Annotated in this window: 68 protein-coding genes and 1 riboswitch; of the genes, 4 read left to right on the top strand and 64 right to left on the bottom strand. The window is 63.4% G+C overall.

Annotated elements, in window-relative coordinates; genetic code table 11:
* Positions 1-61 precede the first annotated feature (61 nt).
* Positions 62-1126, bottom strand: a complete 1065-nt coding sequence (locus B5F88_RS06495; RefSeq protein ID WP_087343180.1) for a branched-chain amino acid aminotransferase — start codon at positions 1124-1126, stop codon at positions 62-64.
* A 203-nt stretch (positions 1127-1329) separates the two neighbouring features.
* Here B5F88_RS06495 and lspA point away from each other — a divergent pair, with 203 nt between their 5' ends.
* From lspA to B5F88_RS06475, 4 genes are all read left to right on the top strand, one after another.
* A complete protein-coding gene (lspA, locus tag B5F88_RS06490) occupies positions 1330-1809 on the top strand; it encodes a signal peptidase II (RefSeq protein WP_087343177.1) in 480 nt (159 codons plus the stop codon).
* Complete coding sequence (locus B5F88_RS06485; protein WP_087343174.1) at positions 1784-2698, top strand: RluA family pseudouridine synthase; 915 nt, start codon at positions 1784-1786, stop codon at positions 2696-2698. The genes lspA and B5F88_RS06485 overlap by 26 nt, the downstream gene beginning before the upstream one ends.
* Before the next feature lie 24 nt (positions 2699-2722).
* A riboswitch (TPP riboswitch) is annotated at positions 2723-2839 on the top strand.
* A gap of 67 nt (positions 2840-2906) precedes the next feature.
* The gene (locus B5F88_RS06480) at positions 2907-3482 is read left to right on the top strand and encodes an energy-coupled thiamine transporter ThiT (RefSeq protein WP_242959657.1); all 576 of its coding nucleotides are present in this window, start codon (positions 2907-2909) and stop codon (positions 3480-3482) included.
* Positions 3483-3503: 21 nt separating this feature from the next.
* Positions 3504-4310, top strand: coding sequence for an HAD-IIB family hydrolase (locus B5F88_RS06475; RefSeq protein WP_087343171.1), 807 nt, complete (start codon positions 3504-3506; stop codon positions 4308-4310).
* A gap of 50 nt (positions 4311-4360) precedes the next feature.
* Here B5F88_RS06475 and B5F88_RS06470 read toward each other — a convergent pair whose 3' ends face one another.
* From B5F88_RS06470 to B5F88_RS06170, 63 genes are all read right to left on the bottom strand, one after another.
* Complete coding sequence (locus B5F88_RS06470; protein WP_087343199.1) at positions 4361-5611, bottom strand: pitrilysin family protein; 1251 nt, start codon at positions 5609-5611, stop codon at positions 4361-4363.
* A gap of 58 nt (positions 5612-5669) precedes the next feature.
* Positions 5670-5795, bottom strand: coding sequence for a hypothetical protein (locus B5F88_RS21760; protein WP_275532916.1), 126 nt, complete (start codon positions 5793-5795; stop codon positions 5670-5672).
* An 80-nt stretch (positions 5796-5875) separates the two neighbouring features.
* Entirely contained in the window at positions 5876-8026 is a 2151-nt protein-coding gene (locus tag B5F88_RS06465) for a polyribonucleotide nucleotidyltransferase (RefSeq protein WP_087343168.1), read from the bottom strand.
* A 303-nt stretch (positions 8027-8329) separates the two neighbouring features.
* Complete coding sequence (gene rpsO, locus B5F88_RS06460; protein ID WP_087188508.1) at positions 8330-8596, bottom strand: 30S ribosomal protein S15; 267 nt, start codon at positions 8594-8596, stop codon at positions 8330-8332.
* A 169-nt stretch (positions 8597-8765) separates the two neighbouring features.
* Positions 8766-9290, bottom strand: coding sequence for a nitroreductase (locus tag B5F88_RS06455; protein WP_087343163.1), 525 nt, complete (start codon positions 9288-9290; stop codon positions 8766-8768).
* 29 nt (positions 9291-9319) lie between these two features.
* The gene (locus B5F88_RS06450) at positions 9320-10615 is read right to left on the bottom strand and encodes a hemolysin family protein (protein ID WP_087343157.1); all 1296 of its coding nucleotides are present in this window, start codon (positions 10613-10615) and stop codon (positions 9320-9322) included.
* A 242-nt stretch (positions 10616-10857) separates the two neighbouring features.
* Entirely contained in the window at positions 10858-11199 is a 342-nt protein-coding gene (rplQ, locus tag B5F88_RS06445) for a 50S ribosomal protein L17 (protein ID WP_087343154.1), read from the bottom strand.
* Between the two features lie 133 nt (positions 11200-11332).
* Positions 11333-12280, bottom strand: coding sequence for a DNA-directed RNA polymerase subunit alpha (locus B5F88_RS06440; RefSeq protein WP_087343151.1), 948 nt, complete (start codon positions 12278-12280; stop codon positions 11333-11335).
* Positions 12281-12360: 80 nt separating this feature from the next.
* On the bottom strand, positions 12361-12972 hold the full coding sequence (gene rpsD / locus B5F88_RS06435; RefSeq protein WP_087343148.1) for a 30S ribosomal protein S4: 612 nt from the start codon (positions 12970-12972) through the stop codon (positions 12361-12363).
* A gap of 18 nt (positions 12973-12990) precedes the next feature.
* Complete coding sequence (rpsK, locus tag B5F88_RS06430) at positions 12991-13392, bottom strand: 30S ribosomal protein S11 (protein ID WP_007494608.1); 402 nt, start codon at positions 13390-13392, stop codon at positions 12991-12993.
* A 15-nt stretch (positions 13393-13407) separates the two neighbouring features.
* Complete coding sequence (gene rpsM, locus B5F88_RS06425) at positions 13408-13776, bottom strand: 30S ribosomal protein S13 (RefSeq protein WP_087343144.1); 369 nt, start codon at positions 13774-13776, stop codon at positions 13408-13410.
* Positions 13777-13795: 19 nt separating this feature from the next.
* The gene (rpmJ, locus tag B5F88_RS06420) at positions 13796-13909 is read right to left on the bottom strand and encodes a 50S ribosomal protein L36 (RefSeq protein WP_006573428.1); all 114 of its coding nucleotides are present in this window, start codon (positions 13907-13909) and stop codon (positions 13796-13798) included.
* 87 nt (positions 13910-13996) lie between these two features.
* On the bottom strand, positions 13997-14215 hold the full coding sequence (gene infA / locus B5F88_RS06415) for a translation initiation factor IF-1 (protein WP_087343141.1): 219 nt from the start codon (positions 14213-14215) through the stop codon (positions 13997-13999).
* A gap of 4 nt (positions 14216-14219) precedes the next feature.
* On the bottom strand, positions 14220-14498 hold the full coding sequence (locus tag B5F88_RS06410; protein WP_087343138.1) for a KOW domain-containing RNA-binding protein: 279 nt from the start codon (positions 14496-14498) through the stop codon (positions 14220-14222).
* Between the two features lie 2 nt (positions 14499-14500).
* Complete coding sequence (gene map, locus B5F88_RS06405; protein ID WP_087343197.1) at positions 14501-15253, bottom strand: type I methionyl aminopeptidase; 753 nt, start codon at positions 15251-15253, stop codon at positions 14501-14503.
* Between the two features lie 12 nt (positions 15254-15265).
* On the bottom strand, positions 15266-15898 hold the full coding sequence (locus B5F88_RS06400; RefSeq protein WP_087343135.1) for an adenylate kinase: 633 nt from the start codon (positions 15896-15898) through the stop codon (positions 15266-15268).
* Between the two features lie 14 nt (positions 15899-15912).
* Positions 15913-17238 (bottom strand): preprotein translocase subunit SecY, encoded by a 1326-nt coding sequence (secY, locus tag B5F88_RS06395; protein ID WP_087343132.1) that lies wholly within the window; start codon positions 17236-17238, stop codon positions 15913-15915.
* Positions 17239-17679, bottom strand: a complete 441-nt coding sequence (gene rplO, locus B5F88_RS06390) for a 50S ribosomal protein L15 (protein WP_087343129.1) — start codon at positions 17677-17679, stop codon at positions 17239-17241. It lies immediately after the preceding gene.
* Between the two features lie 13 nt (positions 17680-17692).
* Positions 17693-17875, bottom strand: coding sequence for a 50S ribosomal protein L30 (rpmD, locus tag B5F88_RS06385; RefSeq protein WP_087335586.1), 183 nt, complete (start codon positions 17873-17875; stop codon positions 17693-17695).
* 15 nt (positions 17876-17890) lie between these two features.
* A complete protein-coding gene (rpsE, locus tag B5F88_RS06380; RefSeq protein ID WP_087343126.1) occupies positions 17891-18391 on the bottom strand; it encodes a 30S ribosomal protein S5 in 501 nt (166 codons plus the stop codon).
* Positions 18392-18409: 18 nt separating this feature from the next.
* Positions 18410-18769 (bottom strand): 50S ribosomal protein L18, encoded by a 360-nt coding sequence (rplR, locus tag B5F88_RS06375; protein ID WP_087343123.1) that lies wholly within the window; start codon positions 18767-18769, stop codon positions 18410-18412.
* A gap of 14 nt (positions 18770-18783) precedes the next feature.
* Positions 18784-19332 carry a 50S ribosomal protein L6 gene (gene rplF / locus B5F88_RS06370; protein ID WP_087343120.1) on the bottom strand — a complete coding sequence of 183 codons (549 nt, stop codon included), beginning with the start codon at positions 19330-19332 and terminating at the stop codon, positions 18784-18786.
* Between the two features lie 16 nt (positions 19333-19348).
* Positions 19349-19747, bottom strand: a complete 399-nt coding sequence (gene rpsH, locus B5F88_RS06365) for a 30S ribosomal protein S8 (RefSeq protein WP_087343117.1) — start codon at positions 19745-19747, stop codon at positions 19349-19351.
* Positions 19748-19877: 130 nt separating this feature from the next.
* Positions 19878-20063, bottom strand: coding sequence for a type Z 30S ribosomal protein S14 (locus tag B5F88_RS06360; RefSeq protein ID WP_006573415.1), 186 nt, complete (start codon positions 20061-20063; stop codon positions 19878-19880).
* 14 nt (positions 20064-20077) lie between these two features.
* Positions 20078-20632: a 50S ribosomal protein L5 gene (rplE, locus tag B5F88_RS06355; protein WP_087343114.1), complete on the bottom strand. Its 555-nt coding sequence runs from the start codon at positions 20630-20632 to the stop codon at positions 20078-20080.
* A gap of 19 nt (positions 20633-20651) precedes the next feature.
* Positions 20652-20969 carry a 50S ribosomal protein L24 gene (rplX, locus tag B5F88_RS06350; protein ID WP_087343111.1) on the bottom strand — a complete coding sequence of 106 codons (318 nt, stop codon included), beginning with the start codon at positions 20967-20969 and terminating at the stop codon, positions 20652-20654.
* A 16-nt stretch (positions 20970-20985) separates the two neighbouring features.
* Entirely contained in the window at positions 20986-21354 is a 369-nt protein-coding gene (gene rplN, locus B5F88_RS06345; protein WP_087343108.1) for a 50S ribosomal protein L14, read from the bottom strand.
* Positions 21355-21366: 12 nt separating this feature from the next.
* On the bottom strand, positions 21367-21627 hold the full coding sequence (rpsQ, locus tag B5F88_RS06340) for a 30S ribosomal protein S17 (protein ID WP_087343105.1): 261 nt from the start codon (positions 21625-21627) through the stop codon (positions 21367-21369).
* 17 nt (positions 21628-21644) lie between these two features.
* Positions 21645-21842, bottom strand: coding sequence for a 50S ribosomal protein L29 (rpmC, locus tag B5F88_RS06335; RefSeq protein WP_204246206.1), 198 nt, complete (start codon positions 21840-21842; stop codon positions 21645-21647).
* Positions 21843-21844: 2 nt separating this feature from the next.
* Positions 21845-22279 (bottom strand): 50S ribosomal protein L16, encoded by a 435-nt coding sequence (gene rplP, locus B5F88_RS06330; protein WP_087343098.1) that lies wholly within the window; start codon positions 22277-22279, stop codon positions 21845-21847.
* Entirely contained in the window at positions 22279-23148 is an 870-nt protein-coding gene (rpsC, locus tag B5F88_RS06325; RefSeq protein ID WP_087343096.1) for a 30S ribosomal protein S3, read from the bottom strand. The genes rplP and rpsC overlap by 1 nt, the downstream gene beginning before the upstream one ends.
* Before the next feature lie 15 nt (positions 23149-23163).
* Positions 23164-23496 carry a 50S ribosomal protein L22 gene (gene rplV / locus B5F88_RS06320; protein ID WP_087343093.1) on the bottom strand — a complete coding sequence of 111 codons (333 nt, stop codon included), beginning with the start codon at positions 23494-23496 and terminating at the stop codon, positions 23164-23166.
* A gap of 15 nt (positions 23497-23511) precedes the next feature.
* Entirely contained in the window at positions 23512-23784 is a 273-nt protein-coding gene (gene rpsS / locus B5F88_RS06315; RefSeq protein WP_087343090.1) for a 30S ribosomal protein S19, read from the bottom strand.
* 15 nt (positions 23785-23799) lie between these two features.
* The gene (gene rplB / locus B5F88_RS06310; protein WP_087343087.1) at positions 23800-24633 is read right to left on the bottom strand and encodes a 50S ribosomal protein L2; all 834 of its coding nucleotides are present in this window, start codon (positions 24631-24633) and stop codon (positions 23800-23802) included.
* Between the two features lie 15 nt (positions 24634-24648).
* Entirely contained in the window at positions 24649-24948 is a 300-nt protein-coding gene (gene rplW / locus B5F88_RS06305; RefSeq protein ID WP_087187783.1) for a 50S ribosomal protein L23, read from the bottom strand.
* On the bottom strand, positions 24948-25568 hold the full coding sequence (rplD, locus tag B5F88_RS06300; protein ID WP_087343085.1) for a 50S ribosomal protein L4: 621 nt from the start codon (positions 25566-25568) through the stop codon (positions 24948-24950). The genes rplW and rplD overlap by 1 nt, the downstream gene beginning before the upstream one ends.
* Before the next feature lie 17 nt (positions 25569-25585).
* The gene (rplC, locus tag B5F88_RS06295; RefSeq protein WP_087343083.1) at positions 25586-26311 is read right to left on the bottom strand and encodes a 50S ribosomal protein L3; all 726 of its coding nucleotides are present in this window, start codon (positions 26309-26311) and stop codon (positions 25586-25588) included.
* A 132-nt stretch (positions 26312-26443) separates the two neighbouring features.
* Entirely contained in the window at positions 26444-26758 is a 315-nt protein-coding gene (gene rpsJ, locus B5F88_RS06290; RefSeq protein WP_006573401.1) for a 30S ribosomal protein S10, read from the bottom strand.
* Between the two features lie 360 nt (positions 26759-27118).
* Positions 27119-28513, bottom strand: a complete 1395-nt coding sequence (gene aroE, locus B5F88_RS06285) for a shikimate dehydrogenase (RefSeq protein ID WP_087343080.1) — start codon at positions 28511-28513, stop codon at positions 27119-27121.
* 13 nt (positions 28514-28526) lie between these two features.
* Positions 28527-28958, bottom strand: a complete 432-nt coding sequence (gene aroQ, locus B5F88_RS06280; protein WP_087343077.1) for a type II 3-dehydroquinate dehydratase — start codon at positions 28956-28958, stop codon at positions 28527-28529.
* Positions 28955-29452: a shikimate kinase gene (locus B5F88_RS06275; RefSeq protein ID WP_087343074.1), complete on the bottom strand. Its 498-nt coding sequence runs from the start codon at positions 29450-29452 to the stop codon at positions 28955-28957. The genes aroQ and B5F88_RS06275 overlap by 4 nt, the downstream gene beginning before the upstream one ends.
* Positions 29449-30606, bottom strand: coding sequence for a bifunctional chorismate mutase/prephenate dehydratase (locus tag B5F88_RS06270; protein ID WP_087343071.1), 1158 nt, complete (start codon positions 30604-30606; stop codon positions 29449-29451). The genes B5F88_RS06275 and B5F88_RS06270 overlap by 4 nt, the downstream gene beginning before the upstream one ends.
* 14 nt (positions 30607-30620) lie before the next feature.
* Entirely contained in the window at positions 30621-31655 is a 1035-nt protein-coding gene (aroC, locus tag B5F88_RS06265) for a chorismate synthase (RefSeq protein WP_343286456.1), read from the bottom strand.
* Positions 31652-32827: a 3-phosphoshikimate 1-carboxyvinyltransferase gene (locus B5F88_RS06260; protein WP_087343065.1), complete on the bottom strand. Its 1176-nt coding sequence runs from the start codon at positions 32825-32827 to the stop codon at positions 31652-31654. The genes aroC and B5F88_RS06260 overlap by 4 nt, the downstream gene beginning before the upstream one ends.
* The gene (gene aroB, locus B5F88_RS06255) at positions 32824-33888 is read right to left on the bottom strand and encodes a 3-dehydroquinate synthase (RefSeq protein ID WP_087343062.1); all 1065 of its coding nucleotides are present in this window, start codon (positions 33886-33888) and stop codon (positions 32824-32826) included. The genes B5F88_RS06260 and aroB overlap by 4 nt, the downstream gene beginning before the upstream one ends.
* A gap of 33 nt (positions 33889-33921) precedes the next feature.
* A complete protein-coding gene (gene aroF / locus B5F88_RS06250; RefSeq protein WP_087343059.1) occupies positions 33922-34941 on the bottom strand; it encodes a 3-deoxy-7-phosphoheptulonate synthase in 1020 nt (339 codons plus the stop codon).
* 341 nt (positions 34942-35282) lie between these two features.
* Complete coding sequence (proS, locus tag B5F88_RS06245) at positions 35283-36722, bottom strand: proline--tRNA ligase (RefSeq protein WP_087343056.1); 1440 nt, start codon at positions 36720-36722, stop codon at positions 35283-35285.
* Between the two features lie 152 nt (positions 36723-36874).
* Positions 36875-39166 (bottom strand): S-layer homology domain-containing protein, encoded by a 2292-nt coding sequence (locus tag B5F88_RS06240; RefSeq protein ID WP_087343052.1) that lies wholly within the window; start codon positions 39164-39166, stop codon positions 36875-36877.
* A gap of 125 nt (positions 39167-39291) precedes the next feature.
* On the bottom strand, positions 39292-40071 hold the full coding sequence (locus B5F88_RS06235; RefSeq protein WP_242959658.1) for a sulfite exporter TauE/SafE family protein: 780 nt from the start codon (positions 40069-40071) through the stop codon (positions 39292-39294).
* 42 nt (positions 40072-40113) lie between these two features.
* Positions 40114-41601: a lactate racemase domain-containing protein gene (locus tag B5F88_RS06230; RefSeq protein ID WP_087343046.1), complete on the bottom strand. Its 1488-nt coding sequence runs from the start codon at positions 41599-41601 to the stop codon at positions 40114-40116.
* A 12-nt stretch (positions 41602-41613) separates the two neighbouring features.
* Complete coding sequence (locus B5F88_RS06225) at positions 41614-42450, bottom strand: triose-phosphate isomerase family protein (RefSeq protein ID WP_087343043.1); 837 nt, start codon at positions 42448-42450, stop codon at positions 41614-41616.
* Positions 42451-43734, bottom strand: a complete 1284-nt coding sequence (locus B5F88_RS06220) for a glucose-6-phosphate isomerase (protein ID WP_087343040.1) — start codon at positions 43732-43734, stop codon at positions 42451-42453.
* 1 nt (position 43735) lies between these two features.
* Complete coding sequence (locus B5F88_RS06215; protein WP_087343036.1) at positions 43736-44893, bottom strand: class II fructose-bisphosphate aldolase; 1158 nt, start codon at positions 44891-44893, stop codon at positions 43736-43738.
* A 32-nt stretch (positions 44894-44925) separates the two neighbouring features.
* Positions 44926-46086, bottom strand: a complete 1161-nt coding sequence (nagA, locus tag B5F88_RS06210; RefSeq protein ID WP_087343195.1) for an N-acetylglucosamine-6-phosphate deacetylase — start codon at positions 46084-46086, stop codon at positions 44926-44928.
* Positions 46087-46096: 10 nt separating this feature from the next.
* Positions 46097-46912 carry a glucosamine-6-phosphate isomerase gene (locus B5F88_RS06205; protein ID WP_204246205.1) on the bottom strand — a complete coding sequence of 272 codons (816 nt, stop codon included), beginning with the start codon at positions 46910-46912 and terminating at the stop codon, positions 46097-46099.
* A gap of 17 nt (positions 46913-46929) precedes the next feature.
* On the bottom strand, positions 46930-47607 hold the full coding sequence (locus B5F88_RS06200; protein ID WP_087343029.1) for a response regulator transcription factor: 678 nt from the start codon (positions 47605-47607) through the stop codon (positions 46930-46932).
* Between the two features lie 5 nt (positions 47608-47612).
* On the bottom strand, positions 47613-49121 hold the full coding sequence (locus tag B5F88_RS06195) for a HAMP domain-containing sensor histidine kinase (protein WP_087343026.1): 1509 nt from the start codon (positions 49119-49121) through the stop codon (positions 47613-47615).
* A gap of 119 nt (positions 49122-49240) precedes the next feature.
* Positions 49241-50326 (bottom strand): aliphatic sulfonate ABC transporter substrate-binding protein, encoded by a 1086-nt coding sequence (locus B5F88_RS06190; RefSeq protein WP_087343023.1) that lies wholly within the window; start codon positions 50324-50326, stop codon positions 49241-49243.
* 57 nt (positions 50327-50383) lie between these two features.
* Positions 50384-51175 carry an ABC transporter ATP-binding protein gene (locus B5F88_RS06185; RefSeq protein ID WP_087343020.1) on the bottom strand — a complete coding sequence of 264 codons (792 nt, stop codon included), beginning with the start codon at positions 51173-51175 and terminating at the stop codon, positions 50384-50386.
* Entirely contained in the window at positions 51151-51930 is a 780-nt protein-coding gene (locus B5F88_RS06180) for an ABC transporter permease (protein ID WP_087343018.1), read from the bottom strand. The genes B5F88_RS06185 and B5F88_RS06180 overlap by 25 nt, the downstream gene beginning before the upstream one ends.
* A 142-nt stretch (positions 51931-52072) precedes the next feature.
* A complete protein-coding gene (locus tag B5F88_RS06175; protein WP_087343015.1) occupies positions 52073-53230 on the bottom strand; it encodes a diphosphate--fructose-6-phosphate 1-phosphotransferase in 1158 nt (385 codons plus the stop codon).
* An 89-nt stretch (positions 53231-53319) separates the two neighbouring features.
* A complete protein-coding gene (locus tag B5F88_RS21755; RefSeq protein ID WP_275532915.1) occupies positions 53320-53442 on the bottom strand; it encodes a hypothetical protein in 123 nt (40 codons plus the stop codon).
* A gap of 65 nt (positions 53443-53507) precedes the next feature.
* Positions 53508-54016: peptidoglycan recognition family protein (locus B5F88_RS06170; protein ID WP_140402069.1), on the bottom strand; the 509-nt coding region annotated here is incomplete at its 5' end.

Genomic DNA, 54016 nt, shown 5'->3' with positions numbered 1-54016 from the left:
CGGAACCAAAGTTCCGCCCCTTGTTCTGGGAAGATTATAGGAAGGTTCGTAGAACGCAGTCTTACAGCTTGACCACCCAGTGATGGGGGTCGGGCTGGGTCCCCCACTGGATACCGGTGAGGGTGTCGTACAGCTTCTGGGCCAGCGGGCCGATCTTGCCGCCGTTGACCACCACATGTCTGTCCTCCCAGCCCATCTCGCCGATGGGGGAGACGACGGCGGCGGTGCCGGTGCCCCAGGCCTCCTTCAGGGAGCCGTTGGCTCCCGCGTCAAAGAGCTCCTGGGCGGTGATCAGCCGCTCCTCCACCTTCAGCCCCCAGTCCCGCATCAGCTCGATGCAGGACTTGCGGGTGATGCCGGGCAGCACGGAGCCGGTGAGCTGCGGGGTGACCACCGTATCTCCGATCTGGAACATGACGTTCATGGAGCCCACTTCTTCAATATACTTGCGGTGGACGCCGTCCAGCCACAGCACCTGGGCGTAGCCGTTTTCCTCCGCCCGCTCGCCGGCCCGGATGGAGGCGGCGTAGTTGCCGCCGCACTTGGTATAGCCGGTGCCGCCCCGGACCGCCCGGACGTCCTCGCTCTCCACGTAGATCTTCACCGGGTTGATGCCCTCGGCGTAATAGGCTCCCACCGGGCAGGTGATGATGGCGAAGATGTAGTTGTGGGCGGCGTGGACCCCCAGGGTGGGGGTGGTGGCAATGATGAAGGGGCGGATATACAGGGAGGTGCCGGGGGCGCTGGGCACCCAGTCGGCCTCCAGACGCACCAGCTGCTCGATGGCGGCCAGGGCGTCCTCCTCGTCCAGGGGCGGAATGCACATCCGCTCGCAGGAGCTGTTGATGCGCTTGACGTTTTCGGTGGGCCGGAAGAGCTGTACCCCGCCGTCGGGGGAGCGGTAGGCCTTCAGGCCCTCAAAGACCTCCTGGGCGTAATGGAACACCATGGCGGAGGGGTCCAGGGCAATGGGGCCGTAAGGGACGATCCGCCCGTCGTGCCAGCCCTGGCCGGCGGTGTAGTCCATGATAAACATATGATCGGTAAAGGTTCTGCCGAATACCAACGTACTGGGGTCGGGCTTCTCTTTCAGCACCGCGGCCCGCTGAACCGGATATTCCTTCATCGGAACGGCCTCCTAAATGCTTCGCTTTCTGCCTGTAGTATGGCACGCCTGGGGGCAAAAGAATGTAAAGCATGATACAATGGTGAAAAAGTTCCCCGGGAAACGGATTTTCCCGGCGGGGCTTGCCCCTTGGGGGCCGGCATGGTACAATAAAAGTTACCTGCCGGCCTGTCCGGCCCACTCTCTGCAAAGGAGCCCTGTCTATGCTCTACGCCCTGCTCGCGGCCGCCCTGGTGGCCCTGGATCAGCTGGTGAAGTTCCTGGTCCGGTCCAACATCGGCCTGGGGGAATCCGTCCCCTTTCTCCCCCATGTGCTTCAGTTTACCTATGTGCAGAATACCGGCGCCGCCTTCTCCCTGCTGGAGGAGCACACCTGGGTGCTCACCCTCATCTCCCTGGGGGCCTCCATCCTGCTGGCGGTGCTGCTGTTCAAAAAGGTGTTCCCCCATCCCTTCGCCATGACCTGCCTGTCGGTGGTGCTGGCCGGGGCGGTGGGCAACCTCATCGACCGGGCCTTCCTGGGCTATGTCACCGACATGTTCCAGACCCTGTTTATCAACTTCGCCGTGTTCAACGTGGCGGACATCTGTGTGGTGTGCGGCGGGATCGCCTTCTGCGTCTATTACCTGCTGTTCCACGGCAAGGAGGATAAGGATCATGACGCCCCTGCGTCTGAAGGTTGATGCGCCCGGCCAGCGGGCCGACCAGTTTCTGGCCGCCGCCCTGCCCCAGCTCACCCGCTCGGCGGCCCAGAAGCTGCTGGAGGAGGGGGCGGTCACGCTGAACGGCCGGCCGGTGAAAAAGAACTACAAGACCGCTCCGGGGGACGAGCTGGTGGTGGTCCTCCCCGACCCGGCCCCGGTGGACATCCTGCCCCAGGACATACCCCTGGACGTGGTGTACGAGGACGAGGACGTGATCGCCGTCAACAAGCCGGTGGGCCTGGTGGTCCACCCGGCGGCGGGCCACCCCGACGGCACGCTGGTCAACGCGCTGTTATATCACTGTGGAAATTCCCTCTCCGGAATCAACGGAGCCCTGCGGCCGGGCATCGTCCACCGCATTGACCGGGATACCTCGGGGCTGATCATCGCCGCCAAAAACGATACTGCCCACCTGGCCCTGGCGGCCCAGCTGCAGGACCACTCCCTGTACCGGGAATATGAGGCGGTGTGCGTGGGCAATTTAAAGCAGGACCAGGGGACGGTGAACGCCCCCATTGCCCGCCACCCCACCGACCGGAAGAAGATGGCGGTGAACTTCCTCCAGGGCCGGGAGGCGGTGACCCACTGGACGGTGCTGGAGCGGTTTTCCGGCTACACCCATATCCAGTGCCGGCTGGAGACCGGCCGCACCCACCAGATCCGGGTCCACATGGCCCACACCGGCCACCCCCTGCTGGGGGACGTGGTGTACGGCTCCAAAAAACCCTGGCCGGGGCTGGCGGGCCAGTGTCTCCACGCCCGGCGGCTGTCCTTTGTCCACCCCCGCACCGGGGAGCGGCTCACCCTGGAGTGCCCGCTGCCCTCCTGGTTTCAGGAAGTATTGACAAAACTGGGGCATTTGGTATAAACTTTGCTAAGACCGCAAAACAAATCGAATAACCAGGGGCGCTGGACGCAAGTCCGGCTGAGATCAGGGCGTAGTGCCGCCCGTGTCCCTTAAACCTGATCCGGGTAATGCCGGCGTAGGAAGTGGATTCGGCTGTTGTCGTTCCTCCCGTACCGCATCGCGCTTCCCGGTTTGCGCTGCGGTACGAATTTTTAGGAGGAATGATCCTATGACCACAAGCAAACAAAGCTCCCACTCCGCCGTGCGTATGCTGTGCGAGGGCGGCATTATGCTGGCCGCCGCCTTTGTCCTCAGCCTGCTCCAGTTCTGGAAGATGTATGACGGCGGCGGCATTGACTTCGGCATGCTGCCCATCCTGCTCTTTGCCGTCCGCTGGGGGGTAGGCCCCGGGCTGGTAGTGGGCTTCGCCGACGGCGTACTCCAGTTCATGCAGGCCGGCGGCATCGCCATCGGCTGGCAGTCCATCATCGGAGACTATCTGGTGGCCTTTACCGTGCTGGGCCTGGCGGGCCTGTGCCGGGGCTGGAAGCAGGGCATTTTTGTGGGCACCGTGGTGGGCTGTGTGGCCCGGTTCCTGGTCCACTACATCGTAGGAGCTACCATCTGGGCCGAGTACATGCCCGAGCTGTTTTTCGGCATGACCATGACCTCCCCCTGGTTCTACTCCCTGCTGTACAACGGTTTCTATATGGCTATTGACATGGTGCTCTGCCTGGTGGTGTTCGCTCTGCTCTCCAAGCCTCTGGGCAAATATTTCCGGGCGGAGGATATCCGCTCCATCTAAACAGAAGTCAGGTGATATAATTTGGGCAAATTTGACGGCGTGCTGCTGGTCAGCGATTTTGACGACACCCTATATGGCGCCGACCTGCGGGTACCGCCGGTCAATGTGGAGGCCATCGAATATTTCACCAGCCACGGCGGCACCTTTACCATCGCCACCGGGCGGGCCCATCCCACCTTCGCCCCCCATGCCCAAATTGTGGCCATCAACGCCCCGGTGATCCTGTCCAACGGCTCCGCCCTGTATGATTTCCGGGCGGACCGGATGGTGTACGAGACCTTTCTCCCCGACCGGGCACGGGAGGACCTGCAGCAGCTGGCCCGGGACATCCCCGAGATCGGGTTTGAGGCCTACAACCATGACGACATCTACGTCTATCAGCCCAACGCCGTCACCCGCAGCCACCTGAACCGGGCGGGTATGGGAGCCTCCGAGGTCCCCATCGGGGAGATGCCCCTGCCCTGGAGCAAGGTGATCCTCCAGCAGGAAAACCAGGTGCTCCGCCGCGTGCAGCAGTACATGCTGGAGCGGTGGGGGGAGGAGTATGAGATCATCTTCTCCAACGCGGTGCTGCTGGAGATGACCCGGAAGGGCAGCAACAAGGGAGGCATGGTGGACTATCTGGTTAACTACCTGGGCATAGACCCGGAACAGGTCTACTGCGTGGGGGACAACCAGAACGACATCCCCATGCTGGCCCGCTCCGCCATCCCCTTCGCCCCCGCCAACTGCGCCCAGGAGGTAAAGGACTGGGGCGCCTACGTGATGGGCAGCTGCGAGGAGGGCTGCGTGGCCCAGATCATCCGGATCCTGGACAAGCTTTATTAACAGACAAAACGGGCCCGCTGCCAGAGGCAGCGGGCCCGTTTTTCCATGGTTCAGTTCAGCAGGGCCTGGTACTCCGCCTGAGCCCCCACCCGGCCCACGGCGGACAGGGAGGCGTTTTCAAACCGGAACAGCGCCCGGGCCAGCGCCCGCACGTCCTCCCGGGTCACGGCGTCGTAGGCGGCGATGATCTGGTCCTCGTCCAGTACCTCCCCCTGGAGGATCTCCCCCCGGCCCAGGCTGCTCATGTGGGACTGGGTGGACTCCAGGCCCATGAGCACGTTGGCCTTGGACTGTTCCCGGGCCCGGTCCAGCTCCTCCTGGGTGACGCCCCCCTCGGTAAAGTCCCGGATGGCGGTGAGGATGGTGTCCAGGGCCTGGCCCTCGGTCTCCCGGCCCAGGGCGGTGTAGATGCCGAAGTAGCCGGTGTCGTCGTGGCAGGTGCCGTAGGTGTAGATGGAGTAGCACAGCCCCTTTTTTTCCCGCACCTGCTGGAACAGCCGGGAGGACATGCCCCCGCCCAGAATGGAGGAGAGCAGCTGGAGGGCAAACCGCCGCTTGTCGGCGAAGGGCAGGCCGGGGAAGGCCAGGGTCAGGTGGTTCTGCTCAATGGCCTTTTTCTTCACCACCACACCGGGGGTATAGAAGGCGGGGCGGCCCGCCGGGTGGGCCACCGGCTCCAGCTGGCCGAAGCGCTGGGCCAGGTCCTCCACGTGGGCCTGGGTGAAGCTGCCCGCCAGGGCCACCACAATGCGCTCCGGGCCGTAGTGGGTGCGCTGATAGTCCCGCAGCCAGGCCCCGTCCATCTTCTCCAGGGTGGCCTTCCGGCCCAGGATGGGCCGGGCCAGGGGGGTACCCCGGAACACTGTCCCCGCCAGCCGCTCGGCGCACAGGTCCTCCGGGTTGTCCTCGTACATGCCGATCTCCTCCAGGATCACGCCCCGCTCGGTGTCCACGTCGGCGTCGTCAAACCTGGAGTGGAAGAACATGTCGCACAGGATATCCGCCGCCCGGGGCAGATGGGTGTCCAGCACCCGGGCGTAGAAACAGGTGCACTCCTTGGTGGTGAAGGCGTTGATCTGCCCGCCCACCGCGTCCATCTCCTCCGCCAGCTGGGCCGCCGTGCGGTTGGCGGTGCCTTTGAAGAGCATGTGCTCGATAAAGTGGGCGGCGCCGTTCTCCCCCGCCTTCTCATGGCGGGAGCCGGTGCCCACCCAGATGCCCAGGGAGGCCGAGCGCACCCCCGGCACCTGTTCCGTCAAAATACGCACCCCGTTGGGGAGCGTCAGCCGTTCATAGTTCAAAAAATACAACCTCGCACTTCTATGGCCTTTTCTCTAGTATGCGCAGCGAGCCGGCCCCTTACCCCCGCAGGGCGATCAAAAGCAGCACCGCCGCCGTGATAACCAGAATCAGCGCCAGATACCCCACCACTTTTTTCTTCATGGTCCCGCCGCCCCTTTCTCTCCTTTTTTTGGAGTGTATCATGCCCCACCCCCCTTGTCAAGCAGGGCAGACAGGGAGAAAAGGCCGGGCGGGAAGCCCCGTCCGGCCTTTTGTCTATGGGTTTACTTAATGGGCTCGCCGGCGGCCTTCTTGGCCTTGATCTCCTTCAGGGCGTCCCGATAGGACAGGTTGACCCGGCCCTTCTCGTCGATGTCGGTGACCTTGACCCAGATCATGTCGCCGATGTTCACCACGTCCTCCACCTTCTCCACCCGGCGGTCAGCCAGCTTGGAGATGTGGACCATGCCGTCCTTACCGGGAGCCAGCTCCACAAAGGCGCCGAACTGCAGGATGCGCACCACCTTGCCGTAGTACAGCTGACCCACCTCGGGCACAAACACGATGGTCTCGATGGTCTTTTTGGCGGCGTCGCAGGAGGCCTTGTCGGTACCCGCGATATAGATGGTGCCGTCGTCCTCAATGTCGATCTTGGCGCCGGTGTCGGCACAGATCTTCTGGATCACCTTTCCGCCGGAGCCGATGACCTCGCGGATCTTGTCCACGTCGATCTTCATCTTCACCATCTTGGGGGCGGTGTCGGCCACGTCCTCCCGGGGCTTGGAGATGCAGGGCAGCATGATCTCGTCCAGAATGGCGTACCGGGCGTCCTTGGTGATCTCCAGGGCCTCCTTGATGATCTCATGGGACAGGCCGTCGTTCTTAATATCCATCTGAATGGCGGTGATACCAGCCTTGGTGCCCGCCACCTTGAAGTCCATCTCGCCGTGGAAGTCCTCCACGCCCTGGATGTCGATGAAGGTGGTGAAGCCGCCGTCGTCATCCTGGATCAGGCCGCAGGAGATGCCGGCCACAGGGGCGGAGATGGGCACGCCGGCGTCCATCAGGGCCAGGGTAGAGCCGCAGATGGAGCCCTGAGAGGTGGAGCCGTTGGAGGAGAGCACCTCGCTCACCACCCGGATGGCGTAGGGGAAGTCCTCCACGGAGGGGATCACCGGCTCCAGAGCCCGCTCGGCCAGGGCGCCGTGGCCCTTCTCCCGGCGGTTGGTGGACCGGGCGGCACGGGCCTCGCCGGTGGAGTAGGCGGGGAAGTTGTAGTGGTGCATATACCGCTTCTCCTCCTCCTCCCAGATGGTATCCAGCTTCTGGGCGGCGGAGAGGGTGTTCAGAGTGCAGATGGAGAGCACCTGGGTCTGGCCGCGGGTAAACAGGCCGGAGCCGTGGACCCGGGGCAGCACGCCCACCTCGGCGGCCAGGGGCCGGATCTCGTTCTTGGCGCGGCCGTCCACACGGTGGCCCTCCAGCAGCCAGGCCTTGACGATCTTCTTCTGGAATTTATAGGTGATCTCCTCCAGGTACTTGTCCATCTCGGGATAGTCCTCCAGGAAGAGCTCATGCCAGCGCTCGATGAGGGCGTTCCACCGCTCCTCCCGCACGTTCTTGTCGTCGGTGTCCATGGCGGCCTTGGCCTCGTCCATGGTGGCGGCCACGATCTTGTCAAACAGCTCCTGGTCAAAGTCGGCGTGGTCGTAGGTCATCTTCTCCTTGCCGATCTCCGCCACGATCTGGTTGATGAAGGCCACCTGGGCCTTGATCTCCTCGTGGGCCTTCACGATGGCGTCATACATGATGTCGTCGGGCAGCTCCTTGGCGCCGGCCTCGATCATGATCACCTTCTGGTCGGTGGCGGCCACGGTCAGGTCCAGCTGGGAGTTGTGCTTCTGCTCGTTGGTGGGGTTCATGACGATCTGGCCGTCCACATAGCCCACCTCCAGGCAGCCGATGGGGCCGGCCCAGGGGATGCAGGAGTAAGCCAGGCAGGCGGATACGCCGATCATGGCGGTGACCTCGGGAGAGCAGTCCCGGTCCACGCTCATGACGGTGGCGGTGACCACCACGTCGTTGCGGAAGTCATAGGGGAACAGGGGCCGGATGGACCGGTCGATCACGCGGCTGGCCAGCACGGCGGGCAGAGAGGGCTGGCCCTCCCGGCGCATGAAGGAGCCGGGGATGCGGCCCACGGCGTACAGCTTCTCCTCAAAGTCCACGCTGAGGGGGAAGAAGTCCACGCCGTCCCGGGGGCGGGGGGACACGGTGACGGCCACCAGCACGGTGGTCTCGCCGTAGGTCACCATGGCGGACGCGGTGGCCAGCTCGGCCACCTTGCCCACGTCGATGGTCAGGGGACGGCCGGCCACCTCGGTCTTGTACACTTTGCGGTTGTTGAATTCCTTGTGCTTGATGATGGTTGACATGTGAGTCTGCCTCCTTTTCGTCGGTGTTTCCCACACATCAGAGCCAGGCTCTTTTTAGCACTTGAACCCAAGCCCGGCCTCCGGACCCAGGTTCAACTGCTAAAAAGCGTGCTCTGACGGATGGGAAGAAGGGGTGGCACGGTGTCCCGCGCCACCCCTATCCTTTTTCTTGTCACGCTGCGGCGGCTTCGCAACGGTCAACTGCTCAACACTCCGCGAAAAATGCCGTTGGCGTGCCGCCAACCTGTTTTTTCGTCTGCGTGTCTCGCTGTTGACCTGCGACCCACGCCTCCGCGCTTCCTCTTACTTACGGATGCCCAGCTTGGCGATGATGGCACGATAACGCTCGATGTCCTTGGCCATCAGGTAGTCCAGCATCTTGCGGCGCTTACCGACCATCTTCAGCAGGCCGCGGCGGCTGTGGTTGTCGTGCTTGTGGATCTTCAGGTGCTCGGTCAGCTCCTGGATGCGGGCGGTGAGAATGGCAATCTGCACCTCGGGAGAGCCGGTGTCAGTGGGATGGGTGCGGTTGGCCTCAATAACGGCAGTCTTTTCGTCCTTACGGATCATGGTTGGTTTCCACCTTTCATCAAATGTGCCCGCGGGCTGCGTGACCGGCCGGTGTGAGCCGGGAGACGAAGTCCGGGGTAAGGCCCGCACTACGCAGGCTATGATAGACTATCACATTTTTCCCGTATTGTAAAGTCTCATACGGAAATTTCAGCGCAATTTTCGGCGTTTACCGGACGTAATACACGTAATTTTCCTTTCGGGGGGCGGGAGCGGGAGTGGCGTCGGCCCGGTAGCCCAGCACACAGTGGCCAATGCCCTCATAATCCCCCTGGATGCCCCACTGCTTCAGCAGGGCCTTGCCCTCCTCGGACTCAAACTCCTCCTTGGCCCGGTGGATCCAGCAGGCGCCCAGGCCCACCGCCTGGGCGGCGTTGAGCAGGTTATCCATCACGCAGCTGCCGTCGTACAGATAGGTGGGGCGGCTCTTGTCCGCCAGCACGATGAGCACGGTGGGGGCGCCGTAGAAGGGGTCGGCCTCCGGATTGCCCATGATGGCGGCGTTCTGCCTGCTCAGGGCCGCGATGGTCTCCTTGTCCTGCACCACCACAATAATGGGAGCCTGGGCCCCCCGGCCGGTGGGCGCGTATGTTCCCGCCTCCAGCACCTGCTGGAGCTCCTCCTCGGTGATCTGCCGGGGCTGATAGCTGCGGCAGCTGCGGCGGTTCTTCAGATCTTCCAATGTGCTTGCCATGGTGTTTCCTCCTGTGTATGGGGGAGCGGTCAGCTCTCCTTGTTCTTCTCCCTGTCTTTTTCCTTGTCTTTGCCGGGCTCCTCCTCCGGCAGCACCACCACACGGATCTCCAGCACCCGTCGGTGGTCCACCTTGGTGACGGTGACGTCCAGCCCATCGGAGGTAAACCGGTCCCCCTCCTCGGGGATGCGGCCGATCTGCTCCATCACCCAGCCGGAGATGGTGTTGGCGTCGCACTCTCCCTTGATGGAGAACAGGTCGAACAGGTCGGTGAGGTCGGCGGAGCAGGAGATCAGGTAGCTGCCGTCCTCCTGCTTCTTGAACTCCTCGATGACCTCGTCGTGCTCATCCCAGATCTCGCCCACCAGCTCCTCCACGATGTCCTCCAGGGTCACCAGGCCCTCGGTGCCGCCGTACTCGTCCACCACAACCACCATATGGGCCTTCTCCCGCTGGAGGATGCGCAGCAGCTCGGAGATCTTGGTGTTGCCGGTGGTGTACAGCATGGGGCCGGTAAAGGCCTTCATGTCGTCAATGCCCCGGTAGCGGGCGGCGTGGAAGTCCTTCTCGTGGATGACGCCGATGATGTCGTCGATGTCCTCATGGTACACCGGCAGGCGGGAGTATCCGCTCTCGGCGAAGGCCTGGGCGATGTCCTCCATGGAGTCGGTGTCCTCCACCGCCACGATGTCCACCCGGGGGGTGAGGATCTCATCCACCTCCATGTCGTTGAACTCGATGGCGGAGCGGATGAGCTTGCTCTCGTGCTGATCCAGGCCGCCCTCGCTCTCGGCCTGGTCCACCATGGTCACCAGCTCCTCCTCGGTGATGCCGCTGTCGTCCGACTTGTGGACCAGCTTGGACAGCAGCTTCTTCAGCAGGCCGAACAGGATATTCACCGGGGTGAGCACCACCATGAGCACCCGCATAATGGGGGCGGAGAACATAGCGAAGCTCTCGGGGTACTCCTTGGCCAGGCTCTTGGGGGAGACCTCGCCGAATACCAGCACCACGATGGTGATGACCGCGGTGGAGATTACCGCGCCGTTCTGCAGCCGCAGCCCCTCGGTAAAGAACACGGTGGCCAGGGAGGAGGCGGACAGGTTGACGATGTTGTTGCCCACCAGGATGGTGGACAGCAGGTTGTCGTACTGGTCCACCAGCCGGAGCGCCAGAGCCGCCCGCCGGTTGCCGCCGTCCGCCTTGCTTTTCAGGCGGATGCGGTTCAGGGAGGTGAAGGCGGTCTCCGTGGCCGAGAAGTAGGCCGACAGGATGACGAGAACCACAAGGATCAGAATCATCGTAATACTGGCACTGTCTAACATAAAAAATCAATCCACTCCAATTATTATTTTTGGAAAAACGCGCAAAAGGACACCCCTACTCCAGCAGAGTAAGGCTGTCCTGACCACGGTTTTTTCTGCACTTGCAACTAGGCGGAGGTTCGTCCACGAGGGCTCACCGTCTCCTTTACTGATTGATTGTTTCGTAGTATATCATAACCGGCGTGAGATTGCAAGCAAAATGAAAAAGCGCCCTGCCCCAGGCAGAGCGCTTTCTTCCGTTCTTACACCAGCTGAACGATGGCCATCTCGGCGGCGTCGCCGCGGCGGGGGCCGATCTTCACAACCCGGGTGTAGCCGCCGTTGCGGTCGGCATACTTGGGTCCGATCTCGTCAAACAGCTTCTTGGCCACGTCCTCCTTGGTCAGGTAGGACAGGGCCTTGCGGTAGTTGGCCAGGCTGGGGTTCTTGGCCAGGGTGATCATCTTCTCAGCCATGGGAGCCACTTCCTTGGCACGGGAGACGGTGGTCTTGATCTGGCCGTTCTCCAGCAGGTAGGTGGTCATGGCGCGCAGCATGGCGATACGCTGATCGGTGGGCTTGCCCAGTTTACGATAATGAGACATAGTTTCCAACTCCTATGGCGGTTGAGATTCGTCCGGAGGGCGGCTTTTGCCGCCCCGGAGGGGGGCGCCTGACGGCGTTCAGGCCCGGGAGGGGACGTTACATGCCCCCGGGTCCCCCCGCTCCTCTCTGGCCTCAGTTGTCCTCGTCGGCCAGGTGCAGGCCCATCATGGCCAGCTTGTTGATGACCTCTTCCAGGGACTTGCGGCCCAGGTTGCGCACCTTCATCATCTCGTCCTCGGTCTTGGAGATCAGATCCTCCACCGTGTTGATGTTGGCCCGCTTGAGGCAGTTGAAGGAACGGACCGACAGGTCCAGCTCCTCGATGGTCAGCTCCAGCACCTTGTCCCGCTGGGCCTCCGCCTTCTCCACCACCGTGGACTTGGAGCCCATGGTCTCAGACAGATCGGTGAAGAGCACGAAGTGGTCGCACAGGATCCGGGCGCCCAGGCTGACCGCGTCCCGGGCGGTGATGGTACCGTTGGTCCACACCTCCAGGGTCAGCTTGTCGAAGTCGGTCAGGTCGCCCACACGGGTGTTCTCCACCGTGTAGTTGACCTTCCGCACCGGCGTATAGATGGAATCCACCGGGATGAGCCCGATGATGGTCTGGGCCGGCTTGTTCCGGTCGGCGGGGACGTAGCCCCGGCCGTGGGACAGGGTCAGCTCCATGTTCAGGCTGGCGTCGGGGCCCAGGGTGGCGATGTGCAGGTCGGGGTTGAGCACCTCAACCTCGCCGTCGGCCTTGATGTCGCCGGCCGTCACCTCGCACTCGCCGCTGGCCTCGATATAAACCGTCTTTACGCCCTCGGAGTGAAGCTTGGCAATGATGCTCTTGACGTTCAGGACGATCTCCGTCACGTCCTCCTTCACGCCGGGGATGGTGGAGAACTCGTGCTGCACACCGGCGATTTTGATGGAGGTAACCGCCGTGCCGGGCAGGGACGAGAGCAGGATGCGGCGCAGGGAGTTGCCCAGAGTGGTGCCGTAGCCCCGCTCCAGAGGCTCCACCACATACTTGCCATAAGAACCGTCGCCGGGGTTCTCCACACATTCGATGCGGGGCTTCTCGATTTCTACCATGTGTTACCCTCCTTTTCGCGGCTGCGGGCCAAAGCCCGCAGCCATATACAGCTCACCAATAATCGAGGGTACAATCTTTCTTACTTGGAGTACAGCTCGACGATCAGGTGCTCCTCCACCGGCAGATCCACGTCCTCGCGGACGGGCAGCTTGGTGACGGTACCCTTCAGGGAGTTCTTCTCCCGCTCCAGCCACTGGGGCAGCAGCACGGTGGGGGCGTCCTCGCCCACCAGCTTCTTGAACTTCACGGAGGAGCGGCTGGCCTCACGGACCTCGATGACGTCGCCCGCCTTCACCAGGAAGGAGGGGATGTCCACCCGCTGGCCGTTGACGGTGAAGTGGCCGTGGCTCACCAGCTGACGGGCCTCACGCCGGGTAGCGGCGAAGCCCAGGCGGTAAATCACGTTGTCCAGACGGCGCTCCACCAGGCTCAGCAGGTTGTCGCCGGTCTTGCCGGGCATCCGGGCGGCCTTCTCGTAGTACATCCGGAACTGCTTCTCCATGACGCCGTAGACAAACTTGACCTTCTGCTTCTCGGTGAGCTGCAGGGCGTACTCGCTCTTCTTCTTTCTCATCTGGCCGCCGGGATTGCGGTTGGACTCCTGCTTGCTCTTTCCAGCGTAACCCATAGCGGCGGGAGAAATGCCCAGCGCGCGGCAGCGCTTGACAATAGGCTGCATGTTCTTTGCCATTTGTTCTTCCTCCTTCTCTTACACGCGGCGGCGCTTCGGCGGACGGCAGCCGTTGTGGGGGATGGGGGTCACGTCCTTGATCAGGGTGACCTCCAGGCCCACGGCCTGCAGGGCGCGGATGGCGGCCTCACGGCCGGCGCCGGGACCCTTCACGTACACCTCCACGGTCTTCAGGCCGTGCTCCATGGCAGCCTTGGCGGCAGTCTCGGCAGCGGTCTGAGCGGCGAAGGGGGTAGACTTACGGGACCCGCGGAAGCCCAGGCCGCCGGAGGAAGCCCAGGACAGGGCGTTGCCGCCCATATCGGTCACGGTGACCATGGTGTTGTTGAAGGAGGAACGGATATGCACCTGGCCCTTCTCAACGTTCTTGCGCTCACGGCGCTTACGGATAACCTTCTTACCCTTGGTAGCGGTAGCCATGTGTTTCTCCCTCCCTTACTTCTTCTTGTTGGCGACGGTGCGCTTGGGACCCTTGCGGGTACGCGCGTTGGTCTTGGAACGCTGGCCGCGGACGGGCAGGCCCTTGCGGTGCCGGATGCCCCGGTAGCAGCCGATCTCGGTCAGACGCTTGATGTCCATCGCCACATCGCGGCGGAGGTCGCCTTCCACAGTGTAGCTGTGGCTGATGATCTCGCGCAGCTTGGCCTCATCGGCCTCGGTCAGATCCTTCACGCGGGTGTCGGGGTTGATACCGGCCTCAGCCAGGATCTTATTGGCGCTGGTGCGCCCGATGCCGTAAATATAGGTCAGGCCGATCTCGACCCGCTTATCCTTGGGCAAATCAATGCCAGCAATACGTGCCATACTGTTTCAGCACCTCCTGTTAACCTTGTCTCTGCTTATGCTTGGGGTTTTCACAAATAACCATGACCTTGCCCTTGCGCTTGATGATCTTGCACTTCTCGCACATGGGCTTCACGGACGGTCTAACTTTCATGTCATTAACCTCCTTGAGCCTGATGGCCCCGGCGCGGCGGAGGCAAGGCCCCGCTGGCCCGCGCCGGTCATTGATAGGATCGGCGGATCACTTGGATCGCCAGGTGATCCGTCCTCTCGTTACGTCGTAGGGGGACATCTGTACGGTTACCTTGTCGCCCGGCAGGATCCGGATGAAGTTCATCCGCAGCTTGCCGGAGATGTGCGCCAGAATGATATGGCCGTTTCCGATGTCCACTTTAAAAGTGGTGTTGGGAAGGGACTCGGTCACGACGCCCTCCACTTCGATCATATCGTCCTTTGCCAAAGCGTCATACCCTCCTTGATTCCTCAGCTCGGAAAGCGGCCAGCGCCCTCCGTACCTCTCGGTTGGTGGTTGGGTGCCCCGCCCGGAGCTTCTCCAGAACGGGGTGCTGAAACCCACCGGCGTCAGCCGTATGGACGGCCTTCTTCCGCTTGGGGGACTCCACCTTCCGCCGCTTGCCGTCGCACAGCAGCAGATAGGGGCCGTCGGCGCCCAGTACGCAGAACAACCCGCCCCTGTCGTGTCCCGCCAGGGAGCGGACGATTCCAGGTCGTTCCAGCTCCATCCTTACCCCTCCACTGTGGTGAGCACTTCCGGCTCCCCGTCGGTGATGAGGATGGTATTTTCATAGTGGGCGGTGAGGCTGCCGTCGGCGGACACGGTGGTCCAGCCGTCCTTGAGCACCTTCACCCGCCAGTCGCCAGCGCACACCATAGGCTCCACCGCGATGGTCATGCCCGGCTGGAGCCGGGGACCGTGTCCGGCGGGCCCGAAGTTGGGCACCTCCGGCGCCTCGTGGAGCTTGGCGCCCACGCCGTGGCCCACAAAGTCCCGCACCACGGAGTAGCCGTTGCTCTCCACATACTGCTGGACCGCGTGGGAGATGTCGTACACCCGGCTGCCCGAGTGGGCGAATTTGATACCCTCCCAGAAGCTCTGCTCGGTGACCCGGATGAGGCGCATGGCCTCCTCGCTGACCTCCCCGCAGGGGAAGGTAGCGGCGCAGTCCCCGTGGAAGCCCTCCAGATAGGCGCCCACGTCAATGCTGACGATGTCGCCCTCCTGCAGCTTCCGGGGGCCGGGAATGCCGTGGATCACCTGCTCGTTGATGGAGATACAGGCGGAACCGGAAAAACCGCCGTACCCCAGGAAAGAGGGCTTCGCTCCGTGGCTCTCGATAAACTTGCGCACCGCCGCGTCAATCTCGTGGGTGGTGACGCCGGGCCGCACCATGGAGCCGGCCAGCGCCCGGGCCTGGGCGGTCAGCCGCCCGGCCCGGCGCATATGCTCGATCTCCCGGGGGGATTTGAGTGAGATCATTTCCATCTCAGTTCACTTCCCCAATAATTCCATGATCTTCTCATTGGTCTCCTCAATGCCGCCAAAATCAGGCACGCTCTTGAGCACGCCCTTGGCCTCGTAGAACCCCTTGAGGGGCTCGGTCTCATTGTGGTAGACCTCCAGCCGGTGCTTGACGGTCTCCGGCCGGTCATCCTTTCGCTGCTCCAGTTCGCCGCCGCACTTGTCGCAGATCCCCTCCTGCTTGGGGGGGGCCGCCTTGACATGATAGGAGGCGCCGCAGGCATGGCAGGTCCGGCGTCCGGTCATCCGCTCCTCGATGACGCTGTCGGCGATCTCCAGAGAGAGCACCGCGTCAAAGCGGATGCCGTGCCGCTCCAGGGCCTCGGCCTGGGCGATGGTGCGGGGCACCCCGTCCAGAATAAAGCCGTTTGCGCAGTCACTCTGCGCCAGCCGCTCCTCAATGATGCCGATGATGACCTCATCGGGAACCAGCTTGCCCGCGTCCATATAGCTCTTTGCTTCCAGGCCGATGGGAGTGCCCTCCTTCACGGCCGCTCGGAGAATGTTGCCGGTGGAGATGGTGGGGATCCCCAGCTTCTTGCTGATGAGCTCCGCCTGCGTCCCCTTACCGGCTCCCGGGGCGCCTAACAGGATGATTTTCATGATAACGTCCCCTCTTACTCCAGGAAGCCCTTGTAATGCCGCATGAGCATCTGAGCCTCCAACGCCTTGGTGGTCTCCAGGGCCACGCCCACCACGATGATGATGGAGGTGCCGCCGATGGCCAGGCTGCTCTGGCCGATGACCGCGCCGGTGATGATGGGCGCGATGGCGATGATGGCCAGATACAGGGCGCCGAACATGGTGATCTTACCCAGCACCTTGTGGATGAAGTCGGCGGTGGGCTTGCCGGGACGGAAGCCGGGAATGAAACCGCCGTTCTTCTTCAGGTTGTTGGCCACCTCCACGGGGTTGAACTGCATGGTGGAGTAGAAATAGCTGAAGCCCACGATGAGCAGGAAATAGATCACGATATACACCACGCTGGTGGTGTCGAAGATGGTGAGGAAAGTGCCCCAGGCCCCCTCGCTCTCGGTGCTCTTGCCGAAGAACATGCCGATGGTGGAGGGCAGGGAGGCGATAGCCTGGGCGAAGATGATGGGCATAACGCCGCTCATGTTCACCTTCAGGGGGATGTGGCTGGACTGGCCGCCATACATCTTGCGGCCCACCACGCGCTTGGCGTACTGCACCGGGATGCGCCGCTCGGAGTTCTGGATGAACACGATGAGCACCACGATGGCCAGCATGCCGATGACGATGAGGATGGCGCCCCACCAGGGCAGATTGAACTGATCGGTGACGCCGTCCAGGTTGTTCCGGATGCCGGTGTACAGGGTAGCCACCATGGAGGGCACCCGGGACAGAATGCCGGCAAACAGGATGATGGAGATGCCGTTGCCGATGCCGAACTCGGTGATCTGCTCACCCAGCCACATGACAAAGGCGGAGCCTGCAGTGAAGCACAGGATGATGACGATGGCGGCCCACCAGCCGGGCAGGCCGGCGGTATCCAGCAGGGCGCCGTCGTTGGTGGTGCGGATCAGGGTGTAGTAGCCGAAGCCCTGGAACAGGGCGATGGCCACGGTGACGTAACGGGTGATGGCCGCAATCTTCTTCCGGCCCTCCTCGCCGCCGTCCCGCTGGAGACGCTCCAGAGCGGGGATGGCAACGGTGAGCAGCTGGATGATGATGGAGCTGTTGATATACGGCTGTACGCCCAGGGCAAAGACGGCCGCCATGGAGAAGGCGGTGCCGTTCATGGTGCCCAGCAGGGAGAAGATGCCTCCCATGCTGTTCAGGGTATTGCTCAGCAGGTCGCTGTTGATAAAGGGCACAGGAACCACGGAGCCCAGCCGGAAGATGAGCAGAGCGAACACAGTGAAGAGGATCTTCTTGCGCAGCTCGGGAATCTTCCACGCGTTACGGATGGTCTCGATCACTTATACCACCTCGTACTTTCCGCCAGCCGCCACGATCTTCTCCTTGGCGGAGGCGGAGAAAGCGGAAGCACGGACCGTCAGCTTCTTGGTCAGGGTGCCGTTGCCCAGCACCTTGTAGCCATACTCGCACTTGGAGAGGATGCCCTTCTCCAGCAGGTCGCACACGTTGACCACGGCGCCGTCCTCGAACTTCTCCAGGGCGGAGACGTTGATGGCCTCCAGGGGCTTGGCAAAGATGTTGTTGAAGCCGCGCTTGGGGATGCGGCGGGTCAGAGGCATCTGGCCGCCCTCAAAGCCCACGCGCACGCCGCCGCCGGAGCGGGCCCACTGGCCCTTCTGGCCGCGGCCGGCGGTCTTGCCGTTGCCGGAACCGTTGCCCCGGCCCTTGCGGTAAGCCTTGGGGTTGGAACCGGCGGCGGGGGAAAGATCATGCAGATTCATTTCGCGCACCTCCTTACTGTTCCTCGGTCACCTGCAGCAGATAGCCGATGTGGGCGATCTTGCCGCGGGTGGCCTCGTTGTCGGGCTGTACGGTGGTGTCGCCGATGTGGCGCAGCCCCAGAGCCTCGGCGGTGGCCTTGTGCTTGGCAATGCGGCCGTTCAGGCTCTTGACCAGCTTGATGTTCAGATTAGCCATGGTTCACGGCCCTCCTTAACCTACGATCTCGTCCACGCTCTTGCCGCGGATGCGGGCGACCTCCTCGGGGCCACGGAGGGACTTCAGGCCCTCGAAGGTGGCGGAGACCACGTTCTGCGGATTGTTGGAGCGCAGGCACTTGGCGCGGATGTCACGGATGCCGGCGGCCTCCATGACGGCGCGGACGGGGCCGCCGGCGATGATGCCGGTACCGGGGGCGGCGGGCTTCAGGAGCACGCGGCCGGCGCCGAACTCGCCGATGACCTCATGGGGAATGGTGGTGCCGGACCGGGTGATGGTCACCAGGTTCTTCTTGGCGTCCTCAATCCCCTTGCGGATGGCCTCGGGGACCTCGGCGGCCTTACCGGTGCCGAAGCCCACGCGGCCCTTCTCGTCGCCCACCACCATCAGAGCGGCGAACTTCATGACGCGGCCGCCCTTCACGGTCTTGGACACGCGGTTGAGGGAAACGAGCTTCTCGGTAAACTCGCTGGGTTCTCTTTCAAAACGAGCCATTTATCTTTTCCTCCTCCCTTAGAACTGCAGGCCGCCCTCACGGGCGCCTTCGGCCAGGGCCTGCACGCGGCCGTGGTACACGTAGCCGCCGCGGTCAAACACGACGGTCTCGATGCCGGCGGCCTTGGCACGCTCGGCGACAGCCTGGCCCACCTTCTTGGCGGCCTCGCAGTCGGAGCCCTTGCCCTCAAAGCCCTTCTCCAGGGAAGAAGCAGCCACCAGAGTCTTGCCGGTCACATCGTCGATGATCTGGGCATAGATGTTGGTGTTGCTGCGGAACACGTTCAGACGGGGACGCTCGGGCGTGCCGGAAATCTTGCCGCGCACTCTCTTATGCCGCTTCAGCCGCTGAGCGTTGGTATCGGGTCTGTTGATCATTGTGGCACACCTCCTTATTTCTTCTTGACGCCGGTCTTGCCTTCCTTGCGGCGGATGACCTCGTCAGTGTATTTGATGCCCTTGCCCTTGTAAGGCTCGGGGGGACGCTTCTCACGCACTTCGGCGGCAAACTGGCCAACCTTCTGCTTGTCGGTGCCGCTGATGACGATCTTGTTGGCGCTGGGGACCTCGATGCTGATGCCCTCGATCTCCTCCATGAATACCTGATGGGAGAAGCCCAGGTTCATGACCAGCTTGTTGCCCTCCTTGGCCACACGGTAGCCGACGCCGTTCACGTCCAGCTCCTTCTTGAAGCCCTCGGTGACGCCCACCACCATGTTGTGCAGCAGGCTGCGGGTCAGGCCGTGGAGGCTGCGGTTTTCCTTCTCGTCATTGGGGCGGGTCACGTGGATCACGTCGCCCTCCTGGGTAATGGTCATGTTGGGGTGGAGCTGCTGGGTCAGAGTGCCCTTGGGCCCCTTCACGGTAACCAGGTTACCGGCTTCGATCTTCACGTCCACACCGGCGGGGATGGAGATCGGCATTCTTCCGATTCGAGACATTTTCTACTCTCCCTCCTTACCAGACAAACGCCAGGACCTCACCGCCGACATGCTGCGCACGGGCAGACTTGTCGGTCATGACGCCCTTGGAAGTGGACACGATGGCGATGCCCAGGCCGTGCAGGACCCGGGGCAGCTCGTCAGCACCGGCATAAACACGCAGGCCGGGCTTGGAGACGCGGCGCAGGCCGGTGATGATCTTCTCCTTGCCGGGGTTGTACTTCAGGGTGATGCGGATGACGCCCTGAGTGCCGTCGTCGATGAGCTGGAAGTTCTTGATATAGCCTTCGTCCAGCAGGATCTGCGCGATGGACTTCTTCATGTTGGACGCGGGAACGTCCACGGTGTCATGCTTGGCGTTGTTCGCGTTGCGGATGCGGGTGAGCATATCCGCAATGGGATCGGTAATGTGCATGATGGTTACCTCCTATTAGAATTACGGGCGTTGCCCGTATCAGCGGCAAGGTATCGCAGATAGGCAGCTGCGACCTATTGGCCACTGGCTGGGGAATTTATCAAATTACCGGCCAAGAGGCGGGCTGGTTTTACCAGCTCGCCTTCTTGACGCCGGGAATCTGACCCTTGTAAGCCAGCTCGCGGAAGCAGATACGGCAGATGCCGTAGTCCCGCAGGTAGGCGTGGGGACGGCCGCAGATCTTGCAGCGGTTGTAGCGGCGGGTGGAGAACTTGGGCTCCGCCTGCTGCTTCAGGATCATAGACTTCTTAGCCATTTCGTTCTCCTCCTTTACCGGGCAAAGGGAGCGCCGATCAGAGTCAGCAGTTCCTTGGCCTCTTCGTCGGTCTTGGCGGTGGTGCAGATGACCACGTCCAGGCCGCGGATCTTGTCGATCTTGTCGTACTCGATCTCGGGGAAGATCAGCTGCTCCTTGATGCCCAGAGCGTAGTTGCCCCGGCCGTCAAAGGAGTTGCCGTTGATGCCCCGGAAGTCGCGCACGCGGGGCAGGGCCACGTTGAACAGGCGGTCCAGGAACTCCCACATGCGGTCGGCGCGCAGGGTGACCTTGGCGCCGATGGGCATGCCCTCGCGGAGCTTGAAGTTAGCCACGGACTTCTTGGCCTTGGTGATGATGGCCTTCTGGCCGGTGATCTTGGTCAGATCGCCCACCACAGCCTCCAGCACCTTGGAGTTGTCACGGGCCTCGCCGCAGCCGCAGTTGACCACGATCTTGTCGATCTTGGGGATCTGCATGACGCTCTTGTAACCGAACTTCTGCATCAGAGCAGGAGCGACCTCGGCCTGGTACTTGGCCTTCAGGTTGGGCACTTTCTTATCAGCCATTGTCTATACTCCTCCTCTCTCAGATTTCGGCGCCGCACTTCTTGCAGACGCGGACCTTCTTGCCGTCGGCCAGCAGCTTGTGAGCGGGCCGGGTGGGCTTGTTGCACTTGGGGCAGACGCGCTGCACCTTGCAGGCGTAGATGGGGGCTTCCTTCTTCATGATGCCGCCCTGCTCGCCCTGACGGCGGGGCTTCTGGTGACGGGAGACCACGTTGACCTTCTCCACGACAACCTTGCCCTCCTTGGGCATGACCTCCAGGACCTTGCCCTGCTTGCCCTTGTCCTTGCCGGACAGGACGATGACGGTGTCGTCCTTGCGAATGCTCATCTTCTTCATGTCTACTCCTACCCCCTTACAGCACTTCGGGAGCCAGGGACAGGATCTTCATATAATCCTTGTCGCGCAGCTCGCGGGCCACTGGCCCAAAGATACGGGTACCGCGGGGATTCTTGTCGTCCTTGATGAGGACGGCGGCGTTCTCGTCAAAGCGGACGTAGCTGCCGTCGGTACGGCGGACGCCCTTGGCGCTGCGGACGATAACGGCCTTCACGACCTCGCCCTTCTTCACGGTGCCGCCGGGCTGAGCCTTGCGGACGGAAGCCACGATCACGTCGCCGATGTTGCCAAACTTGCGGCTGGAGCCGCCCAGCACGCGGATGGTCTTGATCTCCTTGGCGCCGGTGTTGTCGGCCACCTTCAGATAAGTTTCCTGCTGAATCATACCGACACCTCCTTACTTCGCCTTCTCGATGATCTCAACCACGCGCCAGCGCTTGTCCTTGGACAGGGGACGGGTCTCCATCACCTTGACGCGGTCGCCCACGCCACACTCGTTCTTCTCGTCATGGGCCTTCAGCTTGTAGGTCCGCTTGACGATCTTCTTGTACAGGGGGTGGGCCACACGGTCGGCAATGGCCACCACCACGGTCTTGTCCATCTTATCAGAGACCACCAGGCCGACTCTGGTCTTGCGGGAAGAAGTTCTGTTTTCCATGTTTCGGTTCCTCCTTCTTAGCGGCCTGCGAGCTGCTGCTCACGGATGATGGTCTTGACGCGGGCGATATCCCGCTTGACCTCGGCGATCTTCACCGGGTTCTCCAGCTGATTGGTGGCGTGCTGAAGACGCAGCTGGAAGAGATCCTTCTTCAGGTCGCCCAGCTTGCTCTCCAGCTCAGTGGCGCTCATCTTACGGATTTCAGTAGCCTTCATCTTCATTCACCACCATTCTCGGTCTCGGCGGTCTCTTTCGCCACGATCTTGCACTTGACAGGCAGCTTGTGGGAAGCGAGACGCAGGGCCTCGCGGGCGATCTCCTCGGAGACGCCGGCGATCTCGAACATCACACGGCCGGGCTTGACCACGGCCACCCAGTACTCGGGAGAACCCTTACCGGAACCCATACGGGTCTCGGCGGGCTTCTCGGTGATGGGCTTGTCGGGGAAGATCTTGATCCAAACCTTACCGCCACGCTTGGTGTAACGGGTCATGGCGATACGGGCGGCCTCGATCTGGTTGCTGGTGATCCAGCTGGGCTCGGTGGCCTGCAGGCCGAAATCACCGTAGGTCACGGTGTTGCCGCGCATGGCCTTGCCCTTCAGGCGGCCACGGTGCACGCGGCGGTATTTCACTCTCTTAGGCAGCAGCATTAGTTGGATCCTCCTTCCTTGGGAGCAGCAGGACGGGCGCCGCCCTGAGGCCGGTTGAAGCCGCCCTGGGGACGGTTGTTGTTGAAGCCGCCCTGGGGACGGCCGGCGCCGCGGTTAAAGCCGCCGCCGTTGCGGTTGAAGCCGCCCTTGCGGTCGCCGTCGCGGCGGTCGCGGCGGGGACGGTCGGAGCGCTCCTTGAAGTTCTTGGTGTCCAGAGTGCGGGGGGTGGTCCGCAGGGTCTGGGTGAGCACCTCGCCCTTGTAGATCCACACCTTCACGCCGATGCGGCCGTAGGTGGTGGCAGCCTCAGCAAAGCCGTAGTCGATGTCGGCCCGCAGGGTCTGCAGGGGGATGGTGCCGTCGTGATAGTGCTCGGTGCGGGCGATCTCGGCGCCGCCCAGACGGCCGGACACCTGAGTCTTGATGCCCCGGGCGCCCATGCGCATGGCGCGGCCCATGGCGTTCTTCATGGCCCGGCGGAAGCCGATGCGCTTCTCCAGCTGCTGGGCGATGTTCTCAGCCACCAGCTGGGCGTCCATGTCGGGGCTCTTCACCTCGACGATGTTCAGGGCAACAGCCTTGCCCAGCATCTTCTCCAGCTTCAGGCGCAGGGCCTCGATGGCCTCGCCGCCCTTGCCGATGACCACGCCGGGACGGGCGCAGTGCAGGTAGATGCGCACCTTGGCGTTGTCACGCTCAATCTCAATCTTGGGGATACCGGCGGAATACAGGGTCTTCTTCAGGTAGTCCCGGATCTTCTTGTCCTCCACCAGCAGGTCGCCCACCTTCTCGTTGCGGGCATACCAGCGGGAGTCCCAGTCCTTAATGACGCCCACGCGCAGGCCGTGGGGATTCACTTTCTGTCCCATATTCTTCCTCCTCCCTTAGCGCTCAGCCACCACGATGGTGATGTGAGAAGTGCGCTTGTTGATCCGATAGGCGCGGCCCTGAGCCCGGGGACGCATCCGCTTGATGATGGGGCCGGGGCAGGCAAACACCTGGGAAATATACAGCTTCTCGGAGTCCATCTGGTGGTTGTTCTCCGCGTTGGACGCGGCGCTCTTGAGGAGCTTCAGCAGCAGCTCGGAGGCGGCCTTGGGGGTCGCCATCAGGATGGCGTTGGCCTGGGCCACGCTCTTGCCGCGGATCAGGTCGCACACGATCTGAACCTTACGGGGAGAGATACGGGCATATCTCAGATGTGCTTTTGCTTCCATGTTCTCTCCTCCTCCTTACTTACCAGTCTTGCTGCCGGCGTGGCCGCGGAAGGTGCGGGTGGGGGCGAACTCGCCCAGCTTGTGGCCCACCATGTCCTCGGTCACGTACACGGGCACGTGCTTGCGCCCGTCGTGCACGGCAAAGGTGTGTCCGACGAAGGAGGGGAAGATGGTGGAGGCGCGGCTCCAGGTCTTCAGCACCTTCTTCTCGCCAGTCTCGTTCATGGCGTCGACCCGCTTCAGCAGCTCGGGGGCGCAAAAGGGGCCTTTCTTGATACTTCTGCTCATCTTTTACTGCCTCCCTTACTTCGCGTTGCGGTGCTTCACGATGAACTTCTCGGTGCGGTTCTTTCCCTTGCGGGTCTTGTAGCCCATGGCGGGCTTGCCCCAAGGAGTCACAGGGCCGGGACGGCCAACCGGGCTCTTGCCCTCGCCGCCGCCGTGGGGGTGGTCGTTGGGGTTCATGACGGAGCCGCGGACGGTGGGCCGCCAACCCATGTGGCGCTTACGGCCGGCCTTACCGATCTGGATGTTGGCCCAGTCGGCGTTGCCCACCTGACCGATGGTGGCCTTGCACTCCTCGCGGACGTAGCGGACCTCGCCGGAGGGCAGACGGACCTGAGCCATGCCGTTCTCCTTGGCCATCAGCTGAGCAGCCTCGCCGGCGGCGCGCACCAGCTGGGCGCCCTTGCCGGGGTAGAGCTCGATGCAGTGGATCATCTCGCCCACGGGGATGTTGGCGATGGGCAGGCAGTTGCCGGGCAGGATGTCGGCGTCGGGACCGGTCATGATCTTGTGGCCGGCCTTCAGGTTCACGGGGGCCAGGATATAGCGCTTCTCGCCGTCCTCATACTGGATGAGAGCGATGTTGGCGGAGCGGTTGGGGTCGTACTGCAGGTTGATGACAGTGGCGGTGCCCTCTTTGTTCCGCTTGAAGTCGATGATGCGGTACTTCTTCTTGTTGCCGCCGCCGCGGTGGCGGACGGTGATGCGGCCGTAGCTGTTGCGGCCGGCGTTCTTCTTCAGGTTCTCAGTCAGGCTGCGCTCGGGCTTGGCCTTCTTGTCGATGCCCTCGAAGGCGCTCACGGTCATGTGGCGGCGGGAGGGCGTTGTGGGCTTATAAGTTTTGATCGCCATTGTTCCTTATCCTCCTTACACCATGCCTTCGAAGAACTCGATGGTCTTGGAGTCCTCAGTGAGGGTGACCATAGCCTTCTTCCAGTTGGCCCGGCGGCCGGCGGGGAAACGGCCGGTGCGCTTGGCCTTGCCCTGCATGTTCAGGGTGTTCACCTTGGCCACCTTCACGCCGAAGATCTCCTCGACCGCCTTGGCGATCTCGATCTTGTTGGCGCTCTTGGCCACCTCGAAGGTGTACTTCTTGGCCTCAGTCTCCGCCATGGACTGCTCGGTGATGATGGGGCGCTTGATGATATCATAAGCGGTGGTAGCCATTACGCGAACACCTCCTCGATGACGGCCAGGGCCGCCTTGTCAACGATGAACTTGCCGGCGTTCACGATGTCGTAAACGCTGAGGATCTTGGCGGTGGTGGTCACCACGCCGGGGATGTTGCGGGCGGACTTGATGACAGTCTCGTTCACCTCGGGGGTGACGATGACGGCCTTCTTGGCGCCCACGGTATCCAGGAAGCCCTGCATGGTCTTGGTCTTGATGGCATCCATGTTCAGGCCGTCCACCACCACGATGTCGCCGGAGGCGGCCTTGGCGGAGAGGGCGGACTTGAGGGCCAGACGCTTGACCTTCTTGTTCAGGGTGTAGCTGTAGTCGCGGGGCTTGGGGGCGAACACGATGCCGCCGTGGGTCCACTGGGGCGCGCGGGTAGAGCCCTGACGGGCGCGGCCGGTGCCCTTCTGGCGCCAGGGCTTGATGCCGCCGCCGGAGACCTCGGCGCGGGTCAGAGCGGACTGGGTGCCCTGACGGCAGTTGGCCAGGTGGTTCTTGACCACCTCATGCACAACGGTCTGGTTGGGCTCGATCCCGAACACAGCTTCGGAGAGCTCCACTTCGCCGACCTGGTTGCCGGCCATATTCACAAGAATTGCCTTAGGCATTTGAGTTCTCTCCTTTCTTACTTGTTACGGGCGGAAGCCTTCTGGGGATTGACGCGGGCGGAAGCCTTCTGCGGGTTGATGCTGGCGTTGGCAGCGGCGCCCTTCTCCTTGACGTTGATGACGGAGTTGCGCAGATACACGATGCCGCCCTTGGGGCCGGGGATGGCACCCCGCACGGCGATAACGCCCAGCTCGGGATCCACCTTGATGACGTCCAGGTTCAGGACGGTAACCTGCTCGTTACCCATCTGGCCGGCGCCGATCTTGCCCTTGAAGATGCGGGAGGGATCGGTGCTGGAGCCCATGGAGCCGGCGTGACGGTGCACAGGGCCGGTACCGTGGGATTCCTTCAGGCGGGCGGCGCCGTGGCGCTTGATGACGCCCTGGTAGCCGTGGCCCTTGCTGATGCCGGTCACGTCCACCCGGTCGCCCTCGGCGAACACGTCCACCTTCACCTCGTCGCCCACGTTCAGGGCGTCGCAGTTGGCCAGCTTGAACTCCTTCAGAGTCCGCTTGCGGGCCTCGCCGGCCTTCTTCAGGTGGCCCAGCTCAGGCTTGGTGAGCTTCTTCTCGGCTACGTCCTCGTAGCCCAGCTGCACAGCGTTGTAGCCGTCCTTCTCCTCGGTCTTCTTCTGCACCACGGTGCAGGGGCCCGCCTCGATGACGGTGACCGGGATGACCTTGCCGGCTTCGTCGAAGATCTGCGTCATGCCGACCTTCTTGCCGATAATGGCCTTTTCCATGTTTCTTCCTCCTTGTTAAGGTTATTGGTCGGGAGAGGTACCCATCGGGCTGGTATTGCTCTCGCGACTTGACCCGTCCGCCTCAAAACGCGGCGGACTGCGGTACTGACAAAGGAATGAGTCTGCTGTCTCTTACAGCTTGATCTCGATCTCCACGCCGGCGGGAAGCTCCAGGCTCATCAGGGCCTCCACGGTCTTGGGAGAGGGCTTAAGGATGTCGATGAGGCGCTTGTGGGTGCGGCGCTCGAACTGCTCCCGGCTGTCCTTGTACTTATGGACGGCCCGCAGGATGGTGACAACTTCCTTCTTGGTGGGCAGGGGGATGGGGCCGGACACGGAAGCGCCGGTGCGCTTGGCGGTCTCAACGATCTTCTCAGCGCTCTGGTCGATGAGCTGGTGATCGTAGGCTTTCAGACGGATGCGGATCATTTCTTTCTGAGCTGCCATGTGTTTTGTTCCTCCTTAAACATACGAAGTGGTGTGCGCTTTCGCCGGGTCCACGGGGCTCCAGCGCGGTGTTTTCCTCGCTTCGTACGGTGAGAGATTTCAGTACACGTTTCCGTGCGTATCACTCCCTGACATGAAGAAAACCGGCACAAGCAGGCCGGTTTACTCCATGCACGGCGATATACGCGGTGCACAGATCCCTCAGCCGCCCGATTCTAGCTCGGACATACTCCGCGGAAGTTACCTCATCTCTGAGCAATCTCCCGCATCATCGCACAATGCGCCCTAAACAGGCGCTTAATTATGATAGTACAACTTTCGTTCAAAGTCAAGAGTATTTTTGCATTTTTCCCGTCTTTTTTATACCAAGCCGGAGAGCACTTGTTTCATTCGGGCGGCGTCGATGGCCGTGCCGGTAAAATGCTCCAGAGCCAGCACCGCCTGGTTGACCAGCAGACCGTAGCCGTTGACCGTCTTGTGGCCCCGCCGGGCCGCCTGGCGGAGCAGCTCGGTCTGGGCGGGGGCGTAGATCAGGTCCACCACCGGCACACCGGCGGCCAGGCCGTCCAGGAAGGAGAAATCCTCAAATTGGCCCTGCGTACCTTCCATGCCCAGGGAGGTGCAGTTCACCAGCAGGCCGCAGCCCTGCGCTTCCTTATATAAGGTAGCGGCATCAAAGCCCGCCGCCCGGAGATGGGCCGGGTCATGGGCGCAGATGGCCTCCGCTTTGTCCAGGGTGCGGTTGCACACCGTCACGGCCGCCCCCGCCTGGGCCAGCTTCAGGCACACCGCCTTGGCCGCCCCCCCGGCTCCCAGCACCATCACCCGCCTGCCCGCCGGGTGGATCCCCTCGTCGGCCAGGCTGCGGAGAAAGCCCTCTCCATCGGTGTTGTAGCCGTAAATTTTGCCGTCCCGGATGCACACGGTATTCACCGCCCCAATGAGGGAGGCGTCGCCGTCCAGCTCATCCATCAGGGGCACCAGCTCCTCCTTGTGGGGCATGGTGGCGTTAAAGCCGGCGTAGCCGGCAAATTTGGCGCAGTCCAGCCACTCCCGGCATTTGCCCCGGGGCACCGGCTGGCAGAGGTAGACATAATCCAGTCCCAGCTCCCGCAGCATGGTGTTGTGGAGCAGGGGAGACTTGGAGTGGAGCACCGGGTCCCCGATGACGCACAGCTTTTTGGTGTTGTTGTCCACTTCCACGTTCATGTCCGATTCTCCTCGCTGGGCCTCCGGCCGGTAGTCGGGCAGGGCGGCGTTCACCGCTAAGGCGATGAGCAGCCCCACGATGGTCTCGATGATCCGGGCGGCGGCGTAATAGTACCGGGTGGGTCCGGTGACCCCGGTGATGAGGATCACGCAGGGCAAAATGCAGGCCATGCCGCAGGCGGTGGGCCGCTTGATCAGCAGGCACAGCCACACCCCCGCCACGCACACCAGCCCCAGCACTGGCATTTTCACCCAGGGGTGATCCAGGGCGGGGCCCAGCAGCAGGGTGGCGGTGCCCAGGGCGCCCCCCACCACCACGCCAATGAGCCGGGAAATCCCCTGCTGGAAGGTCTGGCCCAGGGTGCTCTGGGTGCAGATGATGCAGGCGATGCAGGCATACAGGGGCCCCAGCTGGCCCAGCACGCCCCCCAGCTCCTCCCGGTATACCAGGCCGAAGGGGACGAACAGGGCGTAGGACACCATCACCGCCACGGCGGTCTTGATCACCCGCATGCCGATGCGGGGCAGGGGTACCGGATTTCTCATAACATCTCCTTTATCAATGCGCCGTCTCCAAAAAATAACGGATAGCCGCCTCGTAGCCGTACAGGCCCAGGCCGCAGATCTGGCCCACGCAGGCGGGGGCGGTGACGCTCTTGTGCCGGAACTCCTCCCGCTGGTGGACGTTGGAGATGTGGACCTCGATGCAGGGCACATCCACCGCCTTCAGGGCGTCCAGAATGGCGTAGGAGTAGTGGGTGTAGGCCCCGGGATTCATGACAATGGCGTCGTACTTCCCCTGGGCGGCGTGGATGGCGTCAATGAGGGCCCCCTCGTGGTTGGACTGGATGCAGTCCGCCGTGGAGCCGTGGGCGGCGGCGAACTCCTCCAACCGTTTGCACAGGCTCTCGTAGGTATTCTCCCCATAGATTCCCGGCTCCCGCTGGCCCAGCAGGTTCAGGTTGGGGCCGTTCAGCACCAGAAATTTCATTGCTCCAGCACCTCCAGAATCTGTTTCATGGTCTGCTGCGGCGTGGCCCCCACGTCCACAACGTGGTCGGCCCACCGCAGATAGATGGGCTCCCGCCGGGCGTACCGCTCCAGAAAAGCGGCCCTGCCCTGCTGGCCCAGGGGGCGGCCCCCCATGGATACGCTGTCGTAGATCTCGCCCGGCTCCCGGCGGAGAAAGACCACCGTACCCGTCTCTTTCAGGGGAGCGATGGAATCGCTCCGGGTGGGCAGGCCGCCGCCGCAGGCGATGACCTGACCCGTCTCCCGGGCCAGCTTTTCTGCCGCCTCCCCCTCCCGTTCCCGGAAGAAGGCCTCCCCCTCCCGGGCAAAGAGATCGGGGATGGAGCGGCCCAGGGCCGTTTCAATGTACTGGTCGGTGTCCACGAAGGTGAAGCCCAGCTGTTGGGCCAGCAGGCCCCCCACTGTGGTCTTGCCGCAGCCCATCATGCCGATGAGCACCACATTGCCGTTCATCCCTCATACCCCCGGTAGTTGCCCAGAATGCGGAACTCCGCCGCCAGCTGGCTCAGCTCGTGGAGCACCCCGTCCATGCCGTCAGCGGCCAGGTCGCCGGTGAAGTCCAGGAAGAACAGGTACTCCCACCCCCGGCCGGGGATGGGCCGGGACTCGATTTTCAGCAGATTGAAGCCCTGGACGGCGAAGATGGTCAGAATCTCGTGGAGGGAGCCGCTCTGGTGGGGCAGGCGGAACATGGCGCTGATCTTGTCCCGGCCGGGCCGCAGTTCGGGGGCGGGGGAGACCACCGCAAACCGGGTGTGGTTCATGCTGTTGTAGTTGACCCCCTCCGCCAGGATGTTCAGGCCGTAGAGCCTGGCCGCCCGGCGGGAGCAGATGGCGGCGGCGGTGGGGTCCCCGGTCTCGGCCACCAGCTTGGCCGAGCCGGCGGTGTCCAGAGTGGGCGCCCGGGCCCAGTCCCGGTGGGCGTCCAGGTACTTTTCACACTGCATCAGGCCCTGCTCATGGGAGTAGACGGTCCTGATCCGGTCCAGGCCCACCCCCGGCAGAGCCATGAGGCAGTGCTCCACCTTCACCTGCCACTCTCCCACAATAAAATAGTGGTACTGGGCCATCAGGTCGTACACCTGCCGGATGGACCCGGTGGAGGAGTTCTCCACCGGCACCACGGCGTAGTCGGCCTCCCCCCGGTCCAGGGCGGCGAACACGTCGTTGAACCAGGGCAGGCCCTTACTGTCCACCCCGTCCCCGAAGAAGCCGGCGGCGGCCTCCTCGCTGTAGCAGCCCGGCTCCCCCTGGTATACCACCCGGGGACGGGCCACCGGCTCCCTGGTCCGGGCCCGGTCGGCCAGCCAGGCGGCGTAGCCTGCGTCCTCCGCCCCCTCGCGGACCAGATGGCGCTGCTGTCGGCGGGAGATGGCCATGATGCTCTCGTACAGGGCGGCGATATCCGCCTTCCGGGCGGGGTCGTCGGTGAGGGCGGTCTTGGCGGCGATCACCTGCTTCTCCCGGCCGGCGTCCAGCACCGGGATGCCCGCTCGCCGCTTGTATTCCCCCACCTTGCCGGTGACGGCCATCCGCTCCAGAAACAGCTGGACCAGCTGGGCGTCAATGCGGTCGATCTCCTGCCGGTATTGCTCTAACTCCGTCATGTCTCCCTCTCCCCTCAGATGCCCAGCACCGCGCAGGCGGCCAGGGCGGCGGCGGCCTCGATCACCGGCACCGCCCGGGGGACGATACAGGGGTCATGACGGCCGTGGATTTCAATTTCGGTCTCCTCCCCGGTGCGCAGGTCCACGCTCTGCTGGGGCAGGGAGATGGAGGGGGTGGGGCGGATGGTGGCCTCAAACACCACCGGCATACCGTTGGTGATGCCGCCGTTGACCCCTCCGGCGTGGTTGGTGGTGGTGACCACCCTGCCGTCCTCCACGGCAAAGGGGTCGTTAGCCTCACTGCCCCGCATGAGGGAGAAGGCCGCCCCCGCTCCGAAGTCCACGCCCTTGACGGCGGGCACGGCAAACAGGTACTGGGCGAAAATCCCCTCCACGTTGCAGCCGAAGTCGGGGGCCCCCAGCCCGGCGGGCAGGCCGTAGACGGCGCACTCAATGGCGCCCCCCACGCTGTCCTGCTGCTCCTTGGCCTCCAGGATGGCCTGGCGCATCTCCTCCCCCTTGGCGTCGCTCAGCACAGGGAAGGGCTTATTGACCACGTCCTTCATCTCCTCCAGCTCTCCCAGAGGGGCGTCGCAGATGCCGTAGATGGAGCTGATATGGGCCCCCACCCAGACCCCCTTCCGGGCCAGCACCTGCTTGGCCACCGCCCCCGCCGCCGTCAGGGGGGCGGTGAGCCGGCCGGAGAAGTGGCCGCCGCCCCGGTAGTCCTGGGCGCCCCGGCTCTTGATGAACCCGGCGTAGTCCCCGTGGCCGGGCCGGGGGGTGTAGCGGATGGACTCGTAGTCCCTGGAGCGCTGGTCGGAATTGTAGATCACCATAGCCAGGGGGGCGCCGGTGGTCTTGCCCTCAAAGAGGCCGGAGAGCACCTCCACCCGGTCGGCCTCCTTCCGGGCGGTGGCGGTGGGGTCCTTCCCCGGCCGCCGCCGGTCCAGCTCCCACTGGACCCGCTCCAGATCCAGCTCCAGCCCGGCGGGCACCCCCTCCAGCACCACGCCGATGGCCGGGCCGTGGGACTCGCCGAAAATCATGTGTCGCATGTGTATCTTCCCCCCAAACTGCGGTAATCCTCCCAGAAATCCGGGTAGGACTTTTTCACGCACTCCGCACCGGTGATGGTCACCGGGCCTTGGCACCGGATGGCGGCGATGGCCGCCATCATGGCGATGCGGTGATCGTTGTGGCCGGAGACCGTGACGCCCCCCGCCAGATGGTCCATTCCGTGGATCACCAGATGGTCCTCATGCTCCTCCACCCGGCCTCCCAGGGCATTGAGCACCTGGGTCACCGCCGCCAGCCGGTCGCTCTCCTTGATGCGCAGCCGGGCGGCGTTGACGATGCGGGTGGTCTCGCCCCCCCGCAGGGCGGCCATGGCGGCCAGGGGGGGCACCAGGTCGGGACACTGGCTCACGTCCAGGTCCACCGGGCCCTTCCCCTGCAATTTCACAAAATAGGGCACGATGCGCATATCCCCCTGGGCGGAGAAGGCGTTGAGCCCCCCAATCTCCAGGTCGCAGCCCACAAACTGCGCGGCGTACCAGAAGGCGGCGTTGGACCAGTCGGCCTCAATGGTCAGGTCCCGGGGCCGGTAGCTCTGGTTTCCCGGCACCCGGAAGGCGCGGTCTCCATCGTACACCGCCTTTACCCCGAACTGCTCCAGAGCGTCCAGGGTCATGTCGATATACCCCCGGGATTCCAGGGGGGTGGTCAGCAGGATCCGGCTGTCCCTTTCCAACAGGGGCAGGGCGTACAGCAGCCCGGTGACAAACTGGGAGGACACGTCCCCCGGCAGGGTGTAGTCCCCGGGGGTGAGCCGTCCCCGCACCGTCAGCACGCCGTCCCGCTGTTCATAGGAGATGCCCTTTTCCCGAAAGATGGCAAAATAGGGCTCCTGGGGCCGCTCCATCAGCCGCCCGTGGCCGGTGAATTTCCCGCCGCCCCGGAGGGCCAGGGCCACCGGGATGAGAAAGCGCAGGGTGGAGCCGCTCTCCCCGCAGTCCAGCTCGGGCAGGCCGTCCCCCGGCGCTTTCAGGGCCGCCATGCACCGGAGGGTGGCGTCGATGTCCTGGGAGTGGGCCAGATTTTCGATATGGCTCTCTCCCGTCCCCAGGGCGGCGGCGATGAGCAGCCGGTGGGCCTGGGACTTGGATGGGGGAGGGGTGATGGCCCCCGCCAGGGGCCCCGGCGTGATGGTCACGTTCATTTCAGTTCCTCCAGCAGCGCTTCCTTGGGCATCCTGTGGGGCACCGCCCGGCCCAGCTCCTCCAGCAGGATCACAGCGATCTCCGCCCCCGCCCCCTTCTTGTCCAGGCCGATGGCGGCGGTATAGTCCGCCAGGGTGCAGGGGATTTCCACAGGCAGGCCCAGGGGGGCCAGTGTTCGGGCGATGGCTTCCGCCGTCCCGGCGGGGGTCACCCCCAGCCGCTCCCCCAGCCCGGCGGCCCGCACCATACCGGCGGCCACCGCCTGGCCGTGGGTCCAGGTCTCATAGTGCCCCGCCAGCTCGTAGGCGTGGCCCAGGGTGTGGCCGAAGTTGAGGAGCATCCGGTTTCCGGTGTCCCGCTCGTCCTCCTCCACTACCTTCCGTTTTAAGTCGCAGCAGGTATACAAAATGTGTTCGATTTCCTCCATCAATTGGGCCCGATCTGGCCGCTGGGCCAGGAAATCGAAAAAGGCTCTGTCGAAAATACAGCCGTACTTGATCACCTCCGCCATGCCGTCGGCGAAGGTGGCGTCCGGCAGGGTGTCCAGGGTGTCCGGGTCCATGAGCACCAGCCTGGGCTGCCAGAAGGCCCCGGCCAGGTTCTTGCCATGGTCCAGGTCGATGGCCACCTTGCCCCCCACGGAGGAGTCCACCTGGGAGAGGAGGGTGGTGGGGAGCTGCACAAAGTCCACCCCCCGGAGGATGGTGGCGGCGGCAAAGCCCGCCAGGTCCCCCACCACGCCGCCGCCCAGGGCCACCACGGCGTCGGTGCGGGTGAGGCCGAAGTCCATCATGCACTCCCACAGCCGGGCCAGCTCTCCGGCGCATTTGGAGGCCTCACCGGCGGGGATCTCACAGATGGCGGTCTCCCATCCAGCGGCCTCCAGCGGAGGGATGAGCCGCTTCAGGTACAAGGGCCCCACGGTGGAGTCGGTGACCACGAACAGCTTGTCCGCCCGGGGCAGCGCCTTCCGGCAGTACTCGCCCGCCCGGTCCAGCAGGCCCTGCTCAATGAGAATGTCATAGCTCCGCCCCGGCAGAGATACGGTGAGGGTTTTCATGGCTCAGTCCTCCTTGGGATTTTGCGGTATTCTTTATTTTATCAAAGTTTTCCCCACCAGGTCAACCAGGGCGGACACCTTGCCCATCAGGTGGTCAAACTTCTCGGGGGTGAGGGACTGCTGGCCGTCGCATTTGGCGTGGGCGGGGTCGTTGTGGACCTCGATGATGAGGCCGTCGGCTCCGGCGGCCACGGCGGCCATGGCCAGGGGCTCCACCATCCAGTACATCCCGGCGGCATGGGAGGGATCCACGATAATGGGCAGGTGGCTCATCTGCTTGATGGCGGGGATGGCGGACACGTCCAGGGTGTTGCGGGTGTAGGTCTCGAAGGTGCGCACCCCCCGCTCGCAGAGGATCACGTTCTCGTTGCCCTCGCTCATGATATACTCGGCGGACATGATCCACTCCTCATAGGTGTTGGACAGCCCCCGCTTGAGCAGGATGGGCTTGCTCATCTTGCCCACCTCTTTGAGCAGCTCAAAGTTCTGCATATTCCGGGCCCCCACCTGGACCACGTCCACCTCCCGCTCGAAGAGGTCGGCCATCCGGGGGTCCATGATCTCGGTGACGATGGGCAGGCCGGTTTTTTCCCGGGCCTCCATCAGCAGGTCCAGGCCGGAGGCGCCCATGCCCTGGAAGGAGTAGGGGGATGTGCGGGGCTTGAAGGCGCCGCCCCGGAGCAGGGCCGCCCCCGACCGCTTCACGTCCTCCGCCACGGCGCAGATCTGCTCCTCGCTCTCCACCGAGCAGGGTCCGGCGATGACTGAGAAGTTCCCGCCGCCAATTTTGGCGTTCCCCACACTTACCACCGTGTCCTCCGGGTGGAACTTGCGGTTGGCCTTCTTGTAGGGCTCCTGCACCCGCATAACCCGCTCCACATGGGGGTTGATGGAGATTTTGTCCATATCCACGGCGGTGGTGTCACCCACCAGGCCCAGGATGGTGCAGCCGATGCCGTTGGTGACGCCCACCTCCAGATTCTGTTCCTTCAGCTTGTTGACCAGCGCGTCAATATCCTGCTTGCTGGTGCCCGGTCTCATTACGACTACCATAATATTCCTCCTCCTTGTACGAAAAAGGGCGCTCATTGATGAACTCAATGAGCGCCCCCGCATAAACCGGATCCTACAGAGTCCCAAAGACTCCGCCCATTTCCTTCATCCGCCTGTTTTCCCCATGCCAAAAAAGCCGGCGCCCATAAATCGAGCCCAGCCAAAGGAAAACAGATAGGATGCAGTTGTGAGGCTTCGGTTATCCATGATACATTCCCTCACAGTAACAGGTTGGTGTCATTATAAACCCATCGTTTTTCAATTGCAACCGGAATTTTTCACAATTATAAACCGGACTGCCGACGTGTTTTTTCGGCAGTCCGGTTCGGTTATCGGTCCAATCAGTAGGCCACGCCCCAGTACACCATATGCTTGGCGGGCTTGCCGCAGATGGGGCACACGTCCCCCAGGTGCTCCTGCTCCAGGGGGATGCAGCGGGAGGATACCCCGGCAATCTCCTTCATCTTCAGCTCACAGGCCTCATCGCCGCACCACATGGTCTTGGCGAAGCCGCCCTGGGTGGCCATCTTCTCCTTGACCTCCTTCACGGTGGAGCAGGCGTAGGTGTTGTCCTCCAGGTTGCGCTTGGCCTTGTCGAACAGGCCCTGCTGCACGGCGTCCAGCATGGTTTTCACGGTCTCCTCGATGCCGTCCAGGGAGACGAAGCTCTTCTCGCCGTTGTCCCGGCGGACCAGCACGCACTGGTTCTTCTCCATGTCCTTGGGGCCCATCTCCAGACGCAGGGGCACGCCCTTCATCTCATACTCGGCAAACTTCCAGCCGGCGGACTGGTCGGACACGTCCATCTTCACCCGGATGCCGACGGCCTTCAGGCGGTCCATGACGGCCTGGTTGGCCGCGATGACGCCCTCCTTGTGCTGGGCCACGGGGATGATGATGACCTGGGTGGGGGCGATGCGGGGGGGCAGCACCAAGCCGTTGTTGTCGCCGTGGGTCATGATCACGCCGCCGATGAGCCGGGTGGACACCCCCCAGGAGGTCTGGAAGGGGTGGTGGGGCTTGTTGTCCTTGCCGGTGAAGGTGATGTCAAAGGCATGGGCGAAGCCGTCGCCGAAGTAGTGGGAGGTGCCGGCCTGGAGGGCCTTCTTGTCGTGCATCATGCACTCCACGGTATAGGTGGCCTCGGCGCCGGAGAATTTCTCCTTGTCGGTCTTGCGGCCCTTCACCACCGGCATGGCCAGGTAGTTCTCGCAGAAGTCGGCGTAGATGTTGAACATACGCTCGGTCTCCTCGATGGCCTCCTCGGCGGTGGCGTGCATGGTGTGGCCCTCCTGCCACAGGAACTCCCGGTGGCGCAGGAAGGGGCGGGAGGTCTTTTCCCACCGCAGCACGGAGCACCACTGGTTGTACAGCTTGGGCAGGTCCCGGTGGGAGTGGATGATGTTGGCGTAGTGCTCGCAGAACAGGGTCTCGGAGGTGGGCCGGATGCAGTAGCGCTCCTCCAGCTTCTCCGAGCCGCCCATGGTCACCCAGGCGCACTCGGGGGCGAAGCCCTCCACGTGGTCCTTCTCCTTCTGGAGCAGGCTCTCGGGGATCAGCATGGGCAGATACACATTTTCATGCCCGCACTCCTTGAACTTCTCGTCCAGAATTTTCTGGAAATTCTCCCAGATGGCGTAGCCATAGGGCCGGAGGATAAACATGCCCTTGATGGAGGAGTAATCGATGAGCTCCGCCTTCTTGCACACATCGGTGAACCACTTGGCAAAGTCCACCTCCATATCGGTGATCTGTTCCACCTGCTTTTTGTCCTGTGCCATAACTCTATCTCAATCCTTTATTAAAAAATACAACGTGGGTTCTCCCTATTTTATGCATTTGGGGGCCAAAAGTCAAGGGTTACCCCGCTTTTGGCGGGCGGTCCGGGCATAAAAAGGCCCGGACCGTCCGGTCCGGGCCTCAGGATTCCCGTTTACAGCTTCAGCACCAGGGTGGCAATAAACTTGGACCCGGAGTAGTTGCCGTAAATCTGCACGGAGTCTCCCACCTTCAGGCTGTTCAGAGTCATGCCGCCGCCGGCGGTGCTCACAACGCTGGCCTTGGACACATCCACCGTCAGCACGGTACCGTTCTCCAGCTGGACCATCAGGGTGCCGTCGGAGGCGTTGGGCAGCAGAACAGTGGCGTTGAGCTGGGTGCTGGAGCCGCCCCCCTGCACCTCAATGGAGTTCACCTGATCTCCGTTGACCACCATGGCCACCTTGTCGTTGAATTTCAGGGTATAGAGGGAGATGGCGTTTCCGTCCTGGGTGACGGATACCCCGTCGGGCACCGTGTAGGTCATGGTGCCGCCGGAGGCCAGGGCCACATCAATGGTAATGCCGTTGGTGTCCTGCACCACCCGGGTGATGGTGCCGGTGACATTGGCGGTCTGGCTGTAGGTCTCCAGCACCGCCACCCGGTTATAGCGCACAGTGACGGTAACCACGTCGCCGCTGCGGATCTTGTCGATGGAGCTGGCCTCGCCGTCCCGCAGAATCGTGGGCAGGTTGGTCAGATCCACCTCAAAGGTCACCACGCTGTTGTCGGCGGTGCGCACCGCCAGGGTGGTGGGGGTGCCATATGTAATGGACTCCAGGGTGCCCCGGGTGGTGGTCGAGCCGGGCCAGGCGCTGATCTCCGCCACCTGGCCGCCATAGAGCCGCGCGGTGGCAAAGCAGTTCCGCTCCAGCTTCTGCAGGGAAATGGCCTCGCCGTTGTACTGCACCAGCACGCCGGAGGCCAGGGGATAGGTCTGGGCCACGTTGGTGGTGGTATTGCTGATGGTAATATTGCTGGAGCTGTAGCTCCTGACCACGCCCTGGATGTACTGGGTCACGGTGTCCACCGCCACGGAGTCCAGCTGGTTGCCGCTGTCATTTTTGATGCGCATGGTCACGTAGTCCCCCACATAGGCGTTGGACAGCACACCCGTGGAGCCGTCAATGGTCGCCGTCCCGCCCACCGGCAGGGTATACCGCTGGGTCTCGCCGTTGAAGGCCGCCACCTGTAGGTTCTGGCCTTCGGCGGTCTCCACGATGGACACCAGGATGCCCTGCTCGCTGCGGCTGCCGCCGTCCAGCTTCAGGGCCGCCAGGTGGCCCATGGCGTCCACATAGCACTGGGCGGTGGTGTAGCCGGCCTGGGCGTCAATGACCTCCGGCCCGCCGACGGCGGAGCCCGCCTGCACCTTGGTAAAGCGGTCGATGGCGTAGCTCCGGCTGGCGCCCTCCACCGTCAGGCTGATGCGGTCCTGGTCCACGCTGCTCACCGTGCCGGTCACGGTGGTCAGCGCCCCGCTCAGCCGCACCGCCTGGGCCGTGCCCCGGGCATTCTGGTTGACCCGGGCGTACTGGCCCGTCCGCAAAGCGGAGGAGTTGGTGAGCATGTTGTTCTCATAGATCATAATGCTGGTGGGCAGGGAGACGCTGATATTCCCGCTCAGGGGGTTCTCCAGGGTGAGCAGGGTGCCGCCGTCTCCAGCCGCCCCCACCGAGGTGATCACGCCGCCTATCCACTCATAATCGGTGAAGGCGGGCAGCTCGGCGTACAGGCCCCGCTCGCTCATGAAGTCCATGGCCCGGCGGAGCATCACCGCCATCTCCGCCCGGGTGAGGGAGCGGTCGGGCAGGAAGCGGTTATACTGGTCGCCCTGCACAATGCCGTAGCTGTTCAGCACATAGACATAGGGCTGCAGCGCGGGGGAGACGGAGGAGGCGTCGGCAAAGCTGAGGGAATAGTTGGTCAGGCTCTTGGCCATGGGCTCCAGCTGCATGGCCCGCACCAGGTACATGGCCAGAGTCTCCCGGCTGATGGCCTTCACCAGTCCGCCGGACTGGCTGAGAGAGCGCAGCTCGGTCTCGGAAATGATGCCGGTCTCCAGGCAGACGGCCATTTCCTCCCCCGCCCAGGAGTACAGGGAGGCGGGCATAATGGCCTGCAGGGTCAGGGCCCATTTCTGGAAAATTTTGGCCTTGTCCGTGGCGGACACGCCGGTGGTCCGGGAGCAGAAGATCACCGCCTCGCAGGCGGTCATGGCCCGCTCGGGGGCAAAGGTGATGTCGCTGGTACCCTGCACCACCCCTTGAGAGGTCAGATACTCCACGTCCTCCCTGGCCCAGTGGTTGGTCATATCGGAAAAGGTGACCGCCGCGGCGGAAACCGTCAGCAGGGAGACCGCCATCGCGGCGGTCAGCACCCAGGCCACAAGTCGCTTCCCCTTCATGTGTTTCCCTCCATCAATCTGTACGTAAGTTTCCATAACTACCCTAGATTATAGCCGTTCCCCGTGGAAAAAGCAACAGCAAAAAGGCGCCGGGCAAAACCCGGCGCCCTTCGCGCAAAACCGGCTCAGACCGCCAGATTGCGCACGATATTGAAGATGGAGATGGCCAGCACGATCAGCTGCACGGCGTTGAAGGCCTTTTCCACCGACGCCTCGGAGCACTTCTTGTTGAGGCTGGCGCCGATGAAGCCGCCGGCGATGGCGCCCACGATCATCACCGGGGCGATGGACAGGTCAAAGCCGCCGAAGCCGGAGGTGAGGGCCACCGTGCCCAGCTTGGAGATCTGGGCGAACAGGATGGTCACCAGGGAGCACACCGTGGCCGACTTGGTATCCATGGAGAACAGGTAGATGATGAGGGCCACGTTGATGGGGCCTCCGCCGATGCCCAGGAAGGAGGAGCAGATGCCCAGAAAGACGCCCACCAGCAGGGAGACCACCACGCCCTCCAGGTGCTTGCTGGGGATGCGGCTCTTGTTCTTCATATAGAGGAACACCGCCAGAATCAGCAGGGAGAGCACCACATTCTGCACCACCGTCACGGCGGAGTTGGCCTGGAGGGCGTTCACGATGACCTGGAGCAGTTTCTCCCCCGCCAGCCCCCCCGCCACCGAGCCCAGAGCCAGGGGGATGGCGGTACCAAAGGGGATCTTGGTCTTGGCCAGCATCTGCTTGCCGATGGACACCACCGACATGGAAAACACGGTGAGGGAGGAGATGACGCCGATGGTCTGCACGTCAAAATCGTGGAGCACGTCCATCAGGGGCTTGATAATGACCCCTCCGCCCATCCCCGTCAGGGAGCCCACGGTGGTGGCCCCGATGGCGATGAGGAAATAGATCACATACTGCAAGGCAGCGCCTTCTTTCTACAGGTTAGCCCCTGCTCAGCACCCGCAGGGCGTGCCGCTGATGGGGGTGGAGTTGAGGGCGGGGTCCTTCATGCACAGGTGGACCGCCGCGGTGGTGAAGGTCTTGGGCAGGGCCAGGATGTTGGGGTTGGGACCGGTGTACTTGCGCATGGCGTCCTGGAGGGCCTCCTCAAAGGTGGCCCGGGTTTTCAGGCCCATGCCCCGGGCAATGCCCGGCTCCCGGGCGCCCACGATATAGATGGCGGAGGTGTTCATCTCGGCGATGTGGCCGCAGCTCATCATGGAGAAGCCGTGGAAGGGGTGGAAGGCGTTGGCAAAGCGGTACTTGCGGATATACTCCTCCTTAGTGGCGAAATACTCGCCGTACCGGTTCATGTCTGCCAGGGTGTTCATGTAGTCGTGCTGGAACATGTCGTACAGCTCCCGCAGGTAGGGCCACCGCTCGTCGTGGAAGTAGCCGTCGCAGATGGAGGAGACGATGAACACGCAGTGGTCGCTCATGATCCGCTTGTGGCGGATGACCTGGGCGGACAGGGCCTGCATCATCTGGATGGGGTTGGTGCCCATGCCGTTGCCGTAGTGGAAGTTGGTGGGCATGCCGAACACCACGATGTCGTACTTCTTCTCCGCCCAGTGGACATAGGTCCGCTTGTCGGCCATCTTCCAGGAGATGGGCTGCATCTCCTTGGCCCAGCCGGAGTTGATCTCAATCTGACGGGACTTGGTGTCCAGCACCGCGTCGCAGCAGAAGAACTTCTTGCCCATCTTCTCTTCCATCAGCATGCCCTGCTGGTCGAACTTGTGGCGCATCTCGCTGTTGGTGGACACGGGCACGAAGTCCTGCCGGTGCATCACCTGGGGCACGTGGTGGGCGGAAATGCTGCGCCAGTGGGAGATGCCGGTGGCGCAGTGCTTGTAGCCGCCGGAGTAGCCGCCGTAGGGGTTGCCCTGGGTGTGGCCGATGAGGATGGCGATGTCGGCGTCAAAGACGTACTTGTTCATGATCACGTGGTCCCCCTGGGCGGTGTAGCCCAGGTCCACCAGGTGGTCGTAGTCCTCGCTGTCGTGGCTGGTGATCTGGCCGGAGGGATAGAACTCGTTAAACAGCTCCTCGCCCAGGATGGTGCGCATCTCGGGCACAGTGGCACGGGGGTGCAGGCCGTTGGAGAAGAGCAGCAGGATGTCCTTCTTCTCCACACCGGCGGCGTACAGCTCATCCAGGCAGGCCCGGATGGCCACCTTCCGGTGGGAGGTGGGCTGGTTGCCGCCCTTGACGATGTCGGGAATGACGAACACCACCGTCTTTCCGGGGGCGGCCAGCTCCTTCAGGGGTTCCATGCCGATGGGGTTGCGGATGGACTGCAGGGTGGCGTTGTACAGGCTGTCCCAGTCCTGGGGCAGGCAGGGGGGATCGGCCACCGTCTCCCCGGGGATAAAGATATCGGTGCTGTCGGGCAGCTCCGCGCTCATCAGGCCCTGGCCGTACTCAAAATCCAGTTTCATAACTTACCTCCGTTAATGGCCCATGTAGAGCCGGATGATCTCCAGATACTCCTGGGGGTAGAAGCCGATCTCCCCGCTGAACCGGGTGAGGGCGATGAGGCCGCCGTCGATCTCGGCGATGGAGGCGAGCATGGCGGCGTTGTCCGCCTTCAGCCCGCCGCCGTACACTACGTCCAGTCCGCCGGTCTGCTCCTTGACGAAGCGGGCGATCTTCTCAATGTAGGGCTTGTCGGCGGGGGTCTTGCCGGGCCCGATGGACCAGATGGGCTCGTAGGCGATGACCACGCGGCTCTTGTCCACCCCGTCCAGGCCGATGGAGAGCTGGTCCCCCAGTACCTGCTGCCAGGCCTCCTGCTCCTCGCTCTTCTCGCCGATGCAGTAGAGCACCTTCAGCCCGGCGGCCTGGGCGGCACGTATCTCCTGATTCAGCAGGCGGTTGACGGCGGCGGTGTCGGTGACCCCGGCCTCGGCCAGGATCCCCGCCTTGTCATTGCGCTCCTCACAGTGGCCGATGAGGGTCCAGCCGCAGCCCAGAGCGGCGGCGGCGTGGGCGGGCCGGTTGGTGGTGAAGGCCCCGAAGTTGCCCCCCACAGCGGTATCCGCCCGGTACACGCCCTGGCAGCCCACCTCCACCTTGCTGTCGGCGGTGCGGGCGGCGGCGGCGGAGAGGATATGGGCCTCGGGGAAGAAGTCCACAAACTCCACCTCGTTGGCCTCATAGCCGGTGAGGCCCTTCTGGGTCTCGCTGACGATGACCTTGCCCCAGTCGGCCATGGGAGCCAGGCGGTTCACGCCCCCCAGCTCCACCGGCACGTCAAAGCGCTTCAGATTCAAAAAGATATGTTTCATTCAGTTGGCACCCGGCTTTCCCAAATTTTTAAACATATAGCCCTTGTAGGCCTCCACCCCCGGCTGGTTGAAGGGGTTTACCCCCGTCAGCTTGCAGGACAGGTAGCAGGCGAACAGGAAGAAGTAGTACATCTGACCCAGGGTGTGGGCGTCCAGGGCGGGGACGGACAGGTTCAGGCAGGGGATGCCGCCCTCGCTGTGGGCCTCCATGGTGGCCTTGCGGGCGGTGTCGTTGATGTCCCAGAAGTCCTTGCCGTCCAGGTACTGGAAGTAGTCCTTCTTGGTCTCGGCGGGCATGATGACGCTGGCGTCCCGCGCCCGCACCTCGATAAAGGTCTCAAACAGGATGGGGCTGCCCTGCTGGATGAACTGGCCGATGGAGTGGAGGTCCTCCGAGTTGGAGGACACCACCGGGTAGAGGCCGGTGCCGTCCTTACCCTCGCTCTCGGCAAAGGCCTGGATCCACCACTTGGCGAAGTAGTCCAGCCGGGGCTCAAAGAAGGCCATCATCTCCAGCTTGTAGCCGTGCCTCAGCATCAGGTTGCGCAGGCAGGCGTATTTGAGGGCGATGTTCTCCTCTGCGGGCTCGGCGAAGAGCCGGTCCCGCATGTCCCGCATACCCTGGGTGATAGCCTTGATGTCGATGCCCGCCACCGCCATGGGGAACAGGCCCACATCGCTGCCGATGGAGTACCGGCCGCCGATGGGGCCGGGGAACTCCAGGAAGGTGTAGCCGTGGTCCCGGCACAGCTGATGGAGGGTGGAGTCGGGGGTGCCGGTGGCGAAGATCCGCCGGGCGGCGTCGGCCTCCCCGTACCGCTTCTCCAGGTAGTGCCGCAGCATCCGGAAGGCGATGCCGGGCTCCAGGGTCTCAAAATTCTTGGCGATGCAGTCGATATAGATGGATTTGTAGCCGTCCAGCTCCTCCAGGGTGCGGGCCATCTCGCAGGCGGAGATGGTGTTGCCCGCCCACAGAATGGCGGGGCCGTCCTTGGGCCGCAGGGCCTTTACCGCCGCCCGGGAGGCCTGGTTGGAGCCGCCGATGCCGATGACCACGAAGGCGTCGGCGTCGGCGCGCACCCGGGCCGCCTGCTCCAGCAGGAAGTCCACCCGCGCCGGTCCGGCGTAGTCGTCCACATGGAGCCAGCCCAGGCTGTCCTGGTACTGCTCCTCCCCGGCCACCACTTCCGCCAGCAGGGAGGCGGAGGCTTTGAGCTTCTCCTCCAGCTCCCCGGGGGCCAGCACCGGCCTGCGGTCCTGGAAGGACAGGGTGATATCCTTCATGTTACACGCCCTCCTTGGCATAGCGGGCGGCCATCTCCTCCAGGGAGGCCATCTCCACCAGAGGCGCCTTGCCATAGCTGCCAAACTCCACGATCAGGGTGCCCACGGCCTCCTTCACGCCCCGGCGCATGGCGTCGGTGATCAGGGCCACGGTGCCCTCGTCGCCGGTACCGTACATGACGGTGTCCATGATGGGGGCCAGGAAGGCGCGGGGGTCAAAGGCGTCCCGCTTCTCGTCCAGCAGCTTCCAGATGCCGCCCACCTTGGGGTCGTCCTTCAGCTCGGGGTGATCCCGGAACAGCTCCCGGAAGTTGCGGGTCACCGCCAGGCGGATGTCGGTGTCCACGTTGATCTTGCCGATGCCGCAGGGGATGGCGGCCTTCAGCTCCTCCTTGGAGATGCCGTAGGCGTTCTTGATGTCGCCGCCCAGGGCGTTGATCTCGCTGACAATGTACTGGGGCACGGTGGAGGAGCCGTGGGACACCAGCACACCCTGGATGCCCTCATGGTTCATGCACTCCTTGATGGCGATGGGGATCTCCTTGCGCAGCTTCACGTCCTTGCCCTTGCTGGCGCCGTGCATGGTGCCGTAGCTGATGGCCAGGGCGTCCACGCCGGTCTTTTTAAAGAACTCAATGGCGGACAGAGGGTTGGTGTAGGTGGAGTTGGCGGCAAACACGTGGTCCTCCACGCCGGCCAGCACGCCCAGCTCGCCCTCCACGGATACGCCCCGGGCGTGGGCGTACTTCACCACTTCCCGGGTAATCTCCACGTTCTCGTCAAAGGGGAGGGAGGAGCCGTCGATCATGACGGAGGTGTAGCCCCCCTCGATGGCGGCCACGCAGGAGTCAAAGTTCTTGCCGTGGTCCAGATGGAGCACCACGGGGATGGGGCTGTTCTGGGCAAACTTCTTCACCGCCTCGGCGATGTTGCGGGCGCCCTTCTTCTTGTCCTCCAGGGTGCCGCTCTGGAAGTCCACCCGGCCGCCCATGAAGGCGTTGGCCAGGTCGGCCCCCTGCAGGATGGCGGGGGAGCGGAACATCTCATGGACGGCGATGACGGCCTCGGCCTGAGCCACGGCGTTGACGTTGAAAGCCCCCTGGGCGTAGCCATATTTCACGGTGGCGTCCAGCACGGGACGCAGAGGTACCAAAGGCATAACAATATCTCCTTTACAATTTGAATCTGTATTCAGGCGCGGGTATACACCGTGCGTCCGCCCACGATGGTGCGCACCACCTGGGCATCCTGGTCCAGCAGCGCCAGGTCGGCGTCCTTGCCCAGGGCGATCTCCCCCTTGCCGGTCCAGCCCATGAGCCGGGCGGGGTTGGCGGTCATCAGGGGCACCACGGTCTCGGTATTCTGGCCGGTAAATTTCATCAGGTTGCGCAGAGCCTGGGCCAGGGTGAGGGTGGAGCCGGCCCGGACGCCGTTGGGCAGCTTGGCGTCCCCGTCCTCCACAATCACGTCGTTGACCCCCAGCTTGTAGTTGCCGTCGGGCAGGCCGGCGGCCATGATCGAATCGGTAATGGCCAGCACCCGGTCATAGCCCTTGGCCTTCAGGTAGAGGCGGACGGTACCGGGGTGGAGGTGGCGGCCGTCGCAGATGGCCTCCACATATACGTCGCTCTCCAGAGCCACCCCGAAGATGGCGGGGTCGTGCTGGTGGAACAGCCGCATGGCGTTGCCCAGATGGGTACAGGAGCGGACACCGGCCTTGACGCAGGCCATAGCCTGGTCATAGCCCGCCCCGCTGTGGCCCATGGCGCATACGATGCCCATGGCGGTAAGCCGGGGGATCATCTCGGCCACCCCGGGAATTTCCGGGGAAAGGGTGACGTAGCGGATGTGGCCGCCGCTGGCCTTCTGGTAGCGGGCGAAGAGGTCCGGGTCGGCGGTGTGCATCAGCAGATGCTCCGGCATGGCCCCCTTGTACTCGGTGGACAGGCAGGGGCCCTCCAGGTGGACCCCCAGCAGAGCGGCCCCGTCGTAGGGCCCGCCCTCGATGACCTGCCGGGCCTGCTCCAGGCACCAGAGGGTCTGCTCCACCGTGTCGGTGAGGATGGAGCACAGCCAGCCGGTGACCCCCTGGCTGGCGAAGAACCGGCCGATGGTGCGCAGGCCCTCGGCGTCGGCGGCGTTTACGTCCACCCCGGCGGCGCCGTGGGTGTGGACATCCAGAAAGCCGGGAACGGCCCGCAGGCCGGTCCCGTCCAGCTCGGGCAGGCCCTTTTCATTGTAGTGGCCCTGGGTGATGGCGGTGATCTTGCCGTCCTCCACCGCCAGGTCGGCGGGGACAAAGGCGCCGTCCAGCAGGACGGAGCTGTTTTTCAGATAAAAGGAGCTCTCCATGGCGGTCACCTCAATAGGCCTTCTGGGCGGCGTTGGCGTTGACGTACAGCACCGCGTCGGGGTGATTCTGGGCCAGGGTGGCGGGGAAGGCGGCGCTGACCGCGCCGTAGGCCGCCCGGCGGCACACGGCCCGGTGCCAGTCCCGGAACACGGCCAGGCGGATCTTCCTGGCGGAGAGGATCTCCTTCATGCCGATGGTGACGCACTTGTGGGGCATGTCCTCCAGCGCGCCCCCCAGGTCGCCCACGCAGTTGGTGGCCCGGGTTTCCGGGGAAATATCCAGCACCCGGGTGGGCAGCTGGGCAAACTGCTCTGCCGTCAGCTCCGGCTGGGGCTCGTTGAAGGCCAGGTGGCCGGTGATGCCGATGCCGCCGAAGGTAACATCCACGCCGCCCAGCTGTTCAATGAGGGCGGGGATGCGGCCCAGGTCGTTGGGGTCGGGGAATACCCGCTGCTCCTCGGGCATCAGCAGCTCGGGGTCAATCTTGCCGTACACCTCCCGGGCCATGAAGCCCCGGAAGGACAGGGGATCGTCCTTGTCGATCCACTGGCCGTCGTCGGTGAGGTACTCGTCCATGTTGATGAACCAGCAGTTCTTCAGGGACAGCTTCTCCCGGTTCACCAGCCGGACAAAGATGGGGTACTGGCCCACCGGGCCCACGGGGCAGATGAACACGGTGTGCTTGCCGGCGGCGTTGTTGGCCCGGATCTCGGCGCACATCTCGGCGGCCAGTTCATAAAAGACCTCGCCGGAGTCCCCCAGCTTTACGATAGGCAGCTTGGCGTCCTTGCCCAGCTCCTGGGCGGAAATATGATAGTAGTCCATAACGATGTCTCCTTCCGTTATTGAAACAGATGCTCCAAACTCATCTGCCGGATCATTTTGACGATCTCCTTGGTGCGGGAACAGCCGAATTTATTCAGCAGGCCCTTGATCTGGGTCTTGACGGTGACCACCTCCACGCACCGCAGCTTGGCAATCTCCGCCACCTTCTTGTCCTGGAGCAGCAGCTTTACCAGCTCGTGCTCGGCGGGGGTCAGGTGGGCCACATTGTTAATGAAAAAGATGAGGGAGCGCTCGCTGCGGCGCAGACGGGCGTACTCCTGCATCACGGTATTCTGGATCCGGGGGTCCAGCTCCGCCCGGCCCTGGCTGGCCCGGCGGATGTGCTCCAGCAGCTTCTCCTCCTCGCAGCCCTTCACCACATAGTCCACCGCGCCGGTGCCCATGGCGCTGGTGATCATGTCGTCGGTCTCATGGGCGGTGAGAAAGAGGATCTTCACCTGGGGCTTCTGGGCGGTGATCACCTCCGCCGCCCGGATGCCCGCGTCGATGGTCTCCATCTCAATGTCCATCAAAATCACGTCGCAGGGGGTCTTGGCCGCCAGGGCCACGATCTCCTCACCGGTGGCGGCGGCGCCCACCACCTCCATGTCCTCCTGGGAGGAGACCACGTCGCAGAAGTCCTCCCGCAGCAGAGGCAGGTCCTCCGCCACCATCACGCGGATCTTTTGTTCCATGGCACTCACTCCTCCTCATGGGCGTCGTACAGGGGCAGCATGATGAAGAAGCTGGTCCCCTGGTCCGGCCGGCTCTCCAGTCGGAGGCGGCCCAGGTGGCTTTTCACAATTTTCCGCACGTAATACAGCCCCATACCCCAGTTATAGTTGGTATTCTTGCTGGTGAAAAAGGGCTCAAAGATCTTGTTCTGCAGCTCGGCGGGAATGCCCTTGCCGTTGTCCCGCACCTCCAGCACCGTCCACATCCGCTCCCCCCGGGCCAGCAGCTCCACCCGGGGGTTGTCACGCCCGGCCTGGAGGGCCGCCTCAAAGCCGTTGCACAGCAGGTTGCAGATGGCCTCGCTCAGGTGGCCCAGGTCGGCCAGCACCTGCCGGTGGGTGGTCAGCTCCACCGACACCGGCCGGTCGGGATACTTGCCGTGGAACCGCTCCACGGCGGTGAGAGCCAGCTGCTCCACCGACACCGGCGTGAGGGTGATGGCGTTGTTCTTCACCGAGCGGTAGAGCTCGTCCATCCGCCGGAGCATCCCCTCGTTCAGCTCGTTGAGCTGCCCGGCGCAGGCCCGGATCTTCTCCAGGTCCGGCGGGTCCTCCGCCAGAGCCCGGGACAGTTTCTTGTGGAGCACCCGGCTGGAGAGCAGCTGGTTTTTCACTCCATGGACGAACACCGACACACCTATGCCGGCGGCGTCAAATTTCCGCTGGAGGATCAGGTCCTGGCGGGTATCGTCATAGTTCACCTGGGTATAGCGCACCATGCTGTAGCTGCCCAGCACCACGGAAAACACTGTACACAGCCCCAGCACAATCCACCCCAGACCGGGGAGGGAGGAGCTGATGTAGCTGGTGATCCCCAGGCGGATATACTCGGAGATAAACATGTTGTAGATCTGGGCCGGGTCCTTGACGGCGTAGAGCAGATAGAGCACGGAAATGCTCAAAAAGCAGAGCAGCACATACCGGAAGTTGCGCTTGAACACCGGCATGGTGGTGGCCCGGTACTCCAGCACCATCAGCACCGCCGCCGCCGCCAGATAGACCACGATCCCCGCCAGCACCACATTGATGAGGATGGGCAGGACCCACAGCCGGCCGTCGATGAGGGTGCGGAAGGTACGGGGATAGTAATAGATCAGCCACAGCGCCGGGGGTATACATGCCAGTATCCGCAGACCCTTCAGCCTGCGGCGGAAAAACGGAATCATGGTGGTCTCCAGGGCGGCCAGCAGGGCGAACAGGGGATACAGGGAGCGGCCGATGGCCACCACATAGCCCAGCTTGTCCATGGACAGGGGGAGAAACTGCAGCCAGGTCTGAAGCTCCGGCACCAGGAAGAGGAAGGCCCTCTGCTGGGCGGCGGTGCCCCCCATTTTGGCGATATAGATGACGATGCCCGCCAGCATCACCAGGTTGCATACGCTCATGCCCAGCAGATAGAGGGACAGCACGTCCCGCCGCCGCAGCGCCACGTACACCGCCGTGGCCAGACACAGCATCAGCACCAGGATCAGCACGCCCGCTCCCCCCTTTCATACCGCTTATTATACCCCCCGCCCGCCGTTTCTGTAAACACCGGCGGCAAAAGAGCGCCGGGGCTCCGCCTAACACGGAGCCCCGGCGGGGTAAGCGGGATTTACTTGGCGGCGCTGTAGGCCTCGTAGGCCTCCTGCATCACGTCGAAGAGCACGTAGTCCTCCACGGGAACCTGCTCGGTGATGGTGCCGTTGTCCAGGAAGATGCCCTGCTGGGTCTCGTACACGGTCTTGATGGCGTCCATGTCGCCGCACACTTCCACGATGGTGTACCAGTCAGCCTCGTTCACAGCGGCCAGCATGGTCTCCTCGGGGGCGTCCAGCTTGGCGGCCAGCAGCTTGGCCATCTCCTCGGGGTGCTCGGCACGCCAGTCATGAGCCTTGTCCAGAGCCTGGGCGAAGCGCACCAGGATGTCGTGGTTGGCCTCGGCGTACTCAGGGGTGCAGATGTAGCTGGAGGGGAAGATGGCGCTGTCCAGGAAGTCGGTGTTGGTGCCCAGGTTCACATAGTTGTCGCCCAGGGCGTTCTGCAGGGTGACGGTGTTGGGGGACCAGGAAGCGCAGGCGTCGATCTGGCCGGAGATCATAGCGGTGGTCATGCCGTCCACGGTCATCTCCACGGTGTTGATGTCGTCCATGGTCATGCCGGCGCGGGCCAGAGCCTGCTCCAGGATGATCTCGGAAGAGGTGCCGGAGGACACGGCCACAGTCTTGCCCTTCAGGTCCTCAACAGTCTCGATACCCTTGGCCTTGTTGCCCACCACCACGTCGGACAGAGAGGTGGTGTGATCCATCTGGAAGATCTTGGCCTGGCCCTGGATGCACAGGGAGTGAGCGCCGTGGCCGATCTGGGAGATGTCGATGTCGCCGGAGGCCATAGCGGCGATCTCAGCGGGGCCGCCCTGGAACTCAAAGACCTCGACAGTCAGGCCCACTTCCTCAAAGTAGCCCTGCTCGATGCCCACAAACAGGGAACCGGCGGAGCCCAGGTTGGGCATGTAGGCCACCCGGACGGTGGCGGGCTCATACTCGGTGGTGGTGCCGGCGGGGGACTCGCTGGCGGCGGGGGCGGGGGATTCGCTGTTGCCGCCGGCGGGAGTCTGGGTCGTGTCGCCGGTGCCGCCGCAGGCGGCCAGGGAGAAGACCAGCCCGCAGGCCAGCGCAAGAGAGAGCAGTTTCTTCTTCATTGTGATAATTCCTCCTTCTGAATTTATCTCGATCCGGTTCAGACCGGAACGTGATGCTTATTTCCGGACCGACAGATACTCCTGGTACACCTGGCTCCAGATGTGGTTCTTCAGCTCCAGGAACCGGGGGCTCATCTTGGTCTCCTGGTCACGGGGATAGGGGATGTCGATATCCACGATCTCCTTGACCCGGCCGGGACGGGCGCACATGATGACCACCCGCTGGGCCAGGATGATGGCCTCCTCCACGTCGTGGGTGATGAAGAAGCAGGTCTTCTGCTCCTTTTCCCAGGTGTTCAGCAGCTCCTGCTGCAGCTGGGTACGGGTCTGGGCATCCAGGGCGCCGAAGGGCTCGTCCATCAGCAGCACCTTGGGATTGACGGCATAGGCACGGGCGATGGCCACGCGCTGCTTCATGCCGCCGGAGAGCTCCTTGGGGTAGGCCTTGGCAAAGCCCTCCAGATCCACCATCTTCAGATACTTGCGGGCCAGCTCCTCGCACTCCTCCTTGCTCTTGCCCTGGAGCTTCAGGCCGAACTCCACGTTCTTCTCCACGGTGAGCCAGGGGAACAGAGCGTACTGCTGGAACACGATGCCGCGGTCGGGGCCGGGGCCCTGAACCTCTTTGCCGTCCACCAGCACCTTGCCCTCGGTGGGGGTCTCCAGGCCGCCGATGATATTCAGCAGGGTGGACTTGCCGCAGCCGGAGGGGCCCACCACACAAATAAACTCGTTTTCATGGATGTCCATATCCACGCCGTTCAAGGCAATCATCTCACCATTGCGGCCGTTGAACTTCTTGACCACATGGTCGATATGTACCTTTACTGCTGAATCGTTTCCTGCCATCCCGTAAACCTCCTCTCAAGGAATTTCACAATCTTTTCAAAGCAGATACCGATGATACCCAGCAGGATGATGCCCATGAGCATCACGTCCATCTGGTAGTAGCCGTTGGCCTGCTGGATCATCATGCCGATGCCCTTGTCGCCGCCCACAATCTCAGAGGCCATCAGAGTGGTCATGGAAGTGGACAGGCCCAGCCGGGCGGCCACCAGAATGAAGGGGGTGGAGGCAGGGATGGTGATCTTGAAGAAAATGTCGCTCTGCTTGGCGCCCAGCACCCGGGCCGCCTTGATGAGGGTGGTATCCACGCCCTTGACACCCTGATAAATGGTAATGACCATCACCAGGAAGGCGGCGATGAAGATAACCGTCACCTTACTGACCTGACCGATACCCAGAGCGGCAATGATCAGGAACACGTAGGCCAGAGGGGGGATGTTGCGGATGAACTGGATCCAGGGCTCCACCACGTGGCGGAAGGGGTCGTACCAGGCCATCAGGAAGGCCACCGGAATGGAGACCACAAACGCGATGGCAAAGCCGGACAGTACCCGGGACAAGCTGGCCCAGACGTGGCCCCACAGCACGCCGCTGGCAGCCTTGTCGAGAAAAGCCTGGAACACGGCTGCCGGAGTGGCGAACACGATGGGCCATGTGTGAGCAGCCAGCAGCCAGATGATCACGGCCACGGCCAGGGAGATGAGCAGCCATACCCAGTTGGGTATCTTGCTCCAGAAAGACGATTTTTTCAGTCTCATGGACACCGAGCCTCCTTTTATTGACACCAGTATACGCAAACTCATCAGTTTTGGTAAGTATGAAGTTTTATCATACTTTTTGCTCCAGTGACAAAAAACGCGGCCGGTCCCGGGACCGGCCGCGAAAAGGGGCGTTTCAGGTTCACACCAGGCGGGCCATGGAGGGCAGCTCCGGCCCGATGAGGGGGGCGCACCAGCGGCGGAATTCCTCCGTCACGTCGGTGCCGTCGGCGGTGAGGTACTCGGGGGTGAGCACCCGCTCCCCCAGCATGACCTCCTCGATGGGGATGAGGAAGGTCTCGCACCGGTAGGGCTCGGTGGACAGACGGCGGAAGCCCACCATCTTGCCGGTCTCCCCCGCCAGGGCGGCCCGGCAGGCCTCCCGGCCCGCCAGCTCGGCCTCCGCCGCGTCCACCGGGGACTGCCAGGCGATGGAGGCCCGGGCCAGAATCCCCGGCTTCTCGCTGCGGGCCTTGATGCCCAGCCGCCGGACGATCATCTGGGCCAGGTGGGAGGACACGTCGCCAAAGTAAGTGGAGCGGCCGGTCTGGAAGATGGGGGGCACGATAGGCTTGCCCGCGTCGTCGTGGAGGCCCTCGCTGGCCACCACCACCACGCCGCCCAGCCTGCGGTACATGTCGCCCACCCGGTCCAAAAACTCATCCTCATGGAAGGGGCGCTCCGGGGGATAGATCAGGTGAGGGGCGTCGCCCCCCTGCTCCCGGGCCAGGGCGGAGGCGGCGGTGGTCCACCCGGCGTTACGGCCCAGGGACTCCAGCACCACCACGTGGATGGGCAGGCTGCGCACGTCCACCCCCAGCTCCCGGACGGTGCCCGCCATGTAGCGGGCCACGCTGCCGAAGCCGGGGCAGTGGTCGGTAACGGCGATGTCGTTGTCCATGGTCTTGGGGATGCCCATGACCTTGATTCCCTTGTCCTTGCAGGCGGCCGCCAGCTTGCCGCAGGCGTCCATGGTGCCGTTGCCGCCGTTCATCAGCACATAGCGGATGTTGTGCGCCTCCAGGATCTCGGTCATTCTGGCGTAATCCTCCGCCTCCAGGGCGTCCCGGGAGGTGCCGATGGCGGTGGCGGGGGTGGTGGGCAGCAGCTCCAGCTGCTCCTCCGGCACGGCGTTGAAGTCCAGCAGCTGCTCCCGCAGCAGGCCGCCGGTGCCGCCCACCGCGCCGTAGATATGCTCCACGGCGCCGCTCTTCTGGGCCTCCCGCACAGCGCCGTACAGGGAGCAGTTGAGCACCGCGGTGGGACCGCCGCCGTGCATGATAATCAGGTTCTCTTTCAAGGGGATCCCCTCCTCTGATATTCCGTTTTCCCCTATTATAAGGCCTGTCCCGCCGCCCCGCAAGGAGGATTTCCTATCCTCCTTTTTCCTTACGCGGCCAGCTCCGCCAGCTCGGCCAGGGCCTCCCCCTCCGTGTCCCCGGAGCAGCAGAAGCGCCCCCTCTGGTCGTAAACCTCCACGTGTCCATGTACATATCGGATCTCATATTCCATCGGTCAGCGCTCCTTTCCACTTGTTCTGGGACCAGAATAGCAGAAGCGCTGTCCGATAAAACGGACTATTGTTCCAGATCCTTCAAAAATTGCTCCCATTCCTCCGGGTTTTCCACAAAGGATTTGGGGCAGATCTTGCCCGTCACGTCGTAGTGGCGGATGACCTGATCGGTGTCCAGGTCGTAGGCCTCCATCAGCCAGCGGGTGAGCTGCACCAGGGAGTCGTAGGTGGCCTGGTTGAATGCCCCGCTGTCGTCCGGGTGGCAGCACTCGATGGAGATGGTGTCCTCGTTGCGCTGGTTGGAGCAGTAGGCGATCTCGTCCAAGGGGACGTTCTGGATAATCTCCCCCTCCAGGCCCACCAGAAAGTGGCTGGAGGCGTAGGTCTCCCCGGTCTGGGCCAGGTTTTCAAAGTAGCTGTGGTTCTGTGCCGCCGTGGTGCCCGGGTTGCCCACGTAGTGGATGACGATGCCGTTGACCTGCTCCAGGGGAATGCCCGGCCGGGAGTAGGGGTTGACCGGCAGCAGCTCCACCGTCACCCAGTCGGGGGTCTGGGGGGTCTGCTGCTGGGCGG

Source organism: Flavonifractor sp. An306 (genome assembly GCF_002159455.1).
Lineage (GTDB): Bacteria > Bacillota > Clostridia > Oscillospirales > Oscillospiraceae > Flavonifractor.
Note: the sequence above shows the minus strand (reverse complement) of the source record. Positions and strands in the feature narration are given on the sequence as shown.

What these genes read in the sequence shown, in the direction of transcription:
- nagA (WP_087343195.1), bottom strand. Translation starts at nt 46,086, where the DNA reads ATGGAGAGCTCCTTTTATCTGAAAAACAGCTCCGTCCTGCTGGACGGC.
- map (WP_087343197.1), bottom strand. Translation starts at nt 15,253, where the DNA reads ATGATCTCACTCAAATCCCCCCGGGAGATCGAGCATATGCGCCGGGCC.
- rplC (WP_087343083.1), bottom strand. Translation starts at nt 26,311, where the DNA reads ATGGAAAAGGCCATTATCGGCAAGAAGGTCGGCATGACGCAGATCTTC.
- rpsH (WP_087343117.1), bottom strand. Translation starts at nt 19,747, where the DNA reads ATGCACATTACCGATCCCATTGCGGATATGCTCACCCGCATCCGCAAC.
- B5F88_RS06495 (WP_087343180.1), bottom strand. Translation starts at nt 1,126, where the DNA reads ATGAAGGAATATCCGGTTCAGCGGGCCGCGGTGCTGAAAGAGAAGCCC.
- proS (WP_087343056.1), bottom strand. Translation starts at nt 36,722, where the DNA reads ATGGCACAGGACAAAAAGCAGGTGGAACAGATCACCGATATGGAGGTG.
- rplO (WP_087343129.1), bottom strand. Translation starts at nt 17,679, where the DNA reads ATGAATCTGCATGATCTTTCCCCCGCCGCCGGTTCCAACCCCAAGGCT.
- lspA (WP_087343177.1), top strand. Translation starts at nt 1,330, where the DNA reads ATGCTCTACGCCCTGCTCGCGGCCGCCCTGGTGGCCCTGGATCAGCTG.
- B5F88_RS06480 (WP_242959657.1), top strand. Translation starts at nt 2,907, where the DNA reads ATGACCACAAGCAAACAAAGCTCCCACTCCGCCGTGCGTATGCTGTGC.
- rplX (WP_087343111.1), bottom strand. Translation starts at nt 20,969, where the DNA reads ATGAAGAAGATGAGCATTCGCAAGGACGACACCGTCATCGTCCTGTCC.
- B5F88_RS06190 (WP_087343023.1), bottom strand. Translation starts at nt 50,326, where the DNA reads ATGAAGAAGAAACTGCTCTCTCTTGCGCTGGCCTGCGGGCTGGTCTTC.
- rpsQ (WP_087343105.1), bottom strand. Translation starts at nt 21,627, where the DNA reads ATGGAAAACAGAACTTCTTCCCGCAAGACCAGAGTCGGCCTGGTGGTC.
- rplW (WP_087187783.1), bottom strand. Translation starts at nt 24,948, where the DNA reads ATGGCTACCACCGCTTATGATATCATCAAGCGCCCCATCATCACCGAG.
- B5F88_RS21755 (WP_275532915.1), bottom strand. Translation starts at nt 53,442, where the DNA reads ATGGAATATGAGATCCGATATGTACATGGACACGTGGAGGTTTACGAC.
- B5F88_RS06230 (WP_087343046.1), bottom strand. Translation starts at nt 41,601, where the DNA reads ATGAAACTGGATTTTGAGTACGGCCAGGGCCTGATGAGCGCGGAGCTG.
- B5F88_RS06455 (WP_087343163.1), bottom strand. Translation starts at nt 9,290, where the DNA reads ATGGCAAGCACATTGGAAGATCTGAAGAACCGCCGCAGCTGCCGCAGC.
- B5F88_RS06450 (WP_087343157.1), bottom strand. Translation starts at nt 10,615, where the DNA reads ATGTTAGACAGTGCCAGTATTACGATGATTCTGATCCTTGTGGTTCTC.
- B5F88_RS21760 (WP_275532916.1), bottom strand. Translation starts at nt 5,795, where the DNA reads ATGATACACTCCAAAAAAAGGAGAGAAAGGGGCGGCGGGACCATGAAG.
- rpsK (WP_007494608.1), bottom strand. Translation starts at nt 13,392, where the DNA reads ATGGCTACCGCTACCAAGGGTAAGAAGGTTATCCGTAAGCGCCGTGAG.
- rpsJ (WP_006573401.1), bottom strand. Translation starts at nt 26,758, where the DNA reads ATGGCAGCTCAGAAAGAAATGATCCGCATCCGTCTGAAAGCCTACGAT.
- B5F88_RS06200 (WP_087343029.1), bottom strand. Translation starts at nt 47,607, where the DNA reads ATGGAACAAAAGATCCGCGTGATGGTGGCGGAGGACCTGCCTCTGCTG.
- rpsS (WP_087343090.1), bottom strand. Translation starts at nt 23,784, where the DNA reads ATGAGCAGAAGTATCAAGAAAGGCCCCTTTTGCGCCCCCGAGCTGCTG.
- B5F88_RS06215 (WP_087343036.1), bottom strand. Translation starts at nt 44,893, where the DNA reads ATGCCTTTGGTACCTCTGCGTCCCGTGCTGGACGCCACCGTGAAATAT.
- B5F88_RS06360 (WP_006573415.1), bottom strand. Translation starts at nt 20,063, where the DNA reads ATGGCTAAGAAGTCTATGATCCTGAAGCAGCAGGCGGAGCCCAAGTTC.
- B5F88_RS06205 (WP_204246205.1), bottom strand. Translation starts at nt 46,912, where the DNA reads ATGGACTACTATCATATTTCCGCCCAGGAGCTGGGCAAGGACGCCAAG.
- rpmC (WP_204246206.1), bottom strand. Translation starts at nt 21,842, where the DNA reads ATGAAGGCTACTGAAATCCGTAAGATGAGCGCCACTGAGCTGGAGAGC.
- rpsC (WP_087343096.1), bottom strand. Translation starts at nt 23,148, where the DNA reads ATGGGACAGAAAGTGAATCCCCACGGCCTGCGCGTGGGCGTCATTAAG.
- rplQ (WP_087343154.1), bottom strand. Translation starts at nt 11,199, where the DNA reads ATGTCTCATTATCGTAAACTGGGCAAGCCCACCGATCAGCGTATCGCC.
- rpmJ (WP_006573428.1), bottom strand. Translation starts at nt 13,909, where the DNA reads ATGAAAGTTAGACCGTCCGTGAAGCCCATGTGCGAGAAGTGCAAGATC.
- rpsE (WP_087343126.1), bottom strand. Translation starts at nt 18,391, where the DNA reads ATGGCTCGTTTTGAAAGAGAACCCAGCGAGTTTACCGAGAAGCTCGTT.
- rplD (WP_087343085.1), bottom strand. Translation starts at nt 25,568, where the DNA reads ATGCCTAAGGCAATTCTTGTGAATATGGCCGGCAACCAGGTCGGCGAA.
- aroF (WP_087343059.1), bottom strand. Translation starts at nt 34,941, where the DNA reads ATGGTAGTCGTAATGAGACCGGGCACCAGCAAGCAGGATATTGACGCG.
- B5F88_RS06240 (WP_087343052.1), bottom strand. Translation starts at nt 39,166, where the DNA reads ATGAAGGGGAAGCGACTTGTGGCCTGGGTGCTGACCGCCGCGATGGCG.
- rplR (WP_087343123.1), bottom strand. Translation starts at nt 18,769, where the DNA reads ATGATCAACAGACCCGATACCAACGCTCAGCGGCTGAAGCGGCATAAG.
- aroQ (WP_087343077.1), bottom strand. Translation starts at nt 28,958, where the DNA reads ATGAAATTTCTGGTGCTGAACGGCCCCAACCTGAACCTGCTGGGCCAG.
- B5F88_RS06180 (WP_087343018.1), bottom strand. Translation starts at nt 51,930, where the DNA reads ATGAGACTGAAAAAATCGTCTTTCTGGAGCAAGATACCCAACTGGGTA.
- B5F88_RS06400 (WP_087343135.1), bottom strand. Translation starts at nt 15,898, where the DNA reads ATGAAAATCATCCTGTTAGGCGCCCCGGGAGCCGGTAAGGGGACGCAG.
- aroC (WP_343286456.1), bottom strand. Translation starts at nt 31,655, where the DNA reads ATGATTTTCGGCGAGTCCCACGGCCCGGCCATCGGCGTGGTGCTGGAG.
- B5F88_RS06225 (WP_087343043.1), bottom strand. Translation starts at nt 42,450, where the DNA reads ATGAAACATATCTTTTTGAATCTGAAGCGCTTTGACGTGCCGGTGGAG.
- rplV (WP_087343093.1), bottom strand. Translation starts at nt 23,496, where the DNA reads ATGGAAGCAAAAGCACATCTGAGATATGCCCGTATCTCTCCCCGTAAG.
- rplB (WP_087343087.1), bottom strand. Translation starts at nt 24,633, where the DNA reads ATGGCGATCAAAACTTATAAGCCCACAACGCCCTCCCGCCGCCACATG.
- B5F88_RS06185 (WP_087343020.1), bottom strand. Translation starts at nt 51,175, where the DNA reads ATGGCAGGAAACGATTCAGCAGTAAAGGTACATATCGACCATGTGGTC.
- B5F88_RS06220 (WP_087343040.1), bottom strand. Translation starts at nt 43,734, where the DNA reads ATGAAGGATATCACCCTGTCCTTCCAGGACCGCAGGCCGGTGCTGGCC.
- rpsO (WP_087188508.1), bottom strand. Translation starts at nt 8,596, where the DNA reads ATGATCCGTAAGGACGAAAAGACTGCCGTTATTGAGGCCAACCGCACC.
- rplF (WP_087343120.1), bottom strand. Translation starts at nt 19,332, where the DNA reads ATGTCTCGAATCGGAAGAATGCCGATCTCCATCCCCGCCGGTGTGGAC.
- rpsD (WP_087343148.1), bottom strand. Translation starts at nt 12,972, where the DNA reads ATGGCAAAGAACATGCAGCCTATTGTCAAGCGCTGCCGCGCGCTGGGC.
- B5F88_RS06260 (WP_087343065.1), bottom strand. Translation starts at nt 32,827, where the DNA reads ATGAACGTGACCATCACGCCGGGGCCCCTGGCGGGGGCCATCACCCCT.
- B5F88_RS06485 (WP_087343174.1), top strand. Translation starts at nt 1,784, where the DNA reads ATGACGCCCCTGCGTCTGAAGGTTGATGCGCCCGGCCAGCGGGCCGAC.
- B5F88_RS06275 (WP_087343074.1), bottom strand. Translation starts at nt 29,452, where the DNA reads ATGAACGGCAATGTGGTGCTCATCGGCATGATGGGCTGCGGCAAGACC.
- rpmD (WP_087335586.1), bottom strand. Translation starts at nt 17,875, where the DNA reads ATGGCTAATCTGAACATCAAGCTGGTCAAGAGCCTGAACGGCCGCATT.
- B5F88_RS06410 (WP_087343138.1), bottom strand. Translation starts at nt 14,498, where the DNA reads ATGGAGCTGGAACGACCTGGAATCGTCCGCTCCCTGGCGGGACACGAC.
- rpsM (WP_087343144.1), bottom strand. Translation starts at nt 13,776, where the DNA reads ATGGCACGTATTGCTGGCATTGATTTGCCCAAGGATAAGCGGGTCGAG.
- rplP (WP_087343098.1), bottom strand. Translation starts at nt 22,279, where the DNA reads ATGCTGCTGCCTAAGAGAGTGAAATACCGCCGCGTGCACCGTGGCCGC.
- B5F88_RS06465 (WP_087343168.1), bottom strand. Translation starts at nt 8,026, where the DNA reads ATGTCAACCATCATCAAGCACAAGGAATTCAACAACCGCAAAGTGTAC.
- rplE (WP_087343114.1), bottom strand. Translation starts at nt 20,632, where the DNA reads ATGGCTGATAAGAAAGTGCCCAACCTGAAGGCCAAGTACCAGGCCGAG.
- aroB (WP_087343062.1), bottom strand. Translation starts at nt 33,888, where the DNA reads ATGAAAACCCTCACCGTATCTCTGCCGGGGCGGAGCTATGACATTCTC.
- B5F88_RS06440 (WP_087343151.1), bottom strand. Translation starts at nt 12,280, where the DNA reads ATGGTAGAAATCGAGAAGCCCCGCATCGAATGTGTGGAGAACCCCGGC.
- B5F88_RS06270 (WP_087343071.1), bottom strand. Translation starts at nt 30,606, where the DNA reads ATGACGGAGTTAGAGCAATACCGGCAGGAGATCGACCGCATTGACGCC.
- rplN (WP_087343108.1), bottom strand. Translation starts at nt 21,354, where the DNA reads ATGATTCAGCAGGAAACTTATCTGAAGGTGGCCGACAACACCGGCGCC.
- aroE (WP_087343080.1), bottom strand. Translation starts at nt 28,513, where the DNA reads ATGAGAAATCCGGTACCCCTGCCCCGCATCGGCATGCGGGTGATCAAG.